Raw genomic sequence first — 57671 nt, forward strand, 5'->3', positions numbered from 1 at the left:
AACGCTTCGGCCTGGGCCGTCGAAAGTGCGGCGACCTGTTCGGTCGAAAGGCCCGCAATGGCAGCAGTGCCAAGGGCGGCGATCTGCGCGGGCGTCAGCGACGCGATATATTCCGGCCCGAGCGAGGCGATCTGGCGCGCATCGAGGATGCGCACCTGGTCCGGCCGCAGCGCATCGAGCTGCGTGCTGGTCAAGGCCGCGATCTGGCGCGGCTGCAGCCCGCTGATCGCCGCTGTGCTCAGCGCCGCGATATGGGCCGTCGAAAGCGAGGCTATGATGTCGCTTGAAAGGCCGCCGACGGCCGTTGCGCCGATGGCGGCGATCTCGCGCGTCGTGAAGGTGGCGATCTTGTCCGTCGTGAAGGCGGCAAGCTGCGTGGAGGACAGGCTGCCGATTTGCGTGGTGGAAAGCGCCTCCGCCTGTGCCAGGCTCAGCGCGGAAATCTGCTTCGTCGTCATGCCGCTGATGCCGGCCGTGCTGAAGCCTGCTATCTGCGCAGTCGAAAGCGCGCCGAGCGCGTCCGTCGAAAGGCCGGCCATCGCGCCCGCGCTGATCGCGCCCATTTTCTGGACGGAGAAGGTGGCGATGTCGTCAGGGCCGAGCGCGGCGATCTGCGCCGAGCTCATCGCGGCAATCTGCGTGCGGGTCAGTGCCTGTACCTGTCCGCTGCTCAGGGCATCGATCTGGCGTGTGCTGAGCGCGCCGACGGCTGCGGGGCTGAGCGCGGCGATCTGTGCCGTCGAAAGCGAGGCGAGGGTTGCGGTGGTGAGGCCGGCGATGGCGCCCGCCGTGATCATCGAGATGTCCTTCGTGGAGAAGGCGGCGATGCTGTCGGTGCCGAACTGCGCGATCTGTTCGGAGCTCAGCGTTCCCACCTGCGCGCTCGTCAGGGCCTCTGCCTGGGCGATGTTCAGCACGGCGAGCTGCTGGGTCGTGAAACCGGAGATGCTGCCGGCATTGAGACCGGCAATCTGCGCCGTGGTGAGCGCTGCGATCTTTGCGGTGCTGAAGGCCGGGATCTGCGTCGAGGTCAGGCCCGCCATCTGCTTGGCGGTGAGCGCCGCGATCTGCCCGGCACCGAGCGCATTGATCTGGGCTGACGTCAGGCCGGAAATGCCGCCCGCGCTGATGGCGGCGATCTGCGCTGTCGTCAGGTTGGCCAGGTTGTCGCTGCCCAGTGCCGCGACCTGGCTCGAAGACAGCGAACCGATCTGGGCTGGCGTCAGCGCGGCCAACTGGCCCGATTGCAAGGCGGAAATCTGGTCGGTCGCGAGACCCGCAATGGCGGCGGCGCTGAGGCTGGCGATCTGGGCGGGGGTGAGGGCCGATACATTGCTGCCGAGCGCGCCCAGCTGTGCGGATGTCAGCGCCTTGACCTGGCTGGAGGACAGCAGGCCGATCTGCTGGGATGTCAGGGCCTCCACCTGGACGCTGGTGAGGCTCGCGACGGCGCTGGTGGTAAGCGCGGCGAGCTGGGCCGAAGACAGGCCCGCCAGGAGGTCCGTGCCGAGCCCCTTGAGGGCGCTGCCGCCGATCGCCGTTATCTGCGCGGGCGTCAGGGCCTGGAGGTCCTGGAGTTCGAGTGCTGCGATCTGTGCGGAGGTGAGCCCGCCGATCTGCGTCGTTGTGAGCGCGCCGATCTGGGCCGTCGACAGGGCTTCGACCTGCTCGGCGGTGAGGCCTGAAAGCGCCGAGCGGCTGAGGGCCACCGTCTGCTCCGTGGTGAGGCCGGCCAGCGCACTGGCCGTCAGGCCTGAGATGGCCTTGTTGCTGATCGCCGCGATATCGGCGGTCGAGAACGTTGCGAGTTCCTCGGGCCCGAGCGCGGCGAGTTGGGCGGAGTTCATGACGCGGACCTGGGTCGGCGTGAGCGCCTCGACCTGCGCGGTCGTCATGGCCTCGATCTGCTCGGGCTTGAGGCTGGCGATGATCCCCGTGCCGAGGACGGCGACTTGTGCGGGTGTCAGCCCGGCAAAGAAGCCTTCGCTGGCGGCGCTGATCTGCGCGGGAAGCAGGGCGGCGATCTGTGCGGTGGTGAGGGCGGCGAGTTGGCTGGATGTCAGTTCGGCGAAGGCAGAGCTGGACAGTCCGGGTATCGCCTTCGCGTTGATTGCTGCGATGTCGTCGGTCGAGAAGGTTGCGATGCCGGCCGAACCGAGCGCGGTCAGCTGTTTGGCACTCAGGGCGCGGACCTGGGTCGGCGTGAGTGCCTCGATCTGGCCCGGGCTGAGGGCCGCGATCTGTTGCGTGGTCAACCCGGCGATGACACCCGAGCTGAGCGAGGCGATCTGGTCCGTCGACAGGGCCGCGAGCGCTGATGTGGAAAGACCAGCCACCGCCTTGCCGTTTATGGCGCCGAACTGTGCAGGCGAAAGTTCGAGCAGCGCACTGGACGAAATGGCGGAGATCTGCCCCGCATTGAGGCCGGCAATCTGTCCGGTGGACAGCGCAAGCAGCTGTTCGCTCGTGACGCCGCGCATCTGCGTCGTGGTCAGGCTGGCAAGGACGGCGGTGCTGAGCGCGGCGATGTGGCCGGCCGGCAGACCGGCGATTGCGGCGCTGCTGATGCCGGTGATCGCCTTGTTGGTGATGGCGGCCATGTCTTCGGCAGAGAAGGTCGACAGCGCTTCGGCGCTGAGCGCCGCCAGCTGCTGCGCGGTCATGAAGCGGATCTGGGCCGGCGAAAGGACCTCGACATCGAGCACGGCGACCTGGGCAGGCTTCAGCGCACCGATCTGCGCGCCCGTCATTGCCGCGATCTGGGCGCTGTCGAGAGCTGCGAGCGTTTCCTTGCTCAGGCTGCCGATGGCGTTGGTCGGAATGGCCGCGATCTTGGCTGGAGAGAAAGCGGCAATGGCTTCGGGCGAAAGTGCGCCAACCTGGGTCGGCGTCATCGCCTTCACCTGGGCGGGCGTGAGAGCCGCTGCCTGTTCGGGCGAAAGGGCCGCGATCTGCTGTGCGGTCAGGCCGGCGATGGCCTTCGGGCTGAGGGCTGCAATCTGCGCCGGCGTCAGGCCTTCGATAGCATCCGTGCTGAGACCGCCGATGGCGTTGCCGGCGATGGCCGCGATATCTTCCAGCGAGAAGGCGGCGATGGAAAGACTGTCGAACGCGCCGATCTGGTTCGCCGCGAAGAGCTTGATCTGGCCGGGCGTGAAGGCCGCGGCCTGGTCGCTATCGAGCTCGGCGATCTGATTCGCCGTCAGTCCCTTGACGCCTGCCGGGCTTATGGCGGCTATCTGGGCGGGCGTGAACCAGCGCAGACCTTGCGCGCCGAGGGCCGTGATCTGTTTTGCGTCGAGCGCGCTGATCTGGCTTGCGCTCAGCGACTCCACAAGCGTCGCGACCTCGCCGTCCAGTCCTGCGATTGCGGTCGTGCTGATACCCTTGATCGCCTGGTTCGACAGGGCGGCGATGCTTTCGCTCGACAGTGCCGCAAGGCTTTCGGCCGAGAAGGCGCCGAGGTGGGTTGCGGTCAGGGCGCGGGCCTGCGCGGGGGTAAACTCGCCGATCTGATCGGGTGTGAGTGCCGCGGCCTGGGCGGCCGTCATGCCTGCAATGGTTTTCGGGTCGAGGGCCGCGATCTGCTCGCCGTCCAGCGCGGCGATCATGTCAGGGCTCAAGCCGGCGATCGACTTGGCCGAGATCGCGGCCATGTCGGCGGGAGAGAAGGTGACGATGCCGGCCGGGCCGATGGCGGCGAGCTGCTGGGCGGTGAGCGCCCGGACCTGCGCCGTCGTGAAGGCCTCGATCCGGTCGGTGTCCAGAAGCTTGATCTGTGCGGTCGTCAGGCCGCCGACCGCGCCAGTGTTGAGCGCGGCAATCTGTTCGGCGGAGAATGCCTGGATGGCATCCGGGCCGAGTGCTGCGATCTGAGCGGGCTTCAGAAGGGCGACCTGCTCGATGGAAAGCGCCTCGATCTGCTCCGCAGTGAGCGCCGCGGCCTGCGCGGATGTGAGCCCGGCCAGCGAAAGGGGCGTAAGCGATGCGATCTGGTCGGTGGAGAGCGCGGCGATTGCCGCGGGGCTGAGCCCCTGAACCGACTTGTAGCTGATCGCCGCCATGTCCTCGGTGGAGAAGGTCGCGACTTCCTCGGGACCGAGCGCGGCGAGTTGCGCGGCGCTCAGCATGTTGATCTGGCCGGGCGTCAAGGCCTCGGCCTGTTCGCTCGTCAAGGCACCGAGCTGGGCTGTCGACAGCGCGCCGACCTGACCGGTCGTCAGGCTTTCGATCGCGAATTTCTCGAGGACGCCGATATGTTCCAGCGACAGGCCGAGAATGGCACCGCGCGAGATCGCGCTGATGCGCGCGCCCAGCACGCCGATGTCTTCCGCTTCCAGCGCGGCGACTTGCGCGGAGGAAAGCGCGCCCAGCTGGCCAGTCGAAAGCGAGGCCACGTCTTCCGTCGTCCACTCCCGGATCACATCCGGCTTCAGCTGCCGGATCTGGTTGATGGTGAGTGATGAAACGACCGACGTCATGAGCAAAATCCTGAAAATAATAGCGAAAAGAACGCGCGATTCCACAACTAGGCAGGCTTCTCCATACGTGGATGAGCTTGCCTGAGCCTGTCTTTTTGCCTTCAGGTATTCTTGTGGGGCCTTTGGATGTCCCTGGAAGACCGCAGCTTTTACCCGTTCGCCTAAGACCGGCCGGTGCCACTTTCTGCTTGTTCGCGCATGGGCGCGGTGCAGGCGTGGATGACATCGGCAATCTGCCGGAGCTGGCGGACGAGCGGTGTCGCGTTGCGCCAGATCATGCCGATGGTGCGTGATGGCGAAGGGGCGGGGAAGCGGGCGATGGAAACCTGCGCCGACCGCGTTTCGACCGGAACGGCCATTTCGGGGATCAGGGTGATGCCGATGCCTGCCCCCACCATCTGGACCAGCGTGGAAAGGGAACTGCCTTCCATGATTTCACGCGGACGGGCGGAGCCGATCCGGCAGAAGGAGAGCGCCTGCTCACGGAAGCAATGGCCTTCCTCCAGCAGCAGCAGCCGCATTTCGCGCAGTGCATCGCGCTCGGGCACGGGTTTTCCCGCGTCCTCGTGCCGCCGGACGAGCACGAAATCCTCGTCGAAGAGCTTGAACTCCGTCAACGAGGGCTCGGAGACCGGCAGGGCCACGATGGCCATGTCCAATTCGCCCTGTGCCAGCTCCTGTATGAGGCGTGCAGTCTGGGTCTCGCGCACATCGATCTGGATACCCTCGAAGGTGCGGTTGAGTTCGTTGATGACGACAGGCAGCAGATAGGGGGCAACCGTCGGGATGATGCCGATGCGCAGGCGTGCGAGGAACGGGTTGCGCGCGGCGCGGGCGAGCTCGCCCAATTCATCTACGGCGCGCAAGATTTCGCGGACCCGGTGGGCGAAGATCTCGCCGAAGGCTGTCAGCTTCGCATCGCGCGCGGTGCGCTCGAAAAGGTCGTTGCCGAGCTGGTCCTCCAGTTCCCTGATCTGCATGGACAGCGCGGGCTGGGAAATCGCGCAGGCATCGGCGGCTAGGCGAAACCGGCCATGCCGGGTCAACGCCTCGAAATATCGCAGCTGTTTCAGGGTCAAGTTCGCCATAAGAATATCTTATCGGGATAATCAGTAAATCCAACTTAAATTTATCGCATCAGTCGGCTATGAAGGAGGCAACGAAGGCGCGGCGATCTGTTTGCCGTCATGCAAGGCGGCTAAGGTCGTTTTGTGCTTTCCGCCGATCACTGGGCATTTGACGAACAGGAGACCATCATGGACCAGAAAACCGACACCGCGGGCAAGTGTCCCGTCGCGCATTCCGTCACGAAGGGTCGCTCCAACCGCGACTGGTGGCCGGACCAGCTGGATGTCCAGGTGCTGCACACGCATTCCACCCTGTCGGACCCGATGGGCGAGGCCTTCAATTATGCCGAGGAATTCAAGAAGCTCGACCTGGACGCGCTGAAGCAGGACCTCCATGCGCTGATGACGGATTCGCAGGAATGGTGGCCGGCGGACTTCGGTCATTACGGCGGCCTCTTCATCCGCATGGCCTGGCACTCTGCCGGCACCTACCGCATCACCGACGGCCGTGGCGGTGCGGGCATGGGCCAGCAGCGCTTTGCGCCGCTCAATTCGTGGCCTGACAACGTCAACCTCGACAAGGCCCGCCGCCTTCTCTGGCCGATCAAGCAGAAGTACGGCAACRAGATCTCCTGGGCCGACCTGCTCATCCTGACCGGCAACGTTGCGCTCGAATCCATGGGCTTCAAGACTTTTGGTTTCGCCGGCGGCCGCGCCGACGTCTGGGAGCCCGAAGAGCTGTATTGGGGCCCGGAAGGCACCTGGCTCGGCGACGAGCGCTATAGCGGCGAGCGCGAACTGGCAGAACCCCTCGGCGCCGTCCAGATGGGCCTGATCTACGTCAACCCGGAAGGCCCGAACGGCAACCCGGACCCGCTCGCATCGGCGCGCGATATCCGTGCCACCTTCGCCCGCATGGCCATGAACGACGAAGAGACCGTCGCGCTCATCGCCGGCGGCCATACCTTCGGCAAGACCCACGGCGCGGGCGATGCCTCTTTCGTCGGCATCGATCCCGAAGGCGGCGAGCTGGAAGCACAGGGTCTCGGCTGGAAGAGCACGTTCAATTCCGGCGTCGGCAAGGATGCGATCGGCAGCGGTCTGGAAGTCACCTGGACCTCGACGCCGACCAAGTGGAGCAACAACTTCTTCTGGAACCTGTTCGGCTACGAGTGGGAACTGGAAAAGAGCCCGGCTGGCGCGCACCAGTGGGTCGCCAAGGGCGCCGGTGCCACGATCCCGGACGCGTTCGATCCGAACAAGAAGCACCTGCCGCGCATGCTCACCTCGGACCTCGCGCTGCGCTTCGACCCGGAATACGAGAAGATCTCCCGCCGCTTCCTGGAGAACCCGGACCAGTTCGCCGATGCCTTTGCGCGCGCCTGGTTCAAGCTCACCCACCGCGATATGGGCCCCAAGGCCCGTTACCTCGGTCCGGAAGTGCCGGCTGAAGACCTGATCTGGCAGGATGTCATCCCCGCTGTCGACCATCCGCTGGTCGACGAGAAGGATATCGCGGATCTCAAGGCCAAGGTTCTGGCCTCCGGTCTTTCGGTGCAGGAACTGGTGTCCACCGCCTGGGCTTCGGCCTCGACCTTCCGCGGTTCCGACAAGCGCGGCGGCGCCAATGGCGCACGCATCCGCCTGGCTCCGCAGAAGGATTGGGAAGCCAACCAGCCGGAACAGCTTGCCCGCGTGCTCGGCGTTCTCGAAGGCATCCAGTCGGACTTCAATGCAGCCCAGACCGGCGGCAAGAAGATCTCGCTTGCCGACCTTATCGTGCTCGCCGGTGGCGCGGGTGTCGAGAAGGCGGCGAAGGATGGCGGCCACGACGTGACCGTGCCTTTCACGCCCGGCCGTATGGATGCGTCTGCCGAACAGACGGATGCGGCCTCCTTCGCTGCGCTCGAGCCGCGTGCCGATGGCTTCCGCAACTATGTGAACGCCAACCGCAAGCAGTTCCTCAAGGCAGAAGAAGCCCTCATCGATCGGGCTCAGCTCCTGACGCTGACCGCACCGGAACTGACGGTGCTGCTCGGCGGCCTGCGCGTGCTGAAGACCGGTGCGCCGGAGCATGGCGTCTTCACGCACCGCCCGGAAACCCTGACGAACGACTTCTTCGTGAACCTGCTCGACATGGGCACGGTCTGGGCCCCGCTCGCGGGCCAGAACGGCGTCTACGAAGGCCGCGATCGCAAGACGAACGAGGTCAAGTGGACCGGCACCCGCGTCGACCTGATCTTCGGTTCGCATGCCCAGCTGCGTGCACTTGCCGAAGTCTACGGCTCGTCCGACGCCCGCGAGAAATTCGTGCGCGACTTCGTCGCTGCCTGGAACAAGGTCATGAACGCCGACCGTTTCGATCTCGCCTGATCGAACGATCGTCGCATCGAAAACGCCGCGGACAACCTCCGCGGCGTTTTTGTTTGGAAGGCGAACGGGCCGATGCGGGCCATGTCCGGCGCGGGCAGCGCTCTCCATCCCGCTTGATAGGCGTTGCCTATCAAGCCATACGAACCGTCCCCTTGATCATTCCTGACGGATCGCAAATATCGCGGCCATGGACACACCCTTTATCGGTAAGAAATCCTCCGCGGCTGGTGGCTGGGGAGCGCTGAAGAGCTGCGGCAAACGTCTTCTGGAGAGCGGCATGCCGATCTCCGGGGCACGCACCCTGCTGAAGGCCAACCAGCCCGACGGCTTCGATTGCCCGGGCTGCGCCTGGGGCGATCCCGCCCATGGCTCCTCGTTCGAGTTCTGCGAGAATGGCGTGAAGGCCGTCGCGTGGGAATCGACCGAAAAGCGGGCGACGCCGGCCTTTTTCGCCGCCAGCACCGTTTCCGAACTGCGCAAGCTCAGCGATTACGAGCTGGAGCGAAACGGGCGGCTGACGCATCCGATGCGCTATGATGCGGCAAGCGACAAATATCTGCCGGTGGCCTGGGACGAGGCCTTTGCGGAGATCGGCGGCATTCTCAAGGGGCTCGATAGCCCGGATCGCGCCGAATTCTACACATCCGGCCGCGCCAGCAACGAGGCGGCCTATCTCTATCAGCTTTTCGTGCGCATCTACGGGACCAACAATTTCCCCGACTGCTCGAACATGTGCCACGAGGCGAGCGGCGTCGGCCTGAAGCAGGCGATCGGCGTCGGCAAGGGCACGGTCCTGCTGGAGGATTTCGAAGCGGCGGATGCGATTTTCGTGATCGGCCAGAACCCCGGCACCAACCATCCCCGCATGCTGGGCGACCTGCGCCGTGCGGCCATGCGCGGCGCGCGCATCGTCGTCTTCAATCCGATCCGCGAACGCGGGCTTGAGCGCTTCTCCGACCCGCAGGACAAGATCGAGATGCTGCGCGGCGGGGCGACGGACATCGCCAGCCACTATTTCCAGCCGCAGCTTGGCGGCGACATGGCCGCCGTGCGCGGCATGGCAAAGGTCGTGCTGGCGGCCGAAGATGCGGCGGTTGCCGCCGGTCTTCCTTCCGTTCTCGACCACGCTTTCCTTGCCGAGCACTGCGCCGATTTTGCCGCCTACCGCGCGGCGGTCGATGCGACGGGCTGGGACGCGATCGAGGATCAATCGGGCCTCACGCGTGCCGAGATCGAACGGGCAGCCGAGGTCTATATGAAGGCCGACCGGGTGATCTGCACCTGGGCGATGGGTGTCACGCAACATATCCATTCCGTTGCGACGATCCGCGAGATTGCCAACTTCATGTTCCTGCGCGGCAATATCGGCCGGCCCGGGGCCGGCCTCTGCCCGGTGCGCGGCCATTCCAACGTTCAGGGCGACCGCACCGTCGGCATCAACGAGAAGCCGCCGAAGGCTTTTCTCGATGCGCTGGAGACACATTTCGGTTTCACGGTACCGCGCAAGGACGGGCACAATGTGCTGTCCGCCATCGGCGCCATGCTGGACGGGTCGGCGCAGGTCTTTATCGGCCTTGGCGGCAATTTCGCGCGCGCGACACCCGACAGCGCCCTCGTCGAGAAAGCTCTGAGTGGCCTCAAGCTCACGGTCAACATCGCCACCAAGCCCAATCACTCGCACCTGATGCCGGGCGAAGTGTCCTATATCCTGCCCTGCCTGGGCCGCACGGAAATGGACCTCAACTCAGCCGGCCAATCGCAGCTGATCAGCGTCGAGGACTCCATGAGCATGGTGCACGGCTCGGCGGGCATCAATCGCCCGGCCTCGCCGCATCTGCTGTCCGAAGTCGCGATCATTGCCGGCATCGCGGCGGCGACCGTCGGCGACGGCGTCGTCGACTGGCGGGCGCTCGCCGACGACTACGACCGGATCCGCGACCATATCGAGGCAACCATTCCGGGGTTCGAAGACTACAACAAGCGTCTGCGCAAGCCGCGCGGCTTTCACCTGCGCAACACGGCGGCCCACCGCGAGTGGAGCACGCCGGCCGGCAAGGCGACCTTCTTCACCGGCCCGCTGCCCTCGGAGACGGTGCACCAGCGCGCCAAGCGCGGCGGCGGACGCTATGCGCTGCAGACCTTCCGGTCGCACGACCAGTACAACACCACGGTCTATGGCCTCGACGATCGCTATCGCGGCGTCTATGGCGAACGCCAGGTGATCTTCATCCATCCGGAAGACCTGAAGGCCATTGGGGCCGAAGCCGGCGAACGTGTGGACGTCGTCGGTGATCATGACGATGGCGTCGAGCGTATCGCCGCCGATTTCCGCTTCGTGCCCTACGATATCCCGCGCGGCAGCATTGCCGGGTATTATCCGGAACTGAACGTGCTCGTGCCGCTCGCCAGCGCCGGCGAGGAGAGCGACACGCCGACCTCCAAGTCGATCATGGTGACGTTCCGCAAGCGGGCGGCGTGAGCGCCGCGGCACCCGATGCGGACGACTTCCTTGCGGCAGTCGGGCAGTTGCAGCAAAGAGATCCTGGCCTGACCGCGCTCGAGGCCGGACTTCTTGTCGCCGCCCACGCCGATATTGCCCGCGACAGCCGCACCTTTTCGCGGCTGCTCGACATCGAGCATGCGCTGGTGCTGCGCGCGGTCAACGGCCTCGCACAACGCGAAGGATTGCTGCATATCGAAAAGCGGGATGGCCGCACAATGCGCACGCATTTCACACTCGGTGAGGCGGCGGCGCATCTTTTCGCGGAGGATATGCGGTGAAAAAAAGCCCCGCACGAAGCGGGGCAGCAAGCGCCACGGTTTGGCTCCCGGTGACGCGGGGAAGCTCGCGAGAACGCGAGTAACCCCAACTACGGTTTTGACCATCGGCAAGGAAGGTCTGATATGGCGAATCGGGTACGGTTGATTAAATAAACCTGCGTGAGAAATTATCTTGCGGGCTTCAAGGCGGGAACGCATTTGCGTAGGACGGTTCGCTCGCCGGATCGTGTGTTTACAGGTGCGGGCGCGCCGCTTAGCCGCCAGCACCTCGATCATCACCCCATCACCAAAACCTATGACGTGATCTTATTGTTTCATGAGGTTCCGGTCGCTTCACGCTTGACACAGAAAGCCGTGCGCTGACAGATTTCGTTGTCAGACATCTTACATAATAATGGGGATCAAGGCTGACCTACCGAAGGAGGACCATATGAAAACGCTCTTCATGCGATTTGCCGCCGGCGCCGCGTTCCTGGCGGCTGCGGTATCGGCACAGGCCGGAGAAACGCTCGACCGCGTCATGGAAAAGAAGGCGATGGTTGTCGCCACGAACAGCGGCTGGCCACCCCAGAGTTACCTCGACGACAACAACGAGATGGTCGGCTTCGACATCGACGTGTCGCGCGAGATCGCCAAGCGCCTCGGCGTCGAGGTGAGCTTCGATACGCCGGACTGGCAGACATTGACGGGGGGCCGCTGGCAGGGTCGGTACGACCTCGGCGTCGGCTCGGTCACGCCCACCAAGGCACGCGCGCAGGTCATCGACTTCGTCGGGATCTATTATTACAGCCCCTATGTCTATGTCGTGCACAAGGACAGCGAGGCCAAGTCCGTCAACGACCTGAACGGTAAGGTCATCGGTGTCGAGACCGCGACGACGTCCGAAGACTTCATCAACCGCCGCCTCGAGATCGATGCGCCCGGCCTTCCGCCTGTGGAGTACAAGCTGGAAACGGGCGAGATCCGCACCTTCGCGGATTCCATGCTGCCCTTCGACGATCTGCGCCTTGGCGCGGGCGTTCGCCTCGACGCCGTCATCGCGCCGGAACAGACGGCGATGAACGCCATCAAGAACGGTTATCCGGTCAAGATCCTCGAAGGGGAATATGCCTTCCGTGAGCCGCTGGTCGTCATCGCGGAGAAGGTCGACCCGGAATGGACCGCGAAGGTCGGCGGGATCATCGAGGAAATGAAGAAGGACGGGACGCTGGGCCAGCTGACCACCAAGTGGTACGGCAAGGATTACAGCGCCGACTGAGGCAAGGCCGGCGCGGGCGGTCTTCGTCCGCGCCATTCATTTCCAGGGGGAGCATGCCGATGGCCTATCCGGACACCTATTACAAGAGAACCATGGCGGACGGCGCGACGCGCCCGGCCCTTTCGGGCACGGTCGAATGCGACGCGGTCATCATCGGTGGGGGCCTGGCCGGTCTGTCGACCGCCCTGCAACTCGCACGGGCCGGCAAGCGCGTCGCGGTGCTGGAGGCCGAAAGCGTCGGCTTCGGCGCGTCGGGACGCAACGGCGGCTTTGTCAGCGCCGGCTATGCGACTGATGGCGACGATATCGCCCGGATCGCGGGCAAGGAAACGGCACGCAAGCTCCACATGCTTTCCATCGAGGGTGTGGATTTCGTTCGCGACAATATCAGGGCGCTCGGCATCGACGATGCCAAACCTGTGCCCGGCCTCATGAGCGTGCTGCGCTACGACGATGCTGCAAGTCTCAAGGCCTATGCCGATCAGACCCGACACGACTACGGCTATGAACTCGAATATATGGACCGCGACGCCGTTCGGTCAGTCCTGAAGTCGGAGCGCTATTTTCAGGCGCTGCGCAATCCGAACGCCTTTCACATCCATCCCCTGAACTACCTGCGCGGGATCGCACGCGAGATCGAGCGTCTCGGCGGGTTGATCTTCGAACAATCTCCCGCAACGGCGACGGCGCTTTCCGGACCCGAAAAGCGGGTGAAAACCGCAGGCGGCGAGGTGCGGGCGCGGGACGTCGTGTTTACGACGGGCGGCTATACGGGCGGCCTCAACGGCAGGCTGAAGCGCTCCTTCCTGCCGATCGCGACGTATGTCATGGTCAGCGAAGAGGCGCCGGAGCTGATCGCGTCGGCCATCGCCACGCGCGACGCCATCGGCGACAACCGCAGGGCAGGGGATTATTACCGCGTCATCGACGATGGCCGCCGGCTTCTCTGGGGTGGACGCATCACCACGCATGCCGCCTCGACGGCCGGTCTCGTCAAGGAGCTGCGTGCGGAGATGGTCGGCACCTATCCGCAGCTCGCCGGCCTTAAAACGGAACTCGCCTGGTCGGGCCTCATGTCCTATGCCCGCCACCTGATGCCCCAGATCGGCCGCATGAGCCCGGGTGTCTGGTATTGCACCGCATTCGGCGGGCACGGGCTGAACACCACGGCGATCGGCGGCAAGGTGATTGCCGAAGGCATTCTCGGCGCCAGCGATCGCTACCGGCTCTACGAGCCTTTCGGCCTCGTATGGGCCGGCGGCCTTGCGGGGCTTGCGGTGGCGCAACTCACTTACTGGAAGCTTCAGGCACAGGACTGGTGGCGCGAGCGCGCAGCCTGAACGTCTGACACGGGAAAGGACGAAACATGATCGGTCGGCTGATACTCTCCTATCCCGAAACCGCGCGCAGGGTCGGGAGCCTGCTGATCCTCGCCTTCGTGGTAGTGGCCCTCTATGCCCTTGGGGTGAGCCCGGCGTGGATGGGCCATCTGCTGCCGTCGTCGGCGGAGTGGGTCAAAGCCAATCCGGGTATCGGCCGGCTCGTCTCGGCACTGCTGATCGCGCTGATACTCGCCGCGAACTGGAAGGCGTTGCGCCAGCTTTCACGGCGCCAGCAGATCGTGGCCGTCTGGCTCGAGCTCTTCGCGTTGCTGATGCTGTTCTTCTATTCCTTCGATCTGTCCTTTGCCTTCATCGCCAAGAAGATCGGCTTCCTCATTTCGCAGGGCGTCGTCACCACGCTCTATATCTCGGCCATTTCGATCGTCATCGCGACGATCATCGCGCTCGCCGGCGCGATTGCCAAGCTGTCAAGCAATGGCGTGATCTACGGGCTTGCGACATTCTACACCTCGCTTTTCCGCGGTCTGCCCCTGCTCATGCAGATCTACATCATCTATCTCGGCCTGCCGCAGGTCGGTTATGTGATCGGCGCCGTGCCGGCGGGCATTCTTGCGCTCTCGCTCTGCTACGGCGCCTACATGACGGAAATCTTTCGCGCCGGCATCCAGAGCATCAATCGCGGCCAGACGGAGGGTGCGACGGCGCTCGGTCTGAGCCCCGCCCAGACCATGATGCTGGTCATCCTGCCGCAGGCGATGCGTGTCATCATCCCGCCCACCGGCAACCAGTTCATCGCCATGCTGAAGGATTCCTCGCTCGTCTCGGTCGTCGGTGTCTGGGAGATCATGTATCTCGCCCGCACGCAGGGCCAGACCGAGTTCCGCCATATCGAGATGCTGATCACCGCGTCGATGATCTACTGGATCCTGTCCATCGGCCTGGAATTCGCCCAATCCCGCATTGAAGAGCGCTTCGGCCGCTTTAACGCTCGTTAAAGGGGACTGGCGTCAGAACGGCTGCGGTTCCTGCAGGAAGCCGCCAATATGGGTGCAGGTCAGTGCCGCATGGTCACGCCCGGCTATGAGGCAATCCAAAAGCGGCCGTTTGGCGATACGGGCGGCCAGGAAGCCCGCGATGAAGCTGTCGCCTGCACCTGTTGTATCCACGACCGGTACGGTCAAGCTGCCGATCTCGACGCGTTCATGCCCGTCGCCGGCAATCGAGCCGTCGCTGCCACGGGTGACCACGGCAAGGGGTGCACCGTCGTCAAGCAGCTTACGCAGCATAGTCTCTGCCTTGCCATGGTCGTCGCCCGCTGAGGCAAAGACGACGGAAAGGCCCGCGATGCCCAGATCGGCCGGATTCGCATTGACGGAAATATCCTGTGAGATGCTGACGCCCGCCGCTGCAAGGGTTCGCCGCAGGGCGCCGCCATCGTCCAGCCAGCCGATATGGACATGGTCCATGGTCTTGAGAACCGCGGTTTCCGTATCGTCGGGCCTGTAGCCGGCACAGGCGCCGAAATCCTCGTGGACGAAGATGCGCTCACCCGAGGGCGTGATCTCGATATCGGTATAGGCCGTTATGCCGGGGCGTTTGCGCAGATATGTGACGTCCACCCCGTTTGCGGCCAGCGCCGCGCTCGTCCGCCGGCCGTCTGTGTCATCGCCGACCGCGCCGAAGTAGAGCGCCGTATGTCCAAGCCGCGCAAGCTGCACGGCGACATTCACCGCGTTCCCGCCCACGAGCGATTGCGAAAGCGGCGGGCCGAAGCGATCTATGCAGTTATCGCCGACGGCGGCGAACTTAAGGCGCGTCATGAGCATATCAGGGCAAGGCTCTGAAATTATGGACGTCGGCTCCTGCATTGCCGGCTTTCAGGCTATCGTCAAGCCGCGGTTTCAATAGGCGACCCGCTTGTAGTAGCGCCGGGTCGTCAGCGGATGATTGCGCATGACCTCCAGATGGGCGCTGATACGTTCGAGAACGGTTGCCAGCACCACGGGTGAGGCAAGCGCCCGGACCTCTGCCGAAAGGCCGGGTAGCGCAAAGGCGGCGGTGTCGAGCACGGTCAGCCTGTCGGTATATTGCGGTACGAAGGATGCCACGCGCTCTGCCAGCGGCCGCAATTCGTCTTCGCCCTTGAAGAGGATGACGCTGACATCCTTTTCCACCAGTTCCAGCGTGCCGTGGAAGAAGTCGGAGGCGTGGACGGGGCGGGTGCGTATCCACTGCATCTCTTCCAGGATGCACATGCCGTAGTAGAACGCTTCGGGCCAGACGTTCCCCGCGCCGGTGATGATATGATAGTCCGATCCGGCCAGAACCTTCGCAAAGGCTTCCGCCTTTGGCTCGTAGGCGCGCTTCACCTCCAAGAGCAGTTCAGGCATGCGATCCAACCCGGCGACGATATCATCGTGGTTCGCGATCTCGCCGCGATGGTGCAGGATCGCCAGCGCTATGAAGAGGGATTGCAGGTAGAAGGATTCCGACGAGGTATCGTCGGCCGCGGCGTTGACGAAGACATGATCGCCGCCTTGCCCGAGCGGCGTATCCGCATTGCCGACAAGGGTGAGCACGGTGGCGCCGATCAATTTCAGCTTCTCCAGCAGCGCCACGCTTTCCTTCGTCGTGCCGGAAAGCGACGGCATGACGACGATGGACCTGTTCGTCAGATGTGCGGAGCCGGTGATGACGAGTTCGGCCGGCATGTCGATGAAGGCGGGAAAGCGCGAGCGCCGTTGCAAAAGCTGGGCTGCCGGCTGCATCAGGATCGCCGCACCGCCCGTGCCCAGAAAGAAGATGTTTTCGGCGCCGGCGTCGAGGCAACCGGCGATAACGGTTTCCAGGCGCTGCCGCAATGCGACTGCGCCGGCCTGGATGCGGAGGAATCTCTGTTCGTCGAAGTTCAGCATGACGGCTCTTCCTGAAGAATGCGAAAGTTGTAAGACAACTGACATCATGACTATCGTCTGTCAAGACGGGCCCGACGGCCTGCTGCGCCGTTGTATGGAATCTCGCTTGTTGGCGCCCAGTCAACCTCGACCTTGACCGGCCCGGATTTGTCAGACAAGAAAGGACAGGATCAACGATCAAACGAGGCTTACGGTGGAGGAACCTCTGCGCGATTCGCGCACGCTTGCCGTTCAACTCCGCGACCGGATCGCCGACCTCATTCGCGGGGAGGGGCTGAAGCCGGGCGACAAGCTGCCGACCGAAGCCCAGTTGACCCAACGCTTCAAGATTTCCCGCCCCGCGCTGCGCGAGGCGCTGAAACTGCTCGAGCAGGACGACGTGATCTTTGTCGAGCACGGCCGAGGCCGTTTCGTCTCCGCGCTGTCGGCCGTGCAGGTCGACCGGCCGATCACGGCTTTCGAGAGCGTGACCGACATGGCGCGCCAATACGGCTACCGGCCGGTCAACCGCGTGTTGTCGATCGCGGAGGAGGCGCCTGACAAGCGGGTCGCGGAAAGCCTGCGGCTGGCGCCGACGGACCGTGTTATCCGCATCGAGCGTATCCGCCTGCATGACGACACGCCCATTCTCTACTGCGTCGACTACCTGCCGCGCGCTCTTGTTCCAGGTCCGCTCTATGACATCGAGTGGAGCGGGTCGTTGCTCGACCTCATGGAACGGTACGGAAATCGCCCGCGCATGTCGGCGGCCAGCGTTTCGGCCGTCATGCTGCCCCAGGACGTGATCGACCGACATGGCCTGCGCGATTTCGGCCCCGCCCTGCTCATCACGGAAACCTGCTTCAACGCTGCGGGCGAACCGGTGAACTACGCCATCGATTATCATCGTGGCAGCCATTTCTCCTTCAGCCTGACGCGCAAATAGCGACCAGACGTTTCACATCAGAGGTGAATATGACCGAAGAGATCAATCGGAAAGTAGCGCTCGTGGCCGGCGGTGCCGGCGGCATGGGAATAGCAATCGCGGCTCGTCTCGCCGCGGCCGGTTACGCCGTCGCCATTGCTGACCTCGCCTCCGAGCGCCTGACCTCGGCGGTGGCGGCGCTGACGGCACAGGGTGCCGACGTGCTCAGCGTGTCACTCGATATCCGCAAGGTTTCCGCCTGCGCGGCCGCCGTCGAAGCCGTCATCGGCTGGCATGGCCGTCTCGACGTGCTGGTCAACGCGGCCGGCGTCTGGCGCGAGGGCGATGCCGTCACGATGACGGAAGACGATTGGGATCTCGTTCTCGACGTCAACCTCAAGGGGGCGTTCTTCCTGATCCAGGCGGCCATCCCGCACCTCGCCGCGGGCGCTGCCATCGTCAACATCGCTTCGGATGCCGGTCTCGTCGGCAACAACGGCGCATCGATCTATTGCGCGTCCAAGGGTGGGCTCGTGCTGCTGACCAAGGCGCTGGCACTGGAGCTTGCACCGCGGCAGATCCGGGTCAATGCCGTTTGCCCCGGCGATGTCGCCACGCCGATGATCGACTTCCAGGCCGAGCGCTATGGCGGCGGCGACCCGGAGGGCTACAAGGCAAAGCTCCTCTCGAACTATCCGCAGCAGGCGGCCGCCCGCTTCATCCGGCCCGAAGAGATTGCGCGCATGGTGGCCTTCCTGTGCGAGGAGAGTGCCGCCCCGATCACCGGTGCCGCCCTTTCGATCGATTTCGGCGTGACGGCCGGCTACTGAGGAGGGCGCACATGCAGCGCAAGACCGCGATCATCACGGGGGCGGGCGCCGAGGACGGCATTGGCTTCGCCTGCGCCAGAAGCCTGGCCGAAGAGGGCCTCGCCGTTCATCTCGTCGCCACCAGCGAACGCATCCTCCAACGGGCGCAGGAACTTCGGGCTGCCGGCTTTTCGGCAACGGGTCATATCTGTGATCTGACCGCAAAGGCTGCGGTCGAGAACCTGCGCCGTGTGACCGGTCCCGCCGCCATCCTCGTCAACAATGCCGGCATGGGAAGTCTCGCGCAGCCGGCATTGCAGCGCGAATTCGTCGATCTCGAGGAGGCCGATTGGGATCGCGGCATCTCCGTCACGCTGAAGACCGCCTTCCTCGCGACCCGCATCTACCTGCCGGAGATGTTGGCGGATGGCTATGGCCGTATCGTCAACGTGGCGTCGGTGACCGGGCCCTATGTCGCCAATCGCGGAGAAACGGCCTACTCCGCGGCCAAGGCCGGGATGGTGGGCATGACGCATGCGCTTGCGCTGGAAGCCGGCCCGCGTGGCGTCACGATCAATGCCGTCGCGCCGGGCTGGATCGATACCGGCGCTTCCACCGACGAAGAACGCCGCGCGGCGAAGGCGACACCCTGCGGCCGTGCCGGCCGGCCCGACGAGGTTGCCGCAGCCGTCACCTTCCTTGCCTCGCCGAAGGCCAGCTACATCAACGGCGCCGTGCTGGTGGTGGACGGCGGAAACATCCTGCAGGAAACAAAGAGCTGACATCCGGCTCCGGCGACGTTCGGGCAGCATGGAACATCGCGCGGGTCCTCTCGTTTGGGCATCATCCATGCAACAGCCAGGAGACCCGACATGCCCCAGGGAGACAAGTCCGCCTATACCGACAAGCAGAAGCGCAAGGCCGAGCATATCGAGGAAGGCTACAAGGAGCGCGGTGTTTCGAACGATGAAGCCGAGCGCCGCGCCTGGGCTACCGTCAACAAGGATAGCGGCGGCGGCAACAAATCCGGCTCGGGCCGAGGCAAGGCTGACACGAATGCCTCCGCCAAGAAAGGCGGCCGGAAGGGTGGCGCCGCGTCGGCTGATCGCCCTGCATCGGAGCGTTCGGCCAGCGCCAAGAAAGCCGCCGAAACCCGCAAGGAGAGGCATCATTGACGCGACGGGCCTCGTGCCAGCCTAGTCCTGTTTTCGAACGAAGCTTGCGTTGCCGAGGCCGGTTCCGATGGTGATTGCGCCCCAATGGTCGACATCGGCCATGCGGGGCACTTCCGACAGGCCCTGAACGACCGCGTCGTTGTGCATGATGACGAAGGTCGGGTGGTCCGCGATCTGCGGGATCGCTTTGCGAAGCGCTTCGGGCAGGTTGAAATGGGTGCTTTCCCAGTTGCCGCCTGGAAGGTTCTGGCCGCCGCGGGCAATCGAACCGTCCGCTGCGATGATCCCGGGACATCCGATGCCGATCACGGGCGCCAGCGCGATCTTCGCCTTCTTCGCCTTGGCGATCAGGTCCTCGATCATGCTGACCAGATAGGCGATGGTCGCGGTGCGTCGCGGTTCGTCCTCGGCGTGACGCCACAGTTCCGATTTCCACACCTTTGCCTTCGAGAAGTCCGGTTTCTCATCGAGATTGAGCTTCACGATGCCGGCGCGGATATTGGTCCCGCCGATATCGACGGCAATGATGGCGTCGTGGCCCCGAAGCATCCAGGCAGGAATGAGATGGACCGCGCCGATGAGACCAGCCTTGTCAGGGTGATGCTCGATCGGCAGAACGTCCACCTTCATTCCGGCCGCCTTCAGCAGCAAGCCGGTTCGCGCGATCGCCATAAGGCCCGACAGGCTGTCCTTGAACCCGCCGCCGACCACGATCTTCTTTACGCCCTTCCACGGGTCTTCCTTCATGTAGCGGGTCAGGACGCCCGCGAGCTCCCGTGAAAAATCGTCGATGGCGGAAAGCACAAGGGCAGCCTTCTCCGTTTCGAGCTGGTCCAGAAGGGCGTCGACGTCTTTCTTCGAGAGGTCGCCCGTTGCAATGTCTCCGAGGGGATCCGATCCACCGTCCCGCGCTCGCTTGCGCCAATCATCGAGCATGTCGCGGAAGGCAGACTTATTGGCGCGGTCGCCGATGAAACCGTCCTTGTCACGGACCTCCAGGTTGTAACTTGCCACCGTCACCGCCGGCAGATCCTCCGCGCCATGGGCGACGGGCGCCGCACTCCCGTTGCTCTCCTGCGGTTTTTTCTTCTTTGCCATGCCAGCTCCCAGCCCCCGTGACGAAACGCAGAACCCAAATGCGGGGCGATGAAACTTGTTCCGGCACGCCCCCTTGCCGGGCCGGATTTACGATCTACTTGCAATGCCATGACTGAACTGGAGAAATTGCGTCCGTCGGACGCGGCCACCCGCCGTCTCGTTCGCCGCCTCGTCGACGAACCGGAGCGTTGGGCACTCTTCCTCGATATCGATGGCACGCTGCTCGACCTTGCGGCGACGCCCGATGCCATTCAGGTCCCGCTGTCGCTCGCTTCGGATCTCAGTGCCGTTTCGGCCCGTCTCGGCGGCGCGCTGGCGCTCGTGACAGGCCGGAGCCTTCCTTACGCCGATGGCCTCTTCGCACCGCACCGCTTCCCCATAGCCGGGCTGCACGGCGCGCAATTCCGCAGCGCGGATGGCAAGGTGAATGCCGTCGTCGAGACCCCGGCTTTCGCGGCCATCAAGCTGCGCCTGCTGCAGCAGACGGCATGGATGGAGGGCGTGCTGATCGAGGACAAGGGTGCTGCCGTCGCAGCCCATTACCGGCTGGCGCCCGCCTATGACAAGGCGCTCGAGCAGATCATGCGTGCCTTCGCCGAGGAGGCGGGACCGGACTGGGTGCTGCAGCCCGGCAAGATGGTGTTCGAAATCCGGCCGTCGCGCGCCGACAAGGGGGAGGCGGTTGCGTCCTACCTGGAAGAGCCCGTGTTTGCCGGGCGCCTGCCGATCGCGATCGGCGATGATCTCACCGACGAATCCATGTTTGCGCTGGCCAATGCGCGGGGCGGGCAGTCGATCCGCGTCGGTTCGCTGTCGACCGAGACCTGTGCGCTCGCCAAGGCGTCCTCCCCCTCCGCGATCCGCTCGGCGCTGGCGACCGTTGCGTCCTCAAGCGGCGAGAAGAAGGCTTCTGCGTCGTAGAGGCCGGAACCCAAACCGGCTCTGCGCCTTTCCCTTTGGGACAAGGAGAAAACAATGAAGCACAAATTGCTGGCAAACGACGCGGGTGAACGCACCTTCATCCTGATCCTCGAAGAAGGCGATGAGGCTTTCGCATGTCTCACCGCGTTCGCGCAGCAGGAACGCACCACGGCGGCGTCCGTCACCGCCATCGGCGCTTTCCGGTCGGCGACCATCGCCTTCTTCGAGTTCGAGACGAAGAACTACAAGCGGATACCTGTCGAGGTGCAGTCGGAGGTGCTCAGCCTGATGGGTGACATTGCCGTCGATGACGAGGGCAAGGCGAGCCTGCATCTTCACGTCGTGCTCGGCCTGTCCGATGGGAGCACGAGGGGCGGCCATTTCCTGGAAGGCCATGTGCGGCCGACATTGGAGGTGGTGGTGCGCGAAACGCCGGCGAAACTGCGCCGCAGGCGCCGTGCCGAACTGGGTATCGCGCTGATCGATATCGGCCAGGCTTGAAAAGAAGGGCGGAGACGGCCGTCTCCGCCCTTCAAGGCCGGCTCACTTGCCGGCGGTGTTGTACTTGGCGTCGACCTCGTTGATGGCGTTGACGTTGCCGGCCGAGCGGCCGTTTTCGTCGAAGGTCTGGGCCAGGAAGGCGTCCGCGATGGTCTTTGCGACTTCCGAACCGATGACGCGTGCGCCCATCGTGATGATCTGCGCATTGTTGGACAGCGCCGCGCGCTCGGCCGAATAGGTATCGTGGGTCAGCGCAGCGCGGATGCCGGGCACCTTGTTGGCTGCGATGCACACGCCGATGCCAGTGCCGCAGACGAGGATCGCGCGGTCATATTCGCCGGCGATGACGGCGGAGGCGACACGGTCGGAGAGGGTGGCGTAGAACGCATCCGGGCCGGCATCGGTACGCGAGACTTCGTGCACCTCGTGGCGGTCCTTGAGGTAATCGGCGAGAACCTTGGCGAGGCCTTCGCCCGCGCTGTCACCGGCAATAGCAAGTTTCATGGTGCAACTCCTTTTCAGATGGTGGCGGCGCAACGCGCCAGGATGTCGAGATAGCCTTCAACCTTCCAGGCTGAACGGCCGATGAAAAGCCCGTCGATATTCGGGCAGGCGATCAGTTCTTCGCAGTTCAGCGGATTGACCGAGCCGCCGTAGAGGCACGGGATCCGGCGGCCGAGGATATCCTCCGCGACCTTGGCGATTTCGGCATGCCGTGCATCGGCATAGTCGGCAGTTGCCGGAATGCCCTTTTCGCCGATTGCCCAGACGGGCTCATAGGCGAGCAGGACTTCCGCTTCCTTCTGTGCGCCCTGGAGTTTTCCGAGGGCGCCGCGAACCTGCTGCGCCAACACCGCGTCGGCATTGCCGCTTTCCCGGTCCGCGAGCGTTTCACCGATGCAGATGAGCGGCACGAGGCCATGACGCACGGCGGCCTCCGTCTTCAGGCCGACAGCCTCGTCCGTCTCCCCGAAATGCTCGCGGCGTTCGGAGTGGCCGAGTTCGACGAGGTCGAGATTGCAGTCCTTCAGCATGACCGGAGAAATCTCGCCGGTCCACGCGCCCTCGTCGGCCCAGTGCATGTTCTGTGCACCGACCTTGACGGAGGTCTCGGCAAGCAGCGCCTTGACCTCGCGCACCGCGGTGAAGGGCGGGATGATGAAGCGCTGGATGCGGGCATGGCGATCCTTGTCGGCAGCCTTCAGGCCTTCGGCGAACACCTTTGCCTCGGCCAGCGTCTTGTTCATCTTCCAGCTTGTGCCGACCCAGAAGTTCCGGCCGTCGCTCATGGTGTATTCTCCCTCGTCATTGTGTGCCTCATGCGGAGCTTTCTAGCAGAAGACGAGCGGTTCGCTCGTCGGTGATCAGGCCGTGAAGCTTGTAGCTGTGCAGAACGGCCCGGATGGCTTCGGTCTTGGCCGGGCCGCCGGCAATGGCGACGATGCGATCCCGGCCGGACTCGGTGAAGGAGGCCGCAAGCGTTCGTGCCGTCACGGACGTTTCCAGGATACGGCCCTTGTTGTCGAAGAAGTGGCCGAGCAGTTCGCCGATGCCGCCAAGCGCTGCGATTTCCTCCAGCTCGTCGGCGTGCAGCATGCCGGAGGTGACGAGGTGCGCCTGGCTGTCCACCGTTCCGATGCCGACGATCTTCAGATCGGCGCTGCGGGCGAGATGGAACACATCGCGGACGCCGCGCTGGGCAAGCAACACCTCGCGGTCGTCCTCGGTATTGGCGAAGAAGGGTACGGGCATCACATAGGCTTGCCTGCCGGTCTTTGCCGCAAGCTGATGCATGACGTCATAGGGATTTGTCGCATAATCGCGGGTGAGCCCGCCCAGCAGCGAGACGAAACGCGTATTGCCTGCGCTGATGCGCGGCAGGTGATGGACGGCGGCCGACAGCGTGCGGCCATGACCAAGGCCGATGACGGCAGCCGCGCCGCCCTCGATTTCCCGGCGGAGGAAATCCGCGCCGGCATGGCCGAGCGCCGTCAGCGCAAGCGCATCATCGTCGACATCGGGTGCGACCTCACAGTAATCCAGACCGTAGCGCTCCGAAAGCGTGACCTCCAGGTTGACGCATTCGGCAATATCGCCGTCGATGCTGACCTTCACCACGCCCTCGGCCACCGCACGGGAGATCAGCCGGTGCGCCTTGCCCGAGGGAATGCCGAGCCGCTTGGCCACGGCTGACTGGGTGAAGCCCCCGACATAGTGCAGCCAAGCGGCACGGACGGCGAGGGAATCTTCGTTTTCGGTCATCGATGATGTCCTGTCCTGCTGTCATCCCGCGGGGCCGGGTTATTCAGCCTGCTTTCAGATCGGATGCACCGGTATCGATATGCGGCGCCCAGAAGGCAATGCTTTCGGCAATCTGCGGGATGACCTCGCGGTCGTTCGGTTCGCGTTCCTTGAAGGAGAGTTCGAGGCAGATCTCGTTGTCGACCGCACCGCCTTCGGCAAATGCCTTCAGCAACGGTTCCGGCTGGATGCGGCCCTTGGCGTTGAATGCGGCGGTGAACGGCCGGTGGCCGCCCTTGTCCATCAGGCTCTGCTTGATGTGGATGATCGGCGATACCGTCGGAACCGCGCGTGCCCAGGCATAGGGGTCGTAGTCGTCGGGATTGTCGGACGTCACGTCCCCATGGTCGATATCGGCCATCATCCACATGGGAACCGCCATGGTTGCCGCCGTCAGGCGCTCCTGCAGGGCGAGGCAGGCGTTGATCGTCTCGCCGAATTCGCGCCCGACGCTCATCGGTTCCCAGAACACGTAGGAGAGGCCGGCGTCCCGGGCGTGGTCGGCGACCTCTGCCCAACAGTCGATGGCGATCTTGATCAGCTCTTCACGACGGACCGGATCATCGTAGTCCTTGTAGGTGAAGATCGCGAACTGGGTGCCGACGGACTGGCCGCCGAGATCGCCGATGATGTCGGCGAAGGTCTTGAACCAGTCGATGTAATAGCGCCGCACTTCAGCGTCGGGGTGGCCGAAATGATTGAGCCGGCCATAGGGGCCGGTCATGCCGGACGTGACACGCACGCCCGTGCGCTGGAGCGCGCGGTCCATCTGTCGCGTCAGGCGGCGGATCGTATCGGCGTTCCAGCTTGGATTGATGAACTCATGGGTCAGCTGAAGATCGCGCAGCCGGAGATCCCGTGCGACCGTATCGATGAGGTCGTCAGGGTCGGCGAAGCGGTTGACGAGCGGATTGGTGTTGAGCGAGAGCGTCAGGGGCATGGTTTTCCTCACGCCGCTGCAAGGCGGCTGGTGCTGAACCAGTCAGCGAAGGCGGCCCGTTCGGCTTCCGTCAGGTGGAGGTAGTGCTTGGTGCGGCGATAGAGAATGTCCTGCGCCGTCAGCGCCCATTCGTTCTCGACGAGATAGCGGGCTTCCGCCTCGTAGAGCTGCCCGCCGAAATGCCGGCCGAGGTCTTCGATGCCGGCGGCATTGCCGACGACGGCCTTCGTGCGCGTCCCATAGAGGCGCCCATAGTGCTGGACGAGCTTGCGCGGCATCCAGGGATAGATGTCCCGCAGGCCGTTGGCGAAGGTCTCGTAGTCGGCATTCAGCATGTCGCCGCCGGGCAGGGGCGCCTTCTCGGTCCAGTCGGCGCCCATGTTCGGGAAGATATGTTTCAGGCGGTGCATGCCGCGCTCGGCAAGTTCACGGAACGTCGTGATCTTGCCGCCGAATACGTTGAGCAGCGGTGCGCCGCCGGTTTCGTCGAGATCGAACACATAGTCGCGGGTAACGGCTGAGGGGTTGCCCTTGCCGTCGTCAAAGAGCGGGCGCACGCCGGAGAAGGAATGCAGCACGTCCTGACGGCGAAGCTTCTCCTTGAAGTAGCGGTTCACGGCCTTCAGCAGGTAATCGATCTCCGCCTCGTCGGCGGCAACGTCCTCGGCGCGGCCCTCATAGGCGATGTCGGTGGTGCCGATCAGCGCCTTGTCGCCCTCGTAGGGATTGATGAAGATGACGCGCTTGTCATGGTTCTGGACCAGATAGGCGTTCGCGCCCGCCCAGAACTTCGGAACGATGATGTGGCTGCCCTTCACGAGGCGGACATTGCGCGCGGAATTCGAGCCGGCGACGCGGTTGATGATGTCGGTCACCCAGGGGCCGGCACAGTTGACGAGGCACTTGGCGCGGAACGTGCGGGTCTCGCCCGTCACGCTGTTCTGGGTCGTGACGGTCCAGGCGCCATTCTCGCGGCGCGCCGATACGGTGGGCGAGCGGGTCAGGACGACGGCGCCTTTCTCGGCGGCGCCGATGGCGTTCAACGTCACGAGGCGGGCGTCGTCCACCCAGCAATCGGAATATTCGAAGCCGCGGGTGTACTGGTCAAGGATCGGCGTGCCCTCGGGATCGCGCTTGAGGTCCAGCGTGCGGGTGCCGGGCAGTTTCTTGCGGCCGCCGAGATGGTCGTAGAGAAAGAGGCCAAGCCGCACGAGCCAGGCCGGCCGGTCCTCGGGACTATGCGGCAGAACGAAACGCATCGGCCAGATGATGTGCGGAGCGGCGTTGAGCAGCACCTCACGCTCGATCAAGGCTTCGCGGACCAGACGGAACTCGTAATATTCCAGGTAGCGAAGGCCGCCATGGACCAGTTTTCCCGAGCGTGAGGAGGTGCCTTCGGCAAGGTCGTCCTTTTCGCTCAGCACGACGGACAGGCCGCGTCCGGCAGCGTCGCGTGCGATGCCCGCGCCGTTGATGCCCCCGCCGATGACGAAGAGGTCAATAAGCTGTGGCTCTGTCATATCAGTCTCCTCTGGCGCCGCCGCAGCGGCACGATCATCGTTTTCCTCAGCGCGCGGCAAGGATGTCCCAGGCGGGCGCGATGCCCCGGCGCACATCCGCGTAGGCGGTAAAGAGGCGTGTCATGCGTTCGGACGCTTCCATGTCGGGCTGTTCGGCCGCGCCGAGCTCGGGCGTCACCCAGTCGGCGATGCAGTCGTCCATGGTACGGTAGGCGCCGATGGCGACGGCTGCCATCATCGAGGCGCCTGCGGCTCCGGCTTCTTCGCGCGTGCTGACGCGCACCGGCGCTCCAAGGGCGGCGCCGAGCGTGCGTCGAAGGGAGGCTGACCGGGCTGCTCCGCCGCTCACGCGCAGTTCCGAGGGCAGGGCGCCCATGGCGGCATAACAATCGCGTGTCGCCATTCCGAGACCCTCGACCACCGCGCGAACGAGATCGGGATAGCGGTGGCGGCTGGAAAGGCCCGTGAAATTGGCGCGCGCGCGGGCGTTGACGAAGGGCCCGCGTTCCCCGGCTTCCGAAATATAGGGGTGATAGAGAATGTTGCCCGGCTTGCTTGCCGCAAACCATTGGTCGACGCGGGCGATCATCTCGTCCAGCCCGACGCTGACACCGAATTCGCCCAGCATATCGGCGCCCAGTTGCAGCAGCCAGTCGAGATTGATGGTCGCGCCCATATTGGTCTGGACCTGGGTGACGATGCCGGGAATCGGAAGCGCGATCACATAGCCGGTTCGTTCGGCGTTCAGCACGACGTCTTCCACAGCCGTGGCCAACAGGTGAACGCCGGTCGAGCCGATGGCGGAGCAGGCCGCGTTGCGGCCGTCGCTGCGCACGCCGGCACCCAGCGCCGTCATGCACATGTCGACATAGCCAAGACTAACAGGCGTTCCGGCTCTCAGGCCCGATGCCGCTGCCGCCTCTGTAGTCAGCTTGTGCGACGTCTGTGTGCCGTCGATGACCTCGGGCAGCAAGTTGCGCCGGTGCGTAAGGCCCAGCGCGGCCAGCACATCCGTATCGTACTGGCGTGTGCGGAAATTGCCGAAGGTGAAGCTGACTTCGGAAGGATCCGTCGCACGCACGCCCGTCAGGTTGAGATAGAGCCAGTCCTTGCAGTGCATGGCCGTCTCCGCGCCGGCAAGAAGCTCCGGATAATAACGGTCCATATGGGCAAGCTGCGTGCCCTGCTGGCAGGTGTTGAGCCCGGTTCCCGTCGCCTCGAATCGGGCGCGGTCCGCATCTGTCGCGGCAAGGCGCTCGACGGTGGAGGCGGCACGGGCATCGAGCCATAGCCACGCGTCCCCAACCGGCCGATTGCCGGCGCCGACGAGCCAGGTGCCGTCGCCCTGGGCGGTAACCGCGATGGCGGCGGTGCGCTCAGCAAGACGAGCGACCTTGTCCGCCAGGCCGCGAAGCGCGCGCGTGCAGTCGTGCCAGGTCTGGTCGAGGGACTGCGTGACGGAGCCGTCGTCGCCGGTCGTGTAGGTGTTGCGCACCGATGCGCTGGCAATCTGGCGACCGTTCAGGCTGAAGGCCACTGCCTTCATGACCGATGTGCCGGCGTCGATGCCGATGATCAGGTCCTGCGCATCAGTCATGGCGCACCCGTGCAACGGCATCCGCCGCGTTGCCTGATCCAAAACAGGGCATTCAGTCCTCCCGACACGTCTTTCCGGAAGCGCGTGGTTTCCTTGACCCGTCGGTGATGCCGCCCCGCAAGGGAAAATAACGCTGATATTCCGTACCTCGACGCAGAAGATAACACAAAGTTATCGCGTGTCTCGGAAAAAATTTCGGGCAATGGAGTTTTTTTCAACGTAGGCGGACGTTCTACGACATGTGGATTGGACGTGATTTTCAACGTGTAGGCGCGACGAGCAGGGTTTTGGGCGCTTCCTCCAACGTCGCCCAATCCTCAGGCGCACTGAATTAGTTTTGTCGATAAATGCATTAATATCAGTTGTATTTTGGATTTTTCTCAAGGTAATTATCCGCCATTCCTCATGTTCTACCGGTGCCGCAAATATCAATGTTTCCTGTGGGTGCGGCACGGCGCGCCAATGTGGATTACCGCAAAAAGTCCGATTGACAGCTTGTGTTAAGTTAACATATGTGTTGGGACATATAACGTGCACATACCGCAGATGCGAAGGTTTGTGCAATGCAGCGCGAGGCGGGTGAGGAGATCTGGCCAGCGCGTTCATGGGAGGACGTCGTGACATCTTCTGGTCTTCAGATCCCCTTAAACGGACATCGCGTAAGCGGCGTGCCGCTTCTGTCGTTGTCGTCCTCGCTGAAAACCTCCTCGTTCTATTTCAAGGTCAACGGACATGACTGAAGCCACGCTTTCGAAATCGCCGCAGCCGGCGCGGTCCTATCGCTGGTTTGGCATTGCAGCCGCCATCGTGCTCGTCGGCGCCATGGCCTTCGACACGAAGATCGTGACGATCGGCTCGGACGCCGATGTCCAGGTGCAGAAGTTCTCGCCGGTCGCCTTCGGTGCCGAGCAGTTCCCGATCATCAAGCAGGATGTGGAAGGGCGCGCCGTCGACGCTGTCGAGCTGTCGCAGGCCATTGCGGCCGACAGGAAGGCCGCCGGCGAAAAGTACGGCGTCGCCACGTCCGTCGGGCCCGTCTTTCCCGTGAAGTTCACCGGTGTGCTCGGCGAGCGCAAGGCCAACTACAATGTCGTTGCTGTCGAGGGCCTGCCGGCCGAGCTGACCGTGCGCGTCCAGACCGGGCCGGCACTCAACGGTACAGACCTGCGCGATGCGACGGGCAAGATCGAATTCGGCCAGTTCAAGAACCAGATCGAGTATCAGGATGCCGGTTCCGCCATCAACAACGAGGTGAAGAAGGTCGTTCTCGGCAATCTCGATCCGGCGGCGATCGAAGGCAAGACCGTCACTGTCATCGGCGTCTTCAAGCTGGTCAACCCGAAGAGCTGGATCGTGACGCCCGTGAGGTTCGACGTCCAATGAGCGAAGTTGCCGACATCGGCCAGAAGGGTGACGTCGTCCTCGCTGCACGCAACGTGGCGAAGTCGTACGGCAATATCCATGCCCTGAAGGGCGTGAATTTCGACATTCGCCGCGGCGAAGTGACAACGCTTTTCGGCGAGAACGGCGCCGGCAAGTCGACGCTGATGAAAATCCTGTCCGGCGTGGTGCAGCCCACGTCCGGCGAAATCATACTCGATGGGGAATCCGTCGCTTTCGCGTCATCCTCCCAAGCACGCGACCGCGGCATCTCCATCATCCATCAGGAGCTCAGCCTTGCTCCCAACATGAACGTCCGCGACAACATCTTCATGGGTCGCGAAATCATGACGGCGACGGGCGTGGACTTCGCGGAAGAAGAGCGCCAGACGCGCCTCCTGATGGAAGAGCTCGAAGAGGATATCGATCCTCTGACCCCGGTGGAGGAGTTGCGCCTCGGCCAGCAGCAGATCGTCGAGATCGCGCGCGCGCTGTCCGTCAATTCGCGAATCCTCATCATGGACGAGCCGACTTCGGCACTCAGCGCCTCCGAGGTGGAAGTGCTGTTCAAGGTCATCCGCGACCTGACCGCCCGCGGCGTCTCCATCGTCTATATTTCGCACCACCTCGAAGAGGCGTTGCAGATCACCAACCATGCGGTGGTTCTGCGCGACGGCGCCATGACGGCCTATGCCGGGCGCGAGGAAATCGATCTGGAATGGATCGTCCGCCACATGGTCGGCGAGAACTTCGATCTCGGCTCGCCACCGACGGGTTATGAGATGGGCGATGTCGCGCTTTCCATCGAAGGCCTGACCGTGCCCGATCCGGGCGGCGCCGGTTACTCGGTCGTCGACGGCCTGTCGCTGTCCGTCCGCGAGGGCGAGATCGTCTGCATCTATGGCCTGATGGGCGCGGGACGGACGGAACTGCTGGAAACGGCGGCGGGACGGCTCACGCCGACTGCCGGCAAGGTGGTGCTGAAGGGCAGGGACGTGACCGGGCAGTCGATCGCCCAGTGCATCCGCGACGGCCTCGTGCTCGTGCCGGAAGATCGCCAGCGCGACGGTCTGGTGCAGACCATGACCGTTGGCCGCAACCTCTCGCTCGCCAGTATCGGCTCCTTCACCCGCGGCCTCTTCACGTCCGCCGGCCGCGAGCTCGATCTTGTCGGCAACGCGATCCGCAAGGTGCATATCAAGACGGATGGCGGCGATGCCGCGATCGGTTCGCTCTCGGGCGGCAACCAGCAGAAGGTGGTTATCGGCAAGATGCTGGCGACCAATCCTGAAGTCATCCTGCTCGACGAGCCCAGCCGTGGCATCGATATCGGCGCCAAGGCGGAAGTGTTCAAGCTTTTGGCCGAGCGCGCAAAGCAGGGTCTTGCCGTCGTCTACACGACCTCCGAGGTCGGCGAGTGCCTCAGCATTGCGCACCGTATCATCGTCATGCGGCGTGGCCGCATTTCCGCAGAATTCGGTCCCGATGCGACCAAGGAACAGATCATGGCCGCCTCCGGCGAAGCCGTGCATGCCCATTAGGAGCGCTGAAGCATGTCAGTCACACCTGCAATAGACACGAAGGCGGCGACGAGCGGCGGCAAGCGCAAGAAAAGCCTTGTCGAACTGCTGTTCGAAGGCCGCGCCTTCTTCGCGTTGATCGCCATCGTGGTCGTCTTCTCGCTGATGTCGCCGAACTATTTCACGATCAACAACTTCCTGATCATGGCGTCGCATGTGGCGATTTTCGGCCTCCTGGCCATCGGCATGCTGCTCGTCATTCTCAATGGCGGCATCGACCTGTCGGTCGGTTCGACCCTTGGGCTTGCCGGGGTGGTCGCGGGCTTCCTGATGCAGGGCGTGACGCTGCCACAAATCGGGGTGATCCTCTATCCGTCCGTCTGGGTCGTCGTGGTCCTGACCTGCCTGCTCGGCGCGGTCGTCGGCGCGGTCAACGGCGTGCTGATCGCCTATCTGCGCGTCCCGGCCTTCGTCGCCACGCTCGGCGTGCTCTACGTTGCCCGCGGCATCGCTCTCCTGATGACCAACGGCCTCACCTACAACAATCTCGGCGGCCGTCCGGAGCTTGGCAATACCGGTTTCGACTGGCTCGGCTTCAACCGCCTGGCCGGCGTGCCGATCGGTGTCCTCGTTCTCCTGGTCTTCGCGGTCGTCTGCCACATCCTGTTGACGCGTACCGCCTTCGGGCGCTGGCTCTATGCCTCCGGCGGCAACGAACGCGCGGCCGAACTGTCGGGCGTGCCGGTCAAGCGCGTCAAGATCAGCGTCTATGTGCTTTCCGGTGTCTGCGCCGCCGTGGCGGGCCTTGTCCTGTCCTCGCAGCTGACGTCGGCAGGCCCGACGGCCGGCACCACTTACGAACTGACCGCAATCGCGGCCGTGGTGATCGGCGGTGCGGCGCTGACGGGTGGCCGCGGCACGGTCATCGGCACCATGCTGGGCGCCTTCGTGATCGGCTTCCTGTCGGATGGCCTCGTGATCATCGGCGTCTCCGCCTACTGGCAGACGGTCTTCACCGGCGCCGTCATCGTTACCGCCGTTCTCCTGAACAGCGTCAAATACGGCCGTCGCTGAAACGCGACGGCTGACTGGAACTGACCGCGGCCCGACGAGGCGGACCATCGAGGAGCCGGCCGCGGAAAGTATTGCCGGACACCGGCGTCAACGGACTCAACAAAGGGAGTGAGACTATGTTCAAAAAAGGTATGCGTATCCTCTTCGCAGCAACGGCCGTCGTGCCGCTGCTGTTCAGCTCGGCCTGGGCCGAAGGCCTCATCACCGTCATCGTCAACGATCCGTCCAACCCGTACTGGTTCACGGAAGGCGAAGTTGCCAAGAAGACGGCCGAAGGCCTCGGCTACACGGCCAATGTCGGCGCGCACAAGGGCGACACCAACACCGAAAGCAACCTGATCGACACCGCGATCACCAACAAGTCGGTCGCGATCATCCTCGACCCGGCCAATGCCGACGGTTCGGTCGGCGCGGTCAAGAAGGCCGTTGCTGCCGGTATCCCGGTCATTCTCGTCAATGCCGAGATCAACCAGGAAGGCCTCGCCAAGGCGCAGCTCGTCTCCAACAATGCTCAGGGCGCCGCTCTCGGTGCGCAGCAGTGGGTCGAGTCGGTCGGCGAGACGGGCAAGTATGTCGAACTCTTCGGCGCGCCCTCCGACAACAACGCTGCAACGCGTTCCAACGGTTATGAAACCGTGCTGACGCAGTACCCGGACCTCGAGAAGGTCGGCCGCGAAGTCGCTGACTGGGACCGCACCAAGGGCCATGCCAAGATGCAGTCGCTGCTCCAGGCAAATCCCGACATCATCGGCGTGATCAGCGGTAACGACGAAATGGCCCTTGGCGCCATCGCTGCCCTGAAGGAAGCCGGCAAGCTCGACCAGGTCAAGGTCGGCGGCTTCGACGGTTCGCCGGACGCTGTCGCCGCCATCAAGGCCGGTGAACTGCAGTACACGGTCCTTCAGCCGGTTGCCGTCTTCTCGGAAGCAGCCGTCAAGCAGGCCGACAACGTCATCAAGACGGGCTCGACCGGCGTCGAAACCGAAAAGCAGCTCTTCGATTGCCTGCTGATCACCAAGGACAATGTCGACAAGTACACCGCTCCGTTCGTTCTGAGCGAGTAATCGAGACCGGGGGCGCCTTTCGGGGCGCTCCCATCCCACCAGGGCACTGCCCGGTCGGCTTGGTATTCTCCTTGCCGCCCGATACGAGATACGACAGCTCTTACCTCGAAGCATGGCAGGATTTCCCGTGAACAAGAAAGTCGATGTCAAGGATTTGCTTTCGGAGGAGTTGCCGAGCGACAGCCGGCACGCCCGACAGATCGCGCGACGCCAGATGATCGCCGAGGCGGTGATCGCCGAGGGCTCGCTGCGCATCGAGGACCTGACCGAACGTTTCGGCATCAGCCTGATGACCGCTCACCGCGATGTCGACGAACTCGTCAGCCGTGGGCTGTTTCGCAAGACGCGCGGCATCGTTTCCGCAGCGCCGACGAGCCTGATCGAGTCCTCCGACGCCTATCGCGCGACCAAGCAGGCCAAGGAGAAGAAGGCCATCGCCAGGGCGGCGATGCAGTTCGTCGAGCCGGGGCAGGCGATCTTCATGGACGATGCCACCACGGTCCACGAGATGACGCGTTTCCTGCCGGCCAAGGTGCCGCTGACGGTCATCACCAATTCCCTCGTCCTCATCACCGAGCTGAAGGAGGTGAAGGACATCAACCTCATCTGTCTCGGGGGGCAGTTCTACCATTGGTGCAATGCCTTCATGGGGCACATCACCACCAACGAAATCCGCCGGCTGCGCGCCGATACCGTGTTCATGTCGCTCTCGGCCATCGTCGATGAGGCCGTCTACCACCAGTCGCCGGAGACGGTGGAGACCAAGCGGGCAATGTTCGAATGCGCGTCGCGTCGCGTGCTTCTGGCTGATCACACCAAGTTCGAGCGGCGCGCGCTGCATCACTTCGCGACGCTGCAGGAATTCGACGCCGTGATCGTCGACGAGGATATTCCGGTCTCCCATCTGTCGCGCCTGCGCTCGAAGGGGATCAACGTCATAGTGGCGGATGGGGAGCGGTCCGGCTGAAGGGTTCGCTGGTGCGGACAGCTGATGCCGGGCGCCGTTTCTCCTTCGCTTGAGAATGGAGACAACGATGCCCTGCATCCTGGGTATAGACAGCGGACTGACCGTGACGAAGGCGGTGATTTTCGATGCGGACGGCACGGTTCTGTCCACCGCCCGTCGGCGCGTCCCGCAGCTCATCCCCGCGCCGCAGCATATCGAGCGCGACATGAACGGCATGTGGGCGGCGACCGCAGACGCGATCCGGGAGGCGGTCTTTGCCTGCGGCCGTCCGGCTTCCGACATCGTCGCCATCGCGGCCACGGCCCATGGCGACGGCATCTACCTCTTGGACAAGGATACGCGACCGCTCGGCAACGCCATCGTTTCGCTTGACACGCGCGCCGATGCGATTGCGGATGCCTGGAACAGTGCCGAGATCGGCGAACAATCGCTGGCTCTGACGGGCCAGAAGCCGCACGCCTCGGCGCCGTCTGCCATCTTGCGCTGGATACGCGACAACGAGCCCGAGCGTTATGCGCGGATTGCGCATTTCATCGCCGCGAAGGACTGGCTGCGCTTCTGCCTTTGCGGCACGATCGGCACGGACCGGACGGAGGCGAGCACTTCCTTCACCGACGTTCGCACCCAGGACTACACTGACGACGCATTGCGGCTGTTCGGGCTGGACGGTCTCGTCGGCCGGCAGCCACCGATCGCAGGCTCTACCGAGGTCGTCGGCGGCGTGACCGCGGCCACCGCGCGCCTCACGGGCCTCGTCGAGGGCACGCCCGTCATGGCCGGTCTCCACGACGTCACCGCCTCCGCGCTCGGCATGGGTGGTTACGGCGAGGGTGTCGTCGCCGTCATTGCCGGCACCTATTCGATCAATGAAACGGTATCGCGTGCGCCGAAGGTCGATGCCCGCTGGTTCTGCCGCAACGGCATCCTTCCCGGCGAATGGAACAGCATGTCGATCTCGCCGGCCTCGACCGCCAATTACGACTGGTTCATCGATCAGTTCTGCGCCAGCGATGCGAAGGCGGCGGAAGCCGCCGGTCAGAGCATCCACGCCATTCTCGGCGAGGAATTCGAGGCAGCACGCGCCCGACCGTCGAGCGTCTTCTTCCATCCCTATCTTTTCGGGTCGCCGTTCGGTGGCGCTTCGAGCGCCGGTTTCTATGGCCTCAATGCCTGGCATGACCGTGGCGATCTGGTGCGCGCCGTGCTGGAAGGCATCGCCTTCAACCACCGTGTCCATGTCGATGCGTTGCGCGACGGATTTGCACCCCGTTCGGCACGCTTGACGGGCGGCGTCTCGCGCAATCCGGCCATGGCCGGTCTCTTCGCCGATATTCTCGGCATGCCGGTGACGGCGACGCGCACCGAGGAGGCTGCCGCCTGGGGTGCGGCGCTCTGCGCAGGCGCGGGCGCGGGGCTTTTCGCCTCTCCGACGGACGATCCCCGCGATTTGGCGTCGATCGAAACGACCTATCAACCGGACCCCGACCGGCAGAAAGCCTATGACGAGAAGTACCGGGTGTTTCTCGATCTCGCAGAGGCCATGAAGCCGCTCTGGCCGACGCTGCGGCGTCTCGGCGGCGCGGCACAGTAACAGGACATACCCATCATGACGGACATGGCAGCCGATGCGGTCGAAACATTCGACGTCATCATTCTCGGCGCGGGCATCAACGGGGCAGGGCTCTTTCGCGACCTCTGCCTCCAGGGGCTGAAGTGCCTGATTGTCGAAAAGGCGGATTTCGGCGCCGGCACCAGTGCAGCACCCTCGCGCCTCATCCACGGCGGCATCAAGTATCTGGAGACCGGCGAGCTTGGCCTCGTCGCGCAGTCGACGCTGGAGCGCAACCTGCTTCTGCGCAACGCACCGCATTGCGTGGAGCCGCTGCCGACCTTCATCCCGTCCTTCTCCCTGATGAAGGGGGCCTTTGCCGCATTGCGCACGCTTCTCGGCTCCACGACCGCGCCGCGCAGCCGTGGCGCCGTGCTCATCAAGATCGGCCTGGCGCTTTATGATCTCTACGGTGCGCGCCACCGGGTGATGCCGAAGCACCAGTTCTTCTTCCGCCGCAAGGCGCTCCAGGAAATGCCGGCGCTGACGCCGCGTATCGTCGCCGGCGGCATCTATTATGATGCGAAGATCAGCCGGCCCGAGCGGCTCGTCTGGGAACTGGTGCGCGATGGCCTTGACGCCAGCGTGGGCTCCCGCGCGATGAATGGCGCCACGCTGATCGGCCAACAGGACGGGGTGATCACGCTGCGCGACGCAAACGGCGACGAGCGGCTGGTTCGCGGCGGGACCGTGGTGAATGCAGCCGGCCCGTGGATCGATCACGTCAATGAAACGCTCGGCATATCCGGCAAGCTGATCGGCGGTACCAAGGGCTCGCATATCCTGCTGCAGCATCCGGACCTGGTGAAAAGCCTGAAGGGCCGGATGATCTACTTCGAGGCTGACGACGGGCGCATCTGCCTGGTCTACGATTTCCTCGGGCTCGCCCTCGTCGGCTCGACGGATATCAAGGCCGACAATCCGGATACGGTGCGCTGCGAGGAAGACGAGATCGACTACTTCATCGCCAGCTTGCGCTCCCTCCTGCCGAAACTCGAGTTCAGCCGCGAGCAGATCGTTTATGCCTATAGCGGTATTCGTCCGCTCCCGGCATCCGATGCCAGCAATCCGGGCCTGATCAGCCGCGACCATTCGGCGCCGGTCGCCGAGCCGGCCAAGGGACGTCCTTTCCCGGTCATCTCGTTGGTCGGTGGCAAGTGGACGACGTTTCGTGGATTTGCCGAGGAAGTCGCCGACACGATCCTCTCGCGCATCGGTCGCAGCCGCACGGTCAGCACCCAGATGCTGCCGATCGGTGGCGGACGGGATTTCCCGACGGACGAGGCCACGCGCAAGGCGTGGATCGGACGGCGTGCCGCAGAAAGTGGCCTTCCGGCGTCTCGGATAGAAGCGCTTCTTGCGCGGTACGGCACGACCGCCGACGCGGTGCTGGCGCATATCCGCCAGGTGGGCGACCAGCCACTCGTCCATGTCGAAGGCTATGGCCAGGGCGAGATCGACTGGATCGTGCGCAACGAGATGGTCGGCCATCTCGCCGATATCGTCATGCGCCGCACGACGCTTGCGATCGAGGGCAAGCTGACGGCGGCGGGACTCGACGAGATCGCATGCGCTGCGGCTGCGGCTCTCGGCTGGAGCGAGGAGAAGCGGGCCGAGGAACTCGCTGCCGTCACCGCACACCTCACGGCTTTCAACCGCGTCAGCCTTTAAGACGCGGCTTCCGCTTAACCCGTCCTCGTGCCTGGTCTCGCTTCCGAGAACCCGCGATCAAGGCGCCCGCCGGAGGCTCCGGCGTGACGCAAGGCGACGGCGTGGTACTCAGGAAGCGGAGGTGAGCTTGACGTTGCCGCCGTGGCCGCCGCCGCCGAAGACCTGATGGTGACCGAAGGAGGCGCGCAGCTGGTTGCGCGGCCCGGGCAGGCCGAGTTCCGGGAAGAGCAGTTCGGAGACGCGGTAGGCCTCTTCGAGATGCGGATAACCCGAGGCAATGACCGTGTCGATGCCGAGGTCCTGGTATTCGCGCAGGCGCGCGGCAACCGTCTTCGGCGAGCCGACCAACGCGGTGCCTGCGCCGGACCGCACGAGCCCGATGCCGGCCCAAAGATTGGGCGAGACTTCCAGCTTGTCGCGGCGGCCGTTGTGCAGGGCAACCATGCGTGCCTGGCCGACCGAATCCGAATTCTTGGTCAGCACTTCCTGTGCCGCTGCAATCGCCTCGTCGGACAGATGGGAGATCAGCCTGTCGGCAGCCTCCCAGGCCTCGTCGTCCGTCTCCCGGACGATGAAATGCAGCCGGATGCCGAAGGTCGCGTCGCGGCCCTTGGCAGCGGCGGCCTTGCGGGCATGCGCGATCTTTTCGGCCACCTGCGCCGGAGGTTCGCCCCAGGTGAGGTATTTGTCGACGAGACCGCCGGCGAAATCTATCGCGGCGTCCGAGGAGCCGCCGAAATAGATCGGCGGGCGCGGCTGCTGCACCGGAGGAAGGCCGAGCTGGGCATCGATTGCCTTGATGTACTTGCCGTCCAGGGTGGACCGGCCGGTTTCGATCAGTTCATTGAAGACCTTGAAGAATTCGGCGGCGTGATCGTAGCGCTCGTCATGCGGCAGGAAGATGCCGTCGCCGGCCAGTTCCTGCGCGCTGCCGCCCACGACGATGTTGAGCAGCAGGCGGCCGTTCGATACGCGGTCGAGCGTCGAGGCGAGGCGGGCGTAATAGGCCGGTGTTGCCGTGCCGGGGCGGATGGCGACGAGGAACTTAAGCTGTTCCGTCCGCGCGGCGAGATCGGCGGCAAGCACGAAGGACTCCTCGCAGGCCGCGCCGACCGGGATGAGAACGCCCGAATAGCCCAGCCGATCGACGGCAACGGCGATCTCGCGGAAATAGCCCGGATCCGATGGACGGCTCAGCTTGTCGGAGCCGAGATAGGAGCCGTCGCCGGATGATGGGATGAACCACAGGAAATCGAGGGGATTGGCTGTCTTCGTCACGAAATGTCTCCTGCGGTGTGCATGGTGCCGTCTCTTATGATGCGCCTGAGAACACAGGCGTTTCCCGGAGAATAATAAATTCTATATTTTCAGTAAGGAATTAAATTCTCTTGTGGCGGATGCCCGTGGATTTTTATCGCGACCCACGGAGGGTAAAAACGCGATCGACATCTGCTACGGTTTTCAAGCGAATATGGGCCGCATTGACGCGTTCTCCCGACAAAATGTTTCGTTCAGGCTGTCGGCGACCGCTGTTGTCGCATTGATAGGCAGCAAAGTCGTTTCCGCTCCCGTGATGAGGACCAGAATGCGCGAGCGGCGGCACTCGGCAAAACAATATTCCCGTCACACGGCGACATATAATCTATAAAATCTATAAACAATAAGCGTTTCAACTAAGCTGATGTCATCAACAGTCGAGGGGACCTCTGATGACCCAGCAATCCGAATCCATCTTTTCCAAGGGCCTGTCGCGTCGCGGCCTGATCAAGGCGGCCGGGGTGACCGCCGCAGCGGCCACGGCCGGTATCATCGGTGCGCGCTCGACGCGCTATGCCATCGCCGGCAATCCGATCCCGATCAAGCTGGAATGGACGGAAGTGGCGGCCTGCCATTCGCCTGTCGGCTTCGGTCTTTCCAAGGGCATCTATGCCAAGCATGGCCTGGATGTGGAGCTGTTCTATCAGGGAGCCAGCGGCCAGACCCTGATCCAGGCGCTCGCCACCCGCAAGGCGGAAGCCGGGCCGGGCCTGCTGTACGACTGGCTGAAGCCCATCGAGCAGGGTTTCGACGTGCGGCTCTTTGCCGGTTCGCATGGCGGCTGCCAGAGCGTGCTCGTCAAGCCGGACTCCGACATCAAGACGCTGACGGACCTCAAGGGAAAGACCATCGGCACCTTCGATGTCATGTCGCCGTCGCGCGTCGCCTTTTCCGTCGCGCTCGCCAAGGCGGGCCTCAATCCCGAGACCGATGTCACCTGGAAGGTCTTTCCGTTCGATCTCGTGGCGGAAGGCGTGCTGAAGGGCGAGGCGGATGCCGTCGCGCACATGGACCCCTGGGCCTATTCCTATGAAAAGCAGCACGGCTTCCGCCGCGTCGCCGACACGCAGACCGGTACCTTCAAGGACCGCGTGTGCTGCGTGCTCGGCGTCAACGGCGATTATTACGAGGCCAACAAGGATGCCATCAAGCGCGTCGCCGCCGCCAATCTGGAAATCCACCAGTACACGGCGAAACACCCGGACGAGGTCGCCAAGTGGTACTTCGATACGCTGAAGCCCGGCCTTCCGCTGGAAGACCTGACGGAAGTCCTCTCCTCCTTTACCTACCACGACCACTGGTTCGGCAAGGATCTGCTGAAGGAGGTGAAGATCGGCTACGAGGATCTCAAGCTGACCGGCGTCATCGATGCGTCGACGGACCCCGACGAGATCGCAAACCGCATCACCATCGACATCTTCGCGTGATGCCATGAGCGCTACGATAGAGGATACATTCGGCGGGACAGGGCGGCGATCCCTCGCTTTGCCCGTCACCGGCCTGTGGCGAAACGGCCTGCTTGCAGCCGGAACATGGCTGCTCGCCTCCGCCGTGACCTACGGCTTGCCCGATGTCATCACCTGGGGCGCAACGGAGCTGTTCGCAATCGTGACGCTTGCCGGCGCGATCCTGTTTGTTGCGCTGTCCTTGACGGTGCACCGCCTCGGCAGCGTTGGACGCACCCTCGTGCACTACGGGCCCTGGTTCATCGTGCTCGGCCTGTGGCTTGCCGTGTGGGAAGTGCTGACGGCCAAGCTCGGCTGGTTGCCCAAACCCTTCTTCTCGCCGCCGCAGGGCCTGCTGCATGTCTATGTCACGGATTGGGAGCGGCTTTTGATCTGCGTCGCCTATACCGGGCGGCTCTGGGGTCTCGGCTTCTTTTCGGGCATCCTCGTGGGCTTTGCCGGCGGCGTGGCGCTGGGCTGGTCGAAGCGCTTCGCCTACTGGGGCATGCCGCTTCTCAAGCTGATCGGCCCCGTGCCGGCCAGCGCCTGGATTCCCTGCACGTTCTTCCTGTTTCCGACGACCTTCCACGCGTCCATCTTCCTCGTCGCGCTCGCGTCCGGCATTCCTGTCGCCATCCTCACGGCCGCCGGTGTCGGGCAGGTCAACCGCTCGTTCTATGATGTCGCTCGTACGCTCGGCGCCAGCAATCGCTTCCTCATCTTCAAGGTCGCCATTCCCGCGTCGTTGCCGAACGTCTTCGTCGGCGTCTTCATGGGGCTTTACTACTCCTTCGCCGTGCTGGTCGTCGCCGAAATGCTCGGCGCGAAGTTCGGCCTCGGCTGGTATCTCCAGTTCAACACCGCCTATTCGGCCTACGCCAATGTCTATGCCGCCCTCATCATCATGGCGCTGATCTGCGCGGGCCTCGTGCGCCTGCTCTTCGTGGTGCGCGACAGGCTGCTCGGCTGGCAGAAGGGGATTCTCTGATGGCGCTTGCTCTTGCGGAGAACGTTGTCTCGAACAGCATTGCCCTCGATATCGAAGGCGTCACACACCGCTACGACCTTGACGGCAGGGATCTTCAGGTTCTCGACAATGTCAGCATCGTCATCGAGCCCGGTGAGTTCGTCGCGCTGCTCGGGCCGTCGGGTTGCGGCAAGTCCACGCTCCTGCGGCTTGCGGCCGGCCTGGAGACGCCAACCACCGGCCGTGTGCTGGAGGACGGGCGGCCGATCATTGCACCCGATCCGGACCGTATCCTCGTCTTTCAGGATGCGACGCTGTTTCCATGGCGCACGGTGCGGGACAATGTCGCGATCGGCCTGGAGGCGCGCGGTCTCATCCGAGAGCTGGAGTACCGGATCGACGAGGTGCTGAAGCTGGTGAAGCTCGAAGGCTTCGCGGATGTCTATCCGCATCAGCTGTCCGGCGGCATGGCCCAGCGTGCGGCCCTCGCCCGTGCCCTCGTCAACGATCCCAAACTCCTGTTGCTTGATGAGCCCTTCGGCAAACTCGACTCGCTGACGCGACTGAGAATGCAGAACGAGCTTCTCGAGCTTTGGAAGAGTGCCGGTTTCACCGCGCTTCTCGTCACACACGATGTCGAGGAAGCGCTGCTTCTCGCCGACCGGGTGATCGTGCTGTCGGACCGGCCGGCGTCCATCGTCGCAGAGGTGCGTGTCGATCGGCCCCATCCGCGACGGCGCGATGACGCCGGCCTCGTCGCGCTTCGCCGTGCACTGCTGGAAAAGCTCGGGATCTCCCATGACGTCTAGCGCGCGACCCTATCCGATCATCGCTGCGGCCGGAGGTGTCTTTTCCATCGCCGCGCTCGGCTGGTGGTGGCTGATCTTCAGCAAGGTCGTCGAGGCCGACTACCTGAGCGTCCGCCAGGCCGTGACCTGCATTGCCGGGGTGACGGATCTCTGTACGCTCGCCCAGGCGCTCTGCACCAACGATCACCTTTACGGCATCCGGTGGTACGCGCCGGAAGCCTTCTGGGTCGCATCAAGCCTCTTCGTCGCCGGCGCGTTCCTGTCGGCTCGTCCCTCGCGCGCCTGAAGCGCGTCATCAAAGGAGAAATGTCATGACGATCCATCAATCCCCCGAGGTCGCCGAGCAGGATATCGTCGACCTTCCCGCGGGCGCCGCGACGTTCAAGAGCCGACACCCCGAAACCATCGCGCTGCACGGCGGCAGTTTCCGCTTCGATCCCTCGACGGGCGCGGTCGCCGTGCCCATCTACCAGACGTCCTCGTTCCAGCTGCCCGGCACCGATGGTGCGGACAAGCTCTTTGCGCTTGAGGCGCCCGGCCATCTCTACACGCGGGTCTCCAACCCGACGCAGGATGCCTTCGAACAACGGCTAGCAGAGCTCGAAGGCGGCGCGGCGGCGCTGGCGGTCTCGTCGGGGCAGGCGGCCTCCGCCTTCGCCATCCTCAACCTTGCGCGCGCCGGCGATAATATCGTCAGCGCCGCCGGCCTTTACGGCGGCACCTGGGCGCTGTTTGCGGCGACACTGAAAAGCTTCGGCATCGAGACGCGCTTTGTCGACGCCGCCGATCCGGAAGCCTTCGAGAAAGCGACGGATGAGCGCACGCGCGCCTATTATGCCGAATCCCTGCCGAACCCGAAGCTGGAAGTCTTCCCGATCTCGGAAGTCGCCGCCATCGGCCGCCGGCACGGCGTTCCGCTGATCGTCGACAACACTGCCGCCCCGCTGGTCATCCGTCCGCTGGAGCATGGCGCGGCTGTCGTTGTCTATTCGACCACGAAATATATCGGCGGTCACGGCACGTCCATAGGCGGCGCGATTGTCGATAGCGGCACCTTTCCATGGACGGAGAACCCGGCCCGCCAGCCGAACCTGACGGAGCCCGACGCGAGCTACCAGGGCAAGACCTGGATCGAGAAGGCGGCGGCCATCGGCTTCCATCCCTATATCCTGCGCGCCCGCGCCGTGCTGCTGCGCGACCTGGGTGCCGCGATCAGCCCGCAGAACGCCTTCCAGTTCATCCAGGGGCTCGAAACCCTGCCGCTGCGCCTGCGCCAGCATAATGAGAATGCGGTGAAGGTCGCCGAATTCCTCAAGGGCCACGCGAAGGTCGAGCGCGTGATCTTTCCGAAGTTCCAGGAGGGCACGGCCAAGGCCCGGGCGGACAAGTATTTCAAGCCGGGCTATTTTGGCGCGCTGGTCGGTTTCGAGCTGAAGGGCGGGCGTGAGGCTGGTCGCCGCTTCATCGACAATCTTCAGCTGTTCTATCACCTCGCCAATATCGGGGATGCCCGCTCGCTGGCGATCCATCCCGCGACGACGACCCATTCGCAACTGTCGCAGGACGACCAGCTAGCAACCGGCGTGACGCCCGGCTATGTGCGCCTGTCCATCGGCCTCGAACATCCCGATGACCTGATCGCCGATCTCGAACGCGCCATTTCACTGGCCTGACCCGTCCGTTCGATCGGTACCGCCCCGGCGTACCTCCTCCCAGCGCCGGGGCTTCCTTTGCAGGAACTGCCGTTCCGTCAAAAGAAATGCCATTTCATCTTTAACCGCATAAAAAAGATAGAATTTCTGTATTTTTGTGAAGCGACCGCTAGTCTCGTTTCAGATCCGGCGCGGCACATTGTCCGGCCACGCCACAACAACGCGGGACGCGCGACATGACGATACACACCAAGCCGGTTCATCTGCCGACCATCGATTTTTCAAGGTTCTATGGCGATGTCGCCGAACGTGACGGCTTCATCCGGGAGCTCACCCGCGTTCTGCACGATCACGGCTTCTTCTATCTCACGGGCCACGGCGTGCCGCAGAGCCTGATCGATGACGTTATCGCCGTTTCGAAGCGCTTCTTCGCGCTGCCCGAGGCCGAAAAGCTGTCGATCGAGATGGTCAAGTCGCCGCATTTTCGCGGCTACAATCGGGCCGGATACGAGCGCACACGCGGCGAGCAGGATTGGCGCGAACAGCTCGACATCAACACCGAGGGCACGGTTGTCGAGGGTGACGCAGATACGCCCTGGAACCGGCTTCACGGCCCCAACCAATGGCCGGAGGCGCTGCCGGAACTGAAACCGCTTCTCCTGCGCTATCAGGCGGAAGTCACACGCATCGGTATCGACGTGCTGAAGGCGATCGCGCTTTCGCTTGGGCAGCCGGAAAATGCCTTCGCCGACATTTACGAGCCGACGCCGTCCCAGCTGCTGAAGATCATCCGCTATCCCGGCCGCGAGGCTGCCGGCAGCGACCAGGGGGTCGGCGCACACAAGGACGGCGGCTTCGTCACGGTCCTGCTGCAGGATACAACGCCCGGCCTGCGCATCCGCACCGAAGAGGGTGTCTGGATCGAGGCGCCGCCGGTGCCCGGAACCTTCATCATCAACAGCGGCGAGTTGCTCGAACTGGCGACGAACGGTTTCGTGCGCGCCGACGTGCATGATGTCGTGACGCCGCCGGCCGGCGTGGAGCGCTTCTCGGTCGCCTTCTTCCTCGGTGCGCGTTACGACGCAACCATCCCCGTCATTCCGCTGCCGGAGGAACTGAAGCGCGGCGAGCGCGGCGTCACGGTCGATCCGCTCAATCCCATCTTCCGCGAGGTCGGCATCAACCACCTGAAGAGCCGGCTGCGCTCCCATCCCGATGTGGCCGAGCGACACCATTCCGACCTGCTTCATCTGCTGGACAAGCCCGCCAAGGCGTGACGCGGGTCGCGGTTTCGAACGTGGCCATTCGAGCGCCGATGCCGGCCTTAATCAGAAAGGAAGAACCATGAGCAGCGTCACCACGCTCGTCCAGCCCCCGAAGGTTGCCAACCGCATCGCAAGCGAGGAGGAGGCGCTTTCCGTTGCCCGCGCGCTTGCCACAGAATTCGCCGGCGGCGCGAGCCGGCGCGACTTCGAACGCGCCTTGCCGCACGAGGAGCTGGACAGGCTTTCCGATTCGGGCCTGCTCGCCATCACGGTTCCCGCCGAATACGGCGGCATCGATGTTTCGAACGCGGTGCTTGCGGAGGTGACGGCGATCCTTTCGGAGGCCGACAGCTCGATCGGGCAGATCCCGCAGAACCATTTCTATATCCTGGAGGCCTTGCGCCATGACGGGAGCGAGGCGCAGAAGCGCTTCTATTTCGGCCGCGCCCTTGCCGGCGACCGCTTCGGCAATGCCCTTTCGGAGATCGGCACGAAGACGGTCGGTGACTACAACACGCGCATCAAGCCTGACGGGGCGGGGTTTCGCATCAATGGGCGCAAGTTCTACTCGACGGGTGTGCTGTTCGCCCATTGGGTCACCGTCTTCGCGCTTGACGATCAGGACCGGCTGACCATGTCCTTCGTGCCGCGTGACACCGATGGCATCGAGATCGTTGACGACTGGGACGGCTTCGGCCAGCGCACGACGGGAAGCGGTACGACGATCCTGCGCGACGTCTATGTTCCCGCCGATGCCGTCGTGCCGCATCAGAAGGGCTTCGAACGACCGGGCACAATCGGCTCCGTCGGACAGATCATCCATGCCGGCGTCGATCTCGGCATTGCCCGCGCCGCGTTCAAGGAACTCATCGGTTATGTCCGCGACAAGGCACGTCCATGGATGGATTCGGGCGTCGAGCGCGCCGCGGACGATCCACTGACGATCGCCCGGGTGGGCGACCTGGCCATCCGCATAGAGGCGGCCGAGGCGACGGTGGAGCGGGCGGGGCGGAAGATCGACCAGGCGCAGGTGAGCCTCAATGCGGACAATGCCGTCGCCGCGACGCTCGCGGTGGCCGCTGCGAAGGTCCTGACGACCGAACTGGTCATCGATGCGACGAACGTGCTTTTCGAGCTTGCCGGCACATCCGCGACGAAGCGCGGCCTCAACCTCGAACGCCACTGGCGCAACGCCCGCACCCATACGTTGCATGATCCGGTTCGCTGGAAATACCACGTCGTGGGCAACTATCATCTCAACGACGTCATTCCGCCGAAAAACGGAGCGCTTTGAGATCAACCTCGTGGTGGGGTGGTCGACTGGCCGCAATCCTTTGGGATTGCGGCCTTTTTTATGCGCTGGTGCCGCAAGACCTGGCGGTTTGCCCGGCTTGGACGGTTCGGCTGAAATGCGATTTCCAAAATTAATCTATATAAAAGATGGAATTTCTGTATTTAATGCGCAGGAGCATTATTCTCCGCCAGAACCGGAAGCCGCTCGGCATTCCCCACCTCTGGAGACACACATGGCACGCCACATTCGTTTCAATGCCTTCGACATGAACTGCGTGGGCCATCAGTCACCGGGCCTGTGGGCGCATCCCCGCGACAAGTCCGCGAAATACAAGGACCTGGACTATTGGCAGGACCTTGCCCGCACGCTGGAGCGCGGCGTCTTCGATGGCATCTTCATCGCCGACGTCGTCGGCTATTACGACGTCTACAAGGGCTCCAATTACCACGCCATCCATCAGGCCGCGCAGATACCGGTGAACGATCCCCTGCAACTGGCAGCGCCCATCGCGCTCGCCACGCAGCACTTGGGTATTGGCATAACCGCCTCGACGTCCTTCGAACACCCCTATACCTTCGCCCGGCGGCTGGCGACGGCAGATCATCATACCAAGGGCCGCGTGGGCTGGAACATCGTCACCTCCTATCTGGAGAGCGGGGCGAAGAATGTCGGGCAGGGCGGTCTTCGCCAGCATGACAACCGCTACGAGGTCGCCGCCGAATATCTCGAAGTGCTCTACAAGCTGCTGGAAGGGTCCTGGGAAGAGGGCGCCGTCGTGCGTGACAGCGAAAATCGCATCTTTACCCATCCCGAAAAGGTCCACGAGATCGGTCACAAGGGCAAGTATTTCGAGGTGCCGGGCTACGGCTTGACGGAGCCTTCGCCGCAGCGCACGCCCGTACTATACCAGGCCGGCGCGTCCGGTCCCGGCAAGGCATTCGCCGCCGGCCATGCCGAATGCATCTTCGTGGCGGCGCCGACCAAGGCCGTGCTCAAGGCCTATGTCGCCGATATTCGCCAGCGGATCGCCGCCGCAGGGCGCGATCCGAAGAAGGTTTACATTTATACGCTCGTCACCATCATCACGGACGAGACGGAAGAGAAGGCGCAGAAAAAATTCGAGGATTACCGCAGCTATGTCTCCTATGACGGCTCGCTGACCTTCATGTCCGGCTGGAGCGGCATCGATTTCGGGCAGTATGCGCCGACCGATGTCGTCGAGAGGATCGAGACGAATGCGATCCATTCCTTCGTCGAGCACATTGCCGGCGGCGACAAGTCATGGACCATCGACGAGCTGGCGCAATTCGGCGGCATCGGGGGCATGGGCCCGGTCTTTGTCGGCTCGCCGGAGCGCATCGCCGATATCCTGCAGGAGTGGGTGGCGGATACGGATGTCGATGGCTTCAATATCGCCTATGCCGTAACGCCCGACAGTTTCGAGGATGTCGTCGGCCATATCGTGCCGGAATTGCAAAAGCGCGGCGCCTATCCCACGGCCTACAAGCCGGGAACGCTGCGGGAGAAACTGTTCGGCGAGGGGCCGTATCTGCCGAAGTCCCATCCGGCGGAGGGCTACCGGGATATCGAGGCTTTCAAACGACGCGAGGCCGAGGTTGTCCCGGCCGTGAAGATCGCGGGGTGATCATGACGGTGCCGTTTCCGCACAAAGAGTTGGCCCGGCCGGTTGTCGCCATCATCGGCGGCGGCTTCACCGGCGCGGCGTTGGCCTATCATCTCGCTGGTCTTGTGCGTGCAGAGGCGGTCCGCATCGTGGTCTATGAGCCGCGTGCAAACCTTGGCGGCGGGCTGGCCTATGATACGGCCGAACCCGTCCACCGCATCAACGTACCGGCGTCGCGCATGTCGCTTATCCCAAGCGAGGGGTCACATTTCCAGGACTGGCTGGCCGGGACGGGCGCGCTGGATGACGATGCGGACGCGACGACGCCTGATGGCCATGTCTTCGCGCGCCGCTCGGCCTTTGGACGCTACGTCGCGGCGCAGCTCCAGCCGTTCCTGGCGGCCGGCGCTGTCGAACATCACAGGGCGCGCGTCGTCAGGGTCGCGCGGGCGGGCAAGGCATGGCGGATCGAGACGGAGGATGGTGCAGGCCTCGTGGCCGACCACCTCGTCCTGGCGACGAGCCATCCGGGTCCGCAGGCGCCCGCCGGCATCGAACGGGCGCTTGCCGGGCATCCCCGTTACATCGCGGATGCGACCCGGCCATCGGCGCTCGCGGCGATCCGGCCCCACGATCGCGTACTGATCGTCGGAACGGGATTGACCGCGGCCGACATTATCGCCGCGCTCGATGCGGCCGGTCATTCCGGCAGGATAACCGCCGTTTCCCGGCGCGGGTTGCGCTCGCGCGGTCATAATCTTCTGCCGCAGGAGCCCTTCGGCGAGTTCGCCGATCCGCCGAGCCGCACGGCGGGCGCCCTGCTGAGGCGGGTTCGCCGTACGATTGCGGTCGCCGAGGCGCATGGCGTGACATGGCACGCGGTCTTCGACCGGCTGCGGGCGCAGGGTGGTGACATCTGGCGCGCCCTGCCGGTTTCCGAGCGAAGGCGGCTCGTGCGCTTCCTGCGGCCCTATTGGGATGTCCACCGCTTCCGCATCGCGCCGCAGGTCGAGGCGGCCATCGAGCGGCGTCTTTCAACCGGTGGCCTCGACTTTCATGCGGCGTCGCTTGCCGCGGTCTCGCGCGAGCCGGACGATACGATCGCGGTAACGTTCCGCCCGCGCCGCGGAGGTCGACCCTTCGAAGGGCGCTACGATGCGCTGGTGCTGGCGACGGGGCCAGGCCATGGCAGCATCCTGTCCAGCCAGCCTTGTCTCTCCGGGCTCGCGGAAGCCGGTCTTCTGCAGGTCGACAATGTCGGTCTCGGCATAGCGGTCGATGCCGACAGCCGTGTCATCGACAAGGACGGCGCGAGCATGCGCGATCTCTATGTCGCGGGGCCGCTTGCCCGCGGGACGTTCGGCGAACTGATGGGCCTGCCCCAGGTGACCGAACACGCGCTCTTCGTGGCCGAGCGGATCGCTGCGGTCCTGGCGCATCCAATTTCGGAAACGGTCACGACGGCGAATTATCGGACCGACTGAGAGGCCGGTGGCGCACATGGCTGCCGTCACAAAAGCTTCATGAAGCCTTCCTATCTCTAGGCAGCGCCGATGCCGGCCTTGGCCGGCATGCGCCTCACTGACCCCGGCGGCGGCCGCCTCCGGGCGCAGCGTTCATTGGCGGATACCGGTCATGTTCAACGACAACAATCTGAACCGCATCAAGGCGGAAATTGCCGACAGCTTCGACGAGGAGCTCGAAATGCAGATCGAGGAGGATCGACTGGACGACCTCATCTCGGAGGGCATGTCCGAGGCGCCCGCGCCGACGCTGGAGCGCCGCATCTATTTCCGCGAGCTGTTCCGTCTCCAGCACGAACTGGTCAAGCTTCAGGACTGGGTCCAGCACAAGAAGCTCAAGGTTGTCGTGCTGTTCGAAGGGCGCGATTCCGCCGGCAAGGGCGGCGCCATCAAGCGCGTCACGCAGCGACTCAACCCGCGTGTCTGCCGCGTCGTCGCGCTGCCTGCACCGACCGAGCGCGAACGCAATCAATGGTACTTCCAGCGCTATGTGCCGCATCTGCCGACGGCCGGCGAAATGGTGCTGTTCGACCGCTCCTGGTACAACCGCGCCGGCGTCGAGCGCGTCATGGGCTTCTGCACGCCCGACGAACTGGAGGAGTTCTTCCGCTCGGTACCGGAATTCGAGCGCATGCTCGTGCGTTCGGGCATCATCCTCATCAAATACTGGTTCTCGATTACCGACGACGAGCAGGAATTCCGCTTCCGCATGCGCATCCACGATCCGCTGAAGCAGTGGAAGCTGTCGCCGATGGACCTGGAAAGCCGCGTCCATTGGGAAGACTACACCAAGGCCAAGGAAGAGATGCTGGAGCGCACGCACATTCCCGAGGCGCCGTGGTGGATCGTCGAGGCCGTGGACAAGAAGAAGGCGCGCCTGAACTGCATCGCCCACCTTCTTGCGCAGGTGCCCTACGAGGACGTGCCGAAGGCCGCCGTCGAACTGCCGGAACGCGTGCGGCATGACGACTACATTCGCCGTGAGCCACCGGATGAAATGTATGTTCCCGAGGTTTACTGACGCGGCCGGGACCTGTGACGCTTTTAAGTGAGAATGAAGGCGGGCATGCGCCCGGGCTCGTCGGCGCCTGGCGGGGAGAACCCGGCGGGCGTGTGCGGCCGATCGCGCCGCAGGATCTCGATGCGGCATTGGCCGACGACAGCGGGTGGGTCTGGCTGCATGTCGATCTCGTCGATCAGCGCATGCAGGGTTGGCTGACCGGGCGCTGTGCCCTTCCCATCGCCGCACGTGCGGTCCTCGACGGGCACGACGAGAGCCTGGTGCTGGGCCACGAGGCGGGCACCACCCACGGCGTCGTGGTCGACCTGGAACAGGACATGGGACGCGTGACGACCGTGGTCGGACGGCTGCATTTCGCGCTGACCGACCGGCTTCTCGTGACGGCACGGCGCCATCCGCTCGCCGCTGTGGACAAGGTTCGCCGCTCGTTCTCGGAGGGATTCGCGCCCGCCACGGCCTACGAGCTGTTCGAAGGCATTGTCGCCGCCTTCTGCAAGAACACCAATCTTCGGCTCAAGGAGGCGTCTGGCCTGCTCGATACAATCGAGGATCGGATCGTCACCGAACGGCTGAGCGACGAACGGCGCAACCTGAAGGAGGTTCGTCGCCTCGCCGTGTCCCTGCACCGGCCCGTCGCCGGGATGGTGGCGCTTTTCGATGAGGAAGACCGGGAGGGCTGGACGCTGTCGGAAACGGCCCATGCCGTTCTGCGCCGGCTTTCCCTGCGGCTCGAACGGCTCGATCGCGAAATCGTCACCCTCAACGATCGCGCGCGCCTGCTTCAGGAGGAAATGGCGGCCGAGCTTGCCGACGAGTCCAACCGCAGCCTGCGCGCCATGGCGATCATGAGCGCGCTTCTCCTGCCCGGCACGCTGGTTGTGGGCGTCTTCGGCATGAACACGGCTGGCCTGCCGTTCAGCCACGGCGATTCGGGTTTCGGCTGGGCCATGGCGCTGGGGATCGCCGCAACCGGGCTTTTCTACTGGTTGCTGCGCCGCGCCGGGATCAGCCTTCGCTTTTGAGGATTCCGGGATCTTCCAAAAAAGGGTCTTGCAATCTCATCTAAATTCTATTGTTTTAGTGGAGAAATGCAGAGTCACCGCTCGTTCCGCACGGAGCGAGTCCTGGAATACCGCCTGATGCAACACAGGAGAGGAGCCGAAAGATGACGCTTGTTCCCAGCCATTTCGCACCGCAATCGAAAGAGACCGGAACTCTTGCCCGCATCGCCGTGGTCGGTCGCGGCTTTACCGGCATGATGACCGCGATTGCCTTGCTGAAGACGTTCGACAGGCCGTTCCACCTCGTCCTGCACGACCCCTATCCAAGGATCGACGGGGGCGAAGGTCTGGCCCATGCGGCCTCGCCGCTGCTCAACAGCCGGGTGCGGGATCTCTCCATCGACCCGGTCCTGCGCGACGATTTCCGTGCCTGGCTGGAAGCGGATGGTCACTGGAACGAAGGTGTCCAGACGGACGCTGCGGCCGGTGCGGTCGACCATGCCTTCGTGCCCGGCGAAATCTTCAGCGCCTATGTCTACCAGCGCTTCGCCGAGGCTCTGCGCGGGCGCACCGACGTCATCATGCAGATCAGCGCTGACAGCGTGACCGCCGTCGAGCGGCACCCGCAGGGTGGGCTGAATGTCTTCTCCGGTGGCGAGCGGGCGCGTTTCGACGCGGTGTTCCTCGCCACAGGTTATGGCCTGCGTGACGGTCGTGAGGATGTGGGCGCGCAGGGCGCAGCCGCAGAGGCGATCGTCATCGGCGGCGGGGTCCATGCGGTGGATCGCGCGCTTCGCCTGCTGGCATCCGGCGGGGCGGCGCATGTGACGCTCATTTCCGCTTCCGGTTTTCTGCCGCAGCCGCATACCGCCGCTGCCGTCGGCACGGTGGTGTCGGACCGGCCGTTGCCCAACACGTTGCGCGGAGCGTTCCGCTCGCTGCGCGAAGCGGCCAACCGGGCGGCCGCGGACGGGTCAGGCTGGCAGGGGATCATGAACGACTTCCGGCAACGGGCAGGTGATCTCTGGCGGGGACTGACGCCGGAAGAACGCCGGCGCTTCAAGCGGCACGTCAAGCCGATCTACGACAGCCACCGCAACCGTCTGCCGCCCGCCCAGTATGCGCGCCTGCGTGAGGCGATCGCCAGCGGCGCGATCACCGTGCGCAAGGGCAAGGTCGAGCGTATCGCGACGAACGGCGTGCTCCTTTCGACAGCGGGCGGCCTGCAGGTTCTCGCTGCCGAGCAGACGATCGATTGTCGCATTCGGTCGGCGGATCTGGATTCACCGCTGTTCCGGGCGCTGTTTTCCAGCGGCCTCGCGCAGCGGGACGAACTCGACCTCGGCGTCTTCGTCGATCGCAGCGGCCGCGTGGTCAATGGCAAGGACCGTTTCGAGGGGCTGTTCGCCATGGGGCCGCTGGGTCTTGGCAGTCTGCCGGATATCGACCTCGTGCCGCAGATCGTGACGCAGGCCTATGCGGCGGCGTCGGCGCTTGCCGAGCATCAGCCCGCTAGCGCCCATGGCGTTCAGGCCGGATGAAACCCTTCTAAGGAAGTCGGATGTCGATGGACGGGTGGAAGACGGGGCTATAACCGGCGCGTAGCGCCATGATCGTCGAGGGCGGTGTCAGCAGGCTGTCGGCATGATCGAGGTATTGCGCAGGCGCATAGCCGTCGACGGTCCAGCGATGGGCGCGGCCATTGCGCATCGTATAGGCGTCTACACCGACCGCGACGACAGCACCGTCCGGCAGAGCGGACGGCGGGCCGTCCATGGGGTGCAGGCGCTTTTGCCCGCTTTCCAGGCGTTCAGCATGGAGCCGGGCGTCGATCTCCGGGGCGGAGGGCTGTTCTGCCGGAAAACAGGCGCGGAATTGTTCGGCTTGCGGCCGGCGACAAAAGAAACAGGGCCGATGCCCGGCGGCGAGCCCAACCGCCTCGTCGAGAAAGAACAGTTCGGTCCAGCTGCGCCCGGCCATCACGTCGCGGCGGACGCCCTTGAAATCACAGGCGCAGATGATCCAGGCCTTGCTCGTCCAGCGCCGTTTCAACAAGGTGCGTGTCGCCGGGTCGTGAATGATGCCGCGATTGCCCGTGAAGAGACCTCGCTGCGCGATGGCGACGATCTCGCCGTAGGGCGTGACACGGTTCTGCAAAGTCATGCCTGTCCTCCGAGGTGTCGGGCGTTTGCCTAAGTACCATGACAGCGAAAATTTTCGAACGATGCCATCCTCCACGCGGCGGATGTGCCGGCGTCCGGGATGCGCACAACAGCGGCGCCAGAGTGCATATTTTCTATAAAAATACTCAAATTAAGAAAGACGTGCCTGCTGATGTCCTACCGGGTTTGCTATCCCTTTCACCATTCGAAGTCTCTGCCGGAGCGGGAACGATGAACGCGCATGTCGAAAACATTCTTTTCAACGCCGAAAACACGGCATTGCTCAACCAGCCTGCGGATGCGGACAGCCTGAAGGCGGCCCTGCGCACGCTCGGCGGCGGCGTGAGCATCATCACGGCGGGCGAGGGGGAGACGCGGACCGGAGCGACCGTCACCTCGGCGACCGCCCTTTCCGTCGAACCCGCCCGCATGCTCGTCTCCCTCAACCGTTCGTCTTCCACATGGCCCGTGGTCGAGCGTTACGGCCATTTCGGCATCAATATCGTCGGCGCGGCTCATGAGGAGATCGCCAACCAGTTCGCCGGTCGTGGCGGCCTGCGCGGGCCGGCGCGCTATCGCGGCGCCGAGTGGACGACCGCCGTCAGCGGCGCGCCGTTGCTGGTCGATGCCGTCGCGGCGATCGATTGCGTCGTCGAAGAAGCCATCGAGCGTCACAGCCATGTCATCGTCATCGGCACGGTGCTGGCCATCCGCCTGGGAACAGGCCGTTCGCTGCTCTACCAGGACGGTCGCTACCACGCCGTAGCCTGATGCCGGACACGGGAGCCACGTCGCCCGCCTGCCGGAAAGCCGAATATTGCCTTTGACCCCGCCTGCCGCGCTCGATAGACGACAGTCGTCGGCTGGCAGGCGGGTTTTCCCGTCAAGCCCGCCGCCTGCACTGGTTTTCGACGGGAGGTCCCATGTCCGATCTTTTCGACGCGGCGCCGCGCACGGGCTCCATGCCGCTGGCCGCCGAACTGCGGCCGGCGACGCTGGATGACGTCATCGGTCAGCAGAAGGTGATCGGCGAGGGCACCATGCTGCGCCGGCGCATTGCAGCGGGACGGCTCGGCAGCATTATCCTCTACGGACCGCCGGGCCTCGGCAAGACATCCATTGCGCGCGCCATCGGCAACATGCTCGGCAAGAACTTCCGCCCTCTGCATGCCGCGCACAACAATGTCGCCGATATCCGCAAGATCGCCGACGAGGCGCGCATGCGCCCGACCCTGCTTTTCGCGGACGAGGTGCATCGCTTCAGCGCCACGCAGCAGGATCATCTGCTCGCACTGTGCGAGGAGGGCGTCGCCGACTTCATCGGCGCGACAACGGGCAACCCTTACCATACGCTGACGCCCGCTCTCATTTCCCGCTCCACCATTCTCAAGCTGGAGCCCCTGACGATCGAAGAGATGGAGGAGGTCGTGCGGCGCGGCTTGCAACATCTCGCCGCAAGCGGCATCGCCGTCGACCTGCCGCCCGAACAACTGCGCCGCATTGCCGGCCGGTCCGGTGGCGATGCGCGCCGCGCGCTGACGGTGCTCGAAAGCCTCGCTGTCGGCCATGCACACGGCCAGCCCGTCGTCATCACCGAAGCGATGGTGGAGGAAGCCTATGCGGCCGCGCCGGTCAATCACGATCGATCGGGCGATGCCCATTACGACGTGGTCTCGGCCTTCGTCAAATCGATGCGCGGCTCCGACCCCGACGCGACGCTCTACTGGCTGGCGCGGCTGATCCATGGCGGCGAAGATCCGCGCTATATTGCCCGCCGGATCATGATCCATGCCTCGGAGGATGTCGGGCTTGCCGACAACACCGCGCTGCAGACCGCGGTCGCAGCCCTGCATGCCGTGGAGAAGATCGGGTATCCGGAGGCGCAGATCGTGCTGGCTCATGCCGCCCTTCACGTCGCGCGGGCGCCGAAATCGAACTCCGCCTGCCGGGGTATCTCGCTTGCGCTTGCGCATGTGGCGAACGAGGCGCCGTCAGCGGTGCCGATGCATCTGCGCGATACGCATTACAAGGGCGCGGCATCCCTCGGCCATGTCGGTTACGCCTTCCCGCATGATGACGGGCGCGGCTGGAGCGAGCAGGTCTATGCGCCTGATGTTCCCCGCGGCGCCTTCTACCAGAGCGATGCGCGCGATGCCGCGACCTTCGAGCGGCGCGCCGATGAACATTGGGAACAGGTCACCGGCCGGCCGACGCCCGGCCGGTTCGGCGCGAAGCGCTAGGAGGGGGCCAGTCCGGCCCGCACGCGGTTGACGACGGTCCAGACGAGCAGGACGCAGGCCATGGGCTGGATATGCCATGTCCAGTCCGGCAGGGTGCCGAAGCCGGCCACCAGCGCGCCGAGCGCGCCGAAGAGCAACGCCCTGTCGCTCTTGCCCATCGGCCCCTCGTAGCTGCGGCCCTTGCCGTGCGCGACGCCCAGAACGCCTGTGAATTCCGTGAGCGTCGCCAGGAATACGACGGCTGTCAGCCAGGGCAGCGAGAAGGGAGCGATGAGAGCGAAGGGCAGGTAAAGCGCTGCGTCGGAAACGACGTCCGTGATCTCGTTGAGATAGCCGCCAAGCGCACTTTTCTGGCCGTGCTCGCGCGCCAGCATGCCATCCACCGCGTTCAGCGCCATGCGCAGCAACATCCAGATCGGCACCAGCGCGAAAAGCGCGGGTTGGGGATTGGCGAGGAGAAGCGCCCCGATCCCGACCGAGACGAGCGCCGCGAAAAGCGTGACCTGATTGGCAGTGACGCCGCGCTCCGCAAGTCGTCCGACCAGCGGCCGCAGCAGGTTCTGGAAGGACGATTTCAGTTTATAGATCGACATAAGGGCTTGAATCCGCTTCTCTCGATTCAACAAATGCAGGTGCGGCGGTATGAAATCAACTGCAAACAGGCGGGCTCATCCGTATAGGATGTGTGTTCATACGCGAAACGAGGACAGGCATGATCGAACAGACTTTCGCCAGCCACGACGGGGTTGAGCTTTTCTACCGTTATTGGCCGGCCCGCTCCGGCACGCCGAAAGGCGCGATCGTGCTTCTGCACCGCGGACACGAGCACGGCGGGCGGGTCGCGCATATCGTCGACGAACTCGGCCTCGATGATTTCGCCTTCTACGCCTGGGATGCCCGTGGACATGGCCGCTCGCCCGGCGAACGCGGTTATTCGCCGTCGTTTGCCCACTCCGTGCGCGACCTTGATTGCTTCGTCCGGCATATTATGCAGACCGGCGGTTTTGCGATCAGCGATATCGCAGTCGTCGCCCAGAGCGTCGGGGCGGTGCTGGCCGCAACCTGGGTGCATGACTATGCGCCGGATATCCGTGCGCTCGTGCTGGCTGCGCCCGCCTTCGACGTCAAGCTCTACGTTCCCTTCGCGAAAGAGGGCATTGCACTCTGGCAGAAGCTGAAGGGCCGGTTTTTCGTCAATTCCTACGTCAAGGCACGCTTCCTGACGCATGACCGCGAGCGCATTGCCTCCTTCGAGGCCGACCCGCTGATCACGCGCCCTATTGCGTCCAACATCCTGCTGGAGCTTTATGAGGCTGCCGACCGTGTGGTGGCGGATGCCCGCGCCATTACGGTGCCGACGCAAGTCCTGATCTCGGGCAGCGACTTCGTCGTGCGCCACGCGCCGCAGCATCGCTTTTTCGAAAACCTTGGTGCGACGATCAAGCAACGCCACGTGCTGCCCGGTTTCTATCATGACACATTGGGCGAGCGGGATCGGGCCAAGGCGCTGGAGAAGGTGCACACCTTCCTGCTCGCCCGCTTTGCAGAACCGCCCGTCATGGCCGATGTGCGGGGTGCTCATCTTGCCGGCTACACCCGTGACGAGGCCGACCGGCTGGCGACGCCCCTGCCGCTGCTTTCGCCGCGCGGCCTCTATTGGGCGCTCACGCGCGCCTCGATCCGCCTGGGCGGCCTGTTCTCCAAGGGGCTTGCGACCGGCGGCCGCACCGGCTTCGATTCCGGCTCCACGCTTGATTACGTCTATGAGGACGAGGCGCGCGGGCTTGGTCCGGGCGGACGTTTCATCGACCGGCAGTTCCTCGATGCCATCGGCTGGCGCGGCATTCGTCAGAGAAAGGTGCATCTGGAGGAACTGATCGGCAAGGCGCTCAAGCATCTCGATGCCGAAGGAAAGCCGTTGCGCGTTCTCGACATCGCCGCCGGCCATGGGCGCTATGTGCTCGATGCCGTCGCTGCGTCCGAGGTGAAGCCGGAGAGCATCCGCCTGCAGGATTATTCGCCCATCAACGTAGAGAAGGGTACGGCGCTGATCGCGGAGCGAGGCCTTGGCGACAAGGCGGC

Annotated in this window: 48 protein-coding genes (2 of these 48 only partly in view); 33 read left to right on the plus strand and 15 right to left on the minus strand. The window is 64.2% G+C overall.

The window, feature by feature from the left end:
* Positions 1-4481: the 5' portion of a beta strand repeat-containing protein gene (locus B5M41_RS03240; protein WP_134648748.1), read on the minus strand. The gene continues 2308 nt to the left of window position 1, outside the view; the window shows 4481 of its 6789 coding nt (coding positions 1-4481); it begins with the start codon at positions 4479-4481; the stop codon falls past the left edge of the window.
* Positions 4482-4642: 161 nt separating this feature from the next.
* Positions 4643-5569, minus strand: a complete 927-nt coding sequence (locus B5M41_RS03245; protein ID WP_134648749.1) for a hydrogen peroxide-inducible genes activator — start codon at positions 5567-5569, stop codon at positions 4643-4645.
* Positions 5570-5737: 168 nt separating this feature from the next.
* Here B5M41_RS03245 and katG point away from each other — a divergent pair, with 168 nt between their 5' ends.
* The gene (gene katG, locus B5M41_RS03250) at positions 5738-7921 is read left to right on the plus strand and encodes a catalase/peroxidase HPI (RefSeq protein ID WP_230639964.1); all 2184 of its coding nucleotides are present in this window, start codon (positions 5738-5740) and stop codon (positions 7919-7921) included.
* 187 nt (positions 7922-8108) lie between these two features.
* On the plus strand, positions 8109-10400 hold the full coding sequence (locus B5M41_RS03255; protein WP_134648751.1) for an FdhF/YdeP family oxidoreductase: 2292 nt from the start codon (positions 8109-8111) through the stop codon (positions 10398-10400).
* Here the strand turns inward: B5M41_RS03255 and B5M41_RS27130 are convergent.
* Positions 10295-10978, minus strand: a complete 684-nt coding sequence (locus B5M41_RS27130) for a hypothetical protein (protein WP_167718983.1) — start codon at positions 10976-10978, stop codon at positions 10295-10297. The two genes, B5M41_RS03255 and B5M41_RS27130, sit on opposite strands and share 106 nt — an antisense overlap.
* 154 nt (positions 10979-11132) lie before the next feature.
* Between B5M41_RS27130 and B5M41_RS03265 the strand changes: the two genes are divergently transcribed.
* From B5M41_RS03265 to B5M41_RS03275, 3 genes are read left to right on the plus strand one after another with little or no spacing between them, the layout of a single operon-like run.
* The gene (locus B5M41_RS03265) at positions 11133-11960 is read left to right on the plus strand and encodes a transporter substrate-binding domain-containing protein (RefSeq protein ID WP_134648753.1); all 828 of its coding nucleotides are present in this window, start codon (positions 11133-11135) and stop codon (positions 11958-11960) included.
* 59 nt (positions 11961-12019) lie between these two features.
* The gene (locus B5M41_RS03270) at positions 12020-13300 is read left to right on the plus strand and encodes an NAD(P)/FAD-dependent oxidoreductase (protein ID WP_134648754.1); all 1281 of its coding nucleotides are present in this window, start codon (positions 12020-12022) and stop codon (positions 13298-13300) included.
* A 26-nt stretch (positions 13301-13326) separates the two neighbouring features.
* The gene (locus tag B5M41_RS03275) at positions 13327-14298 is read left to right on the plus strand and encodes an amino acid ABC transporter permease (RefSeq protein ID WP_134648755.1); all 972 of its coding nucleotides are present in this window, start codon (positions 13327-13329) and stop codon (positions 14296-14298) included.
* A gap of 12 nt (positions 14299-14310) precedes the next feature.
* Here B5M41_RS03275 and B5M41_RS03280 read toward each other — a convergent pair whose 3' ends face one another.
* Positions 14311-15123 carry a PfkB family carbohydrate kinase gene (locus tag B5M41_RS03280; RefSeq protein WP_134648756.1) on the minus strand — a complete coding sequence of 271 codons (813 nt, stop codon included), beginning with the start codon at positions 15121-15123 and terminating at the stop codon, positions 14311-14313.
* A gap of 81 nt (positions 15124-15204) precedes the next feature.
* Positions 15205-16218, minus strand: a complete 1014-nt coding sequence (locus B5M41_RS03285; RefSeq protein WP_134648757.1) for an SIS domain-containing protein — start codon at positions 16216-16218, stop codon at positions 15205-15207.
* A 193-nt stretch (positions 16219-16411) separates the two neighbouring features.
* Between B5M41_RS03285 and B5M41_RS03290 the strand changes: the two genes are divergently transcribed.
* The 4 genes from B5M41_RS03290 (at position 16412) to B5M41_RS03305 (ending at position 19106) form a co-directional block, all read left to right on the plus strand.
* Positions 16412-17143 (plus strand): GntR family transcriptional regulator, encoded by a 732-nt coding sequence (locus B5M41_RS03290; RefSeq protein WP_134648758.1) that lies wholly within the window; start codon positions 16412-16414, stop codon positions 17141-17143.
* A gap of 29 nt (positions 17144-17172) precedes the next feature.
* On the plus strand, positions 17173-17952 hold the full coding sequence (locus tag B5M41_RS03295; RefSeq protein WP_134648759.1) for an SDR family NAD(P)-dependent oxidoreductase: 780 nt from the start codon (positions 17173-17175) through the stop codon (positions 17950-17952).
* 11 nt (positions 17953-17963) lie between these two features.
* Positions 17964-18713: an SDR family NAD(P)-dependent oxidoreductase gene (locus tag B5M41_RS03300; RefSeq protein WP_134648760.1), complete on the plus strand. Its 750-nt coding sequence runs from the start codon at positions 17964-17966 to the stop codon at positions 18711-18713.
* Between the two features lie 90 nt (positions 18714-18803).
* A complete protein-coding gene (locus B5M41_RS03305) occupies positions 18804-19106 on the plus strand; it encodes a plasmid stabilization protein (protein ID WP_134648761.1) in 303 nt (100 codons plus the stop codon).
* A gap of 21 nt (positions 19107-19127) precedes the next feature.
* Here B5M41_RS03305 and B5M41_RS03310 read toward each other — a convergent pair whose 3' ends face one another.
* A complete protein-coding gene (locus tag B5M41_RS03310) occupies positions 19128-20204 on the minus strand; it encodes an ROK family protein (RefSeq protein ID WP_134648762.1) in 1077 nt (358 codons plus the stop codon).
* 108 nt (positions 20205-20312) lie between these two features.
* On the opposite strand from B5M41_RS03310, the gene otsB reads away from it, so the two are divergent.
* Positions 20313-21125, plus strand: a complete 813-nt coding sequence (gene otsB / locus B5M41_RS03315; protein WP_134648763.1) for a trehalose-phosphatase — start codon at positions 20313-20315, stop codon at positions 21123-21125.
* A 54-nt stretch (positions 21126-21179) separates the two neighbouring features.
* Entirely contained in the window at positions 21180-21626 is a 447-nt protein-coding gene (locus tag B5M41_RS03320; RefSeq protein ID WP_134648764.1) for a PPC domain-containing DNA-binding protein, read from the plus strand.
* 42 nt (positions 21627-21668) lie between these two features.
* Here the strand turns inward: B5M41_RS03320 and derI are convergent, their stop codons facing one another.
* Genes derI through B5M41_RS03350 form a run of 6 tightly spaced genes read right to left on the minus strand, consistent with a single transcriptional unit; the run spans position 21669 to position 27984 of the window.
* On the minus strand, positions 21669-22130 hold the full coding sequence (gene derI / locus B5M41_RS03325) for a D-erythrulose-4-phosphate isomerase (protein ID WP_134648765.1): 462 nt from the start codon (positions 22128-22130) through the stop codon (positions 21669-21671).
* A 14-nt stretch (positions 22131-22144) separates the two neighbouring features.
* Positions 22145-22915 carry a triose-phosphate isomerase gene (locus B5M41_RS03330; protein WP_134648766.1) on the minus strand — a complete coding sequence of 257 codons (771 nt, stop codon included), beginning with the start codon at positions 22913-22915 and terminating at the stop codon, positions 22145-22147.
* 28 nt (positions 22916-22943) lie between these two features.
* The gene (locus B5M41_RS03335) at positions 22944-23888 is read right to left on the minus strand and encodes a sugar-binding transcriptional regulator (RefSeq protein ID WP_134648767.1); all 945 of its coding nucleotides are present in this window, start codon (positions 23886-23888) and stop codon (positions 22944-22946) included.
* Positions 23889-23931: 43 nt separating this feature from the next.
* A complete protein-coding gene (locus tag B5M41_RS03340; protein WP_134648768.1) occupies positions 23932-24867 on the minus strand; it encodes a sugar phosphate isomerase/epimerase family protein in 936 nt (311 codons plus the stop codon).
* Positions 24868-24875: 8 nt separating this feature from the next.
* Positions 24876-26387, minus strand: coding sequence for a glycerol-3-phosphate dehydrogenase (locus tag B5M41_RS03345; RefSeq protein ID WP_134648769.1), 1512 nt, complete (start codon positions 26385-26387; stop codon positions 24876-24878).
* 46 nt (positions 26388-26433) lie between these two features.
* Entirely contained in the window at positions 26434-27984 is a 1551-nt protein-coding gene (locus B5M41_RS03350; protein ID WP_134648770.1) for an FGGY-family carbohydrate kinase, read from the minus strand.
* A 732-nt stretch (positions 27985-28716) separates the two neighbouring features.
* Between B5M41_RS03350 and B5M41_RS03355 the strand changes: the two genes are divergently transcribed.
* The 7 genes from B5M41_RS03355 to B5M41_RS03385 all read left to right on the plus strand — a co-directional run bounded on the left by B5M41_RS03355 (position 28717) and on the right by B5M41_RS03385 (position 37269).
* Entirely contained in the window at positions 28717-29367 is a 651-nt protein-coding gene (locus B5M41_RS03355; protein WP_134648771.1) for a DUF2291 family protein, read from the plus strand.
* Complete coding sequence (locus tag B5M41_RS03360) at positions 29364-30905, plus strand: sugar ABC transporter ATP-binding protein (RefSeq protein ID WP_134648772.1); 1542 nt, start codon at positions 29364-29366, stop codon at positions 30903-30905. The genes B5M41_RS03355 and B5M41_RS03360 overlap by 4 nt, the downstream gene beginning before the upstream one ends.
* Before the next feature lie 12 nt (positions 30906-30917).
* Positions 30918-31958 carry an ABC transporter permease gene (locus B5M41_RS03365; RefSeq protein ID WP_134648773.1) on the plus strand — a complete coding sequence of 347 codons (1041 nt, stop codon included), beginning with the start codon at positions 30918-30920 and terminating at the stop codon, positions 31956-31958.
* Positions 31959-32074: 116 nt separating this feature from the next.
* Entirely contained in the window at positions 32075-33022 is a 948-nt protein-coding gene (locus B5M41_RS03370) for a D-ribose ABC transporter substrate-binding protein (RefSeq protein ID WP_134648774.1), read from the plus strand.
* A 112-nt stretch (positions 33023-33134) separates the two neighbouring features.
* Positions 33135-33989 carry a DeoR/GlpR family DNA-binding transcription regulator gene (locus B5M41_RS03375; protein WP_202402175.1) on the plus strand — a complete coding sequence of 285 codons (855 nt, stop codon included), beginning with the start codon at positions 33135-33137 and terminating at the stop codon, positions 33987-33989.
* Positions 33990-34056: 67 nt separating this feature from the next.
* The gene (locus B5M41_RS03380) at positions 34057-35580 is read left to right on the plus strand and encodes an FGGY-family carbohydrate kinase (RefSeq protein WP_134648776.1); all 1524 of its coding nucleotides are present in this window, start codon (positions 34057-34059) and stop codon (positions 35578-35580) included.
* A gap of 15 nt (positions 35581-35595) precedes the next feature.
* Positions 35596-37269 (plus strand): glycerol-3-phosphate dehydrogenase/oxidase, encoded by a 1674-nt coding sequence (locus tag B5M41_RS03385; protein WP_134648777.1) that lies wholly within the window; start codon positions 35596-35598, stop codon positions 37267-37269.
* Between the two features lie 108 nt (positions 37270-37377).
* On the opposite strand, the gene ssuD is transcribed toward B5M41_RS03385, so the two are convergent.
* Positions 37378-38547: an FMNH2-dependent alkanesulfonate monooxygenase gene (gene ssuD / locus B5M41_RS03390; RefSeq protein ID WP_134648778.1), complete on the minus strand. Its 1170-nt coding sequence runs from the start codon at positions 38545-38547 to the stop codon at positions 37378-37380.
* A gap of 431 nt (positions 38548-38978) precedes the next feature.
* Between ssuD and B5M41_RS03395 the strand changes: the two genes are divergently transcribed.
* From B5M41_RS03395 to B5M41_RS03450, 12 genes are all read left to right on the plus strand, one after another.
* On the plus strand, positions 38979-40013 hold the full coding sequence (locus B5M41_RS03395; RefSeq protein WP_134648779.1) for an ABC transporter substrate-binding protein: 1035 nt from the start codon (positions 38979-38981) through the stop codon (positions 40011-40013).
* A 4-nt stretch (positions 40014-40017) separates the two neighbouring features.
* Positions 40018-41019 carry an ABC transporter permease gene (locus B5M41_RS03400; protein ID WP_134648780.1) on the plus strand — a complete coding sequence of 334 codons (1002 nt, stop codon included), beginning with the start codon at positions 40018-40020 and terminating at the stop codon, positions 41017-41019.
* Positions 41019-41807, plus strand: coding sequence for an ABC transporter ATP-binding protein (locus tag B5M41_RS03405; RefSeq protein WP_134648781.1), 789 nt, complete (start codon positions 41019-41021; stop codon positions 41805-41807). Before B5M41_RS03400 ends, B5M41_RS03405 begins: the two co-directional genes overlap by 1 nt.
* Positions 41797-42093 (plus strand): hypothetical protein, encoded by a 297-nt coding sequence (locus B5M41_RS03410; protein ID WP_134648782.1) that lies wholly within the window; start codon positions 41797-41799, stop codon positions 42091-42093. Before B5M41_RS03405 ends, B5M41_RS03410 begins: the two co-directional genes overlap by 11 nt.
* 25 nt (positions 42094-42118) lie before the next feature.
* A complete protein-coding gene (locus B5M41_RS03415; RefSeq protein ID WP_134648783.1) occupies positions 42119-43480 on the plus strand; it encodes an O-acetylhomoserine aminocarboxypropyltransferase/cysteine synthase family protein in 1362 nt (453 codons plus the stop codon).
* Between the two features lie 215 nt (positions 43481-43695).
* Positions 43696-44736 carry an isopenicillin N synthase family dioxygenase gene (locus B5M41_RS03420; protein ID WP_134648784.1) on the plus strand — a complete coding sequence of 347 codons (1041 nt, stop codon included), beginning with the start codon at positions 43696-43698 and terminating at the stop codon, positions 44734-44736.
* A gap of 67 nt (positions 44737-44803) precedes the next feature.
* Entirely contained in the window at positions 44804-46018 is a 1215-nt protein-coding gene (locus tag B5M41_RS03425) for an SfnB family sulfur acquisition oxidoreductase (RefSeq protein ID WP_134648785.1), read from the plus strand.
* Between the two features lie 232 nt (positions 46019-46250).
* Complete coding sequence (locus tag B5M41_RS03430) at positions 46251-47663, plus strand: LLM class flavin-dependent oxidoreductase (RefSeq protein ID WP_134648786.1); 1413 nt, start codon at positions 46251-46253, stop codon at positions 47661-47663.
* 2 nt (positions 47664-47665) lie between these two features.
* Positions 47666-49126 (plus strand): FAD/NAD(P)-binding protein, encoded by a 1461-nt coding sequence (locus tag B5M41_RS03435; RefSeq protein WP_134648787.1) that lies wholly within the window; start codon positions 47666-47668, stop codon positions 49124-49126.
* A gap of 151 nt (positions 49127-49277) precedes the next feature.
* Positions 49278-50186 carry a polyphosphate kinase 2 gene (ppk2, locus tag B5M41_RS03440; RefSeq protein WP_134648788.1) on the plus strand — a complete coding sequence of 303 codons (909 nt, stop codon included), beginning with the start codon at positions 49278-49280 and terminating at the stop codon, positions 50184-50186.
* A gap of 14 nt (positions 50187-50200) precedes the next feature.
* Positions 50201-51208 (plus strand): CorA family divalent cation transporter, encoded by a 1008-nt coding sequence (locus tag B5M41_RS03445; protein ID WP_134648789.1) that lies wholly within the window; start codon positions 50201-50203, stop codon positions 51206-51208.
* 143 nt (positions 51209-51351) lie between these two features.
* On the plus strand, positions 51352-52728 hold the full coding sequence (locus B5M41_RS03450) for an FAD/NAD(P)-binding protein (protein WP_134648790.1): 1377 nt from the start codon (positions 51352-51354) through the stop codon (positions 52726-52728).
* 7 nt (positions 52729-52735) lie between these two features.
* On the opposite strand, the gene B5M41_RS03455 is transcribed toward B5M41_RS03450, so the two are convergent.
* A complete protein-coding gene (locus tag B5M41_RS03455) occupies positions 52736-53350 on the minus strand; it encodes a hypothetical protein (protein ID WP_134648791.1) in 615 nt (204 codons plus the stop codon).
* Between the two features lie 230 nt (positions 53351-53580).
* Here B5M41_RS03455 and B5M41_RS03460 point away from each other — a divergent pair, with 230 nt between their 5' ends.
* Positions 53581-54120, plus strand: coding sequence for a flavin reductase family protein (locus B5M41_RS03460; protein ID WP_134648792.1), 540 nt, complete (start codon positions 53581-53583; stop codon positions 54118-54120).
* A 152-nt stretch (positions 54121-54272) separates the two neighbouring features.
* Positions 54273-55589, plus strand: coding sequence for a replication-associated recombination protein A (locus tag B5M41_RS03465; RefSeq protein ID WP_134648793.1), 1317 nt, complete (start codon positions 54273-54275; stop codon positions 55587-55589).
* On the opposite strand, the gene B5M41_RS03470 is transcribed toward B5M41_RS03465, so the two are convergent.
* On the minus strand, positions 55586-56182 hold the full coding sequence (locus B5M41_RS03470; protein WP_134648794.1) for a CDP-alcohol phosphatidyltransferase family protein: 597 nt from the start codon (positions 56180-56182) through the stop codon (positions 55586-55588). The two genes, B5M41_RS03465 and B5M41_RS03470, sit on opposite strands and share 4 nt — an antisense overlap.
* A 119-nt stretch (positions 56183-56301) precedes the next feature.
* Here B5M41_RS03470 and B5M41_RS03475 point away from each other — a divergent pair, with 119 nt between their 5' ends.
* A protein-coding gene (locus B5M41_RS03475; RefSeq protein WP_134648795.1) for a bifunctional alpha/beta hydrolase/class I SAM-dependent methyltransferase crosses the window boundary here: on the plus strand, positions 56302-57671 show its 5' portion. Its footprint extends 367 nt past the window's final position; the window shows 1370 of its 1737 coding nt (coding positions 1-1370); the start codon lies at positions 56302-56304; the stop codon falls past the right edge of the window.

This window comes from Shinella sumterensis, assembly GCF_004514425.2.
GTDB lineage: Bacteria > Pseudomonadota > Alphaproteobacteria > Rhizobiales > Rhizobiaceae > Shinella > Shinella sumterensis.

What these genes read in the sequence shown, in the direction of transcription:
- B5M41_RS03465 (WP_134648793.1), top strand. Translation starts at nt 54,273, where the DNA reads ATGTCCGATCTTTTCGACGCGGCGCCGCGCACGGGCTCCATGCCGCTG.
- B5M41_RS03320 (WP_134648764.1), top strand. Translation starts at nt 21,180, where the DNA reads ATGAAGCACAAATTGCTGGCAAACGACGCGGGTGAACGCACCTTCATC.
- B5M41_RS03295 (WP_134648759.1), top strand. Translation starts at nt 17,173, where the DNA reads ATGACCGAAGAGATCAATCGGAAAGTAGCGCTCGTGGCCGGCGGTGCC.
- B5M41_RS03460 (WP_134648792.1), top strand. Translation starts at nt 53,581, where the DNA reads ATGAACGCGCATGTCGAAAACATTCTTTTCAACGCCGAAAACACGGCA.
- B5M41_RS03335 (WP_134648767.1), bottom strand. Translation starts at nt 23,888, where the DNA reads ATGACCGAAAACGAAGATTCCCTCGCCGTCCGTGCCGCTTGGCTGCAC.
- B5M41_RS03340 (WP_134648768.1), bottom strand. Translation starts at nt 24,867, where the DNA reads ATGCCCCTGACGCTCTCGCTCAACACCAATCCGCTCGTCAACCGCTTC.
- B5M41_RS03385 (WP_134648777.1), top strand. Translation starts at nt 35,596, where the DNA reads ATGACGGACATGGCAGCCGATGCGGTCGAAACATTCGACGTCATCATT.
- B5M41_RS03380 (WP_134648776.1), top strand. Translation starts at nt 34,057, where the DNA reads ATGCCCTGCATCCTGGGTATAGACAGCGGACTGACCGTGACGAAGGCG.
- B5M41_RS03350 (WP_134648770.1), bottom strand. Translation starts at nt 27,984, where the DNA reads ATGACTGATGCGCAGGACCTGATCATCGGCATCGACGCCGGCACATCG.
- B5M41_RS03360 (WP_134648772.1), top strand. Translation starts at nt 29,364, where the DNA reads ATGAGCGAAGTTGCCGACATCGGCCAGAAGGGTGACGTCGTCCTCGCT.
- B5M41_RS03345 (WP_134648769.1), bottom strand. Translation starts at nt 26,387, where the DNA reads ATGACAGAGCCACAGCTTATTGACCTCTTCGTCATCGGCGGGGGCATC.
- B5M41_RS03245 (WP_134648749.1), bottom strand. Translation starts at nt 5,569, where the DNA reads ATGGCGAACTTGACCCTGAAACAGCTGCGATATTTCGAGGCGTTGACC.
- B5M41_RS03435 (WP_134648787.1), top strand. Translation starts at nt 47,666, where the DNA reads ATGACGGTGCCGTTTCCGCACAAAGAGTTGGCCCGGCCGGTTGTCGCC.
- B5M41_RS03280 (WP_134648756.1), bottom strand. Translation starts at nt 15,123, where the DNA reads ATGACGCGCCTTAAGTTCGCCGCCGTCGGCGATAACTGCATAGATCGC.
- B5M41_RS03305 (WP_134648761.1), top strand. Translation starts at nt 18,804, where the DNA reads ATGCCCCAGGGAGACAAGTCCGCCTATACCGACAAGCAGAAGCGCAAG.
- B5M41_RS03400 (WP_134648780.1), top strand. Translation starts at nt 40,018, where the DNA reads ATGAGCGCTACGATAGAGGATACATTCGGCGGGACAGGGCGGCGATCC.
- ppk2 (WP_134648788.1), top strand. Translation starts at nt 49,278, where the DNA reads ATGTTCAACGACAACAATCTGAACCGCATCAAGGCGGAAATTGCCGAC.
- B5M41_RS03470 (WP_134648794.1), bottom strand. Translation starts at nt 56,182, where the DNA reads ATGTCGATCTATAAACTGAAATCGTCCTTCCAGAACCTGCTGCGGCCG.
- B5M41_RS03425 (WP_134648785.1), top strand. Translation starts at nt 44,804, where the DNA reads ATGAGCAGCGTCACCACGCTCGTCCAGCCCCCGAAGGTTGCCAACCGC.
- B5M41_RS03375 (WP_202402175.1), top strand. Translation starts at nt 33,135, where the DNA reads ATGGCAGGATTTCCCGTGAACAAGAAAGTCGATGTCAAGGATTTGCTT.
- B5M41_RS03310 (WP_134648762.1), bottom strand. Translation starts at nt 20,204, where the DNA reads ATGGCAAAGAAGAAAAAACCGCAGGAGAGCAACGGGAGTGCGGCGCCC.
- B5M41_RS03370 (WP_134648774.1), top strand. Translation starts at nt 32,075, where the DNA reads ATGTTCAAAAAAGGTATGCGTATCCTCTTCGCAGCAACGGCCGTCGTG.
- B5M41_RS03450 (WP_134648790.1), top strand. Translation starts at nt 51,352, where the DNA reads ATGACGCTTGTTCCCAGCCATTTCGCACCGCAATCGAAAGAGACCGGA.
- B5M41_RS03270 (WP_134648754.1), top strand. Translation starts at nt 12,020, where the DNA reads ATGGCCTATCCGGACACCTATTACAAGAGAACCATGGCGGACGGCGCG.
- B5M41_RS03300 (WP_134648760.1), top strand. Translation starts at nt 17,964, where the DNA reads ATGCAGCGCAAGACCGCGATCATCACGGGGGCGGGCGCCGAGGACGGC.
- B5M41_RS03255 (WP_134648751.1), top strand. Translation starts at nt 8,109, where the DNA reads ATGGACACACCCTTTATCGGTAAGAAATCCTCCGCGGCTGGTGGCTGG.
- B5M41_RS27130 (WP_167718983.1), bottom strand. Translation starts at nt 10,978, where the DNA reads ATGATCGAGGTGCTGGCGGCTAAGCGGCGCGCCCGCACCTGTAAACAC.
- B5M41_RS03410 (WP_134648782.1), top strand. Translation starts at nt 41,797, where the DNA reads ATGACGTCTAGCGCGCGACCCTATCCGATCATCGCTGCGGCCGGAGGT.
- B5M41_RS03455 (WP_134648791.1), bottom strand. Translation starts at nt 53,350, where the DNA reads ATGACTTTGCAGAACCGTGTCACGCCCTACGGCGAGATCGTCGCCATC.
- B5M41_RS03265 (WP_134648753.1), top strand. Translation starts at nt 11,133, where the DNA reads ATGAAAACGCTCTTCATGCGATTTGCCGCCGGCGCCGCGTTCCTGGCG.
- B5M41_RS03405 (WP_134648781.1), top strand. Translation starts at nt 41,019, where the DNA reads ATGGCGCTTGCTCTTGCGGAGAACGTTGTCTCGAACAGCATTGCCCTC.
- B5M41_RS03285 (WP_134648757.1), bottom strand. Translation starts at nt 16,218, where the DNA reads ATGCTGAACTTCGACGAACAGAGATTCCTCCGCATCCAGGCCGGCGCA.
- B5M41_RS03330 (WP_134648766.1), bottom strand. Translation starts at nt 22,915, where the DNA reads ATGAGCGACGGCCGGAACTTCTGGGTCGGCACAAGCTGGAAGATGAAC.
- B5M41_RS03355 (WP_134648771.1), top strand. Translation starts at nt 28,717, where the DNA reads ATGACTGAAGCCACGCTTTCGAAATCGCCGCAGCCGGCGCGGTCCTAT.
- B5M41_RS03395 (WP_134648779.1), top strand. Translation starts at nt 38,979, where the DNA reads ATGACCCAGCAATCCGAATCCATCTTTTCCAAGGGCCTGTCGCGTCGC.
- B5M41_RS03415 (WP_134648783.1), top strand. Translation starts at nt 42,119, where the DNA reads ATGACGATCCATCAATCCCCCGAGGTCGCCGAGCAGGATATCGTCGAC.
- B5M41_RS03430 (WP_134648786.1), top strand. Translation starts at nt 46,251, where the DNA reads ATGGCACGCCACATTCGTTTCAATGCCTTCGACATGAACTGCGTGGGC.
- B5M41_RS03275 (WP_134648755.1), top strand. Translation starts at nt 13,327, where the DNA reads ATGATCGGTCGGCTGATACTCTCCTATCCCGAAACCGCGCGCAGGGTC.
- otsB (WP_134648763.1), top strand. Translation starts at nt 20,313, where the DNA reads ATGACTGAACTGGAGAAATTGCGTCCGTCGGACGCGGCCACCCGCCGT.
- derI (WP_134648765.1), bottom strand. Translation starts at nt 22,130, where the DNA reads ATGAAACTTGCTATTGCCGGTGACAGCGCGGGCGAAGGCCTCGCCAAG.
- B5M41_RS03420 (WP_134648784.1), top strand. Translation starts at nt 43,696, where the DNA reads ATGACGATACACACCAAGCCGGTTCATCTGCCGACCATCGATTTTTCA.
- B5M41_RS03365 (WP_134648773.1), top strand. Translation starts at nt 30,918, where the DNA reads ATGTCAGTCACACCTGCAATAGACACGAAGGCGGCGACGAGCGGCGGC.